Source organism: Amycolatopsis sp., assembly GCF_035546795.1.
Lineage (GTDB): Bacteria > Actinomycetota > Actinomycetes > Mycobacteriales > Pseudonocardiaceae > Amycolatopsis_E.
Genome location: NZ_DASZWC010000020.1, coordinates 57,155 through 112,706, shown reverse-complemented (window position 1 = coordinate 112,706; position 55,552 = coordinate 57,155). Strand labels below are relative to the sequence as shown.

The 55,552-nt window shown below is 70.7% G+C and carries 55 protein-coding genes and 1 riboswitch (2 of these 56 cut by a window edge); of the genes, 39 read left to right on the top strand and 16 right to left on the bottom strand.

All coding sequences use genetic code 11. The annotated features are described in order from the left end of the window. From ftsW to VHD82_RS14025, 13 genes are all read left to right on the top strand, one after another. Positions 1 to 1,060: the 3' portion of a putative lipid II flippase FtsW gene (gene ftsW, locus VHD82_RS14085; protein ID WP_414637507.1), read on the top strand. The gene continues 374 nt to the left of window position 1, outside the view; only the last 1,060 of its 1,434 coding nucleotides appear in the window; its start codon lies off the left edge, out of view; the stop codon is at positions 1,058 to 1,060. Then, a complete protein-coding gene (gene murG, locus VHD82_RS14080; protein ID WP_325702437.1) occupies positions 1,057 to 2,157 on the top strand; it encodes an undecaprenyldiphospho-muramoylpentapeptide beta-N-acetylglucosaminyltransferase in 1,101 nt (366 codons plus the stop codon). The genes ftsW and murG overlap by 4 nt, the downstream gene beginning before the upstream one ends. Continuing rightward, a complete protein-coding gene (gene murC / locus VHD82_RS14075; RefSeq protein WP_325702433.1) occupies positions 2,154 to 3,572 on the top strand; it encodes a UDP-N-acetylmuramate--L-alanine ligase in 1,419 nt (472 codons plus the stop codon). The genes murG and murC overlap by 4 nt, the downstream gene beginning before the upstream one ends. 8 nt (positions 3,573 to 3,580) lie before the next feature. After that, entirely contained in the window at positions 3,581 to 4,390 is an 810-nt protein-coding gene (locus VHD82_RS14070; protein ID WP_325702430.1) for a cell division protein FtsQ/DivIB, read from the top strand. A gap of 55 nt (positions 4,391 to 4,445) precedes the next feature. Further along, entirely contained in the window at positions 4,446 to 5,453 is a 1,008-nt protein-coding gene (locus VHD82_RS14065) for a S1C family serine protease (RefSeq protein WP_325702428.1), read from the top strand. Positions 5,454 to 5,474: 21 nt separating this feature from the next. Then, complete coding sequence (locus VHD82_RS14060; RefSeq protein WP_325702425.1) at positions 5,475 to 5,984, top strand: DinB family protein; 510 nt, start codon at positions 5,475 to 5,477, stop codon at positions 5,982 to 5,984. Positions 5,985 to 6,178: 194 nt separating this feature from the next. Next, a complete protein-coding gene (gene ftsZ, locus VHD82_RS14055) occupies positions 6,179 to 7,462 on the top strand; it encodes a cell division protein FtsZ (RefSeq protein ID WP_325702423.1) in 1,284 nt (427 codons plus the stop codon). Positions 7,463 to 7,497: 35 nt separating this feature from the next. Then, positions 7,498 to 8,199, top strand: a complete 702-nt coding sequence (gene pgeF, locus VHD82_RS14050; RefSeq protein WP_325702420.1) for a peptidoglycan editing factor PgeF — start codon at positions 7,498 to 7,500, stop codon at positions 8,197 to 8,199. Continuing rightward, positions 8,196 to 8,909, top strand: coding sequence for a YggS family pyridoxal phosphate-dependent enzyme (locus VHD82_RS14045; RefSeq protein ID WP_325702417.1), 714 nt, complete (start codon positions 8,196 to 8,198; stop codon positions 8,907 to 8,909). Before pgeF ends, VHD82_RS14045 begins: the two co-directional genes overlap by 4 nt. A gap of 66 nt (positions 8,910 to 8,975) precedes the next feature. Then, the gene (locus tag VHD82_RS14040) at positions 8,976 to 9,563 is read left to right on the top strand and encodes a cell division protein SepF (RefSeq protein ID WP_325702414.1); all 588 of its coding nucleotides are present in this window, start codon (positions 8,976 to 8,978) and stop codon (positions 9,561 to 9,563) included. 159 nt (positions 9,564 to 9,722) lie between these two features. After that, on the top strand, positions 9,723 to 10,025 hold the full coding sequence (locus VHD82_RS14035) for a YggT family protein (RefSeq protein WP_414637506.1): 303 nt from the start codon (positions 9,723 to 9,725) through the stop codon (positions 10,023 to 10,025). Between the two features lie 51 nt (positions 10,026 to 10,076). Further along, positions 10,077 to 10,919, top strand: a complete 843-nt coding sequence (locus VHD82_RS14030) for a DivIVA domain-containing protein (protein ID WP_325702408.1) — start codon at positions 10,077 to 10,079, stop codon at positions 10,917 to 10,919. A gap of 100 nt (positions 10,920 to 11,019) precedes the next feature. Next, a complete protein-coding gene (locus VHD82_RS14025; RefSeq protein ID WP_325702405.1) occupies positions 11,020 to 11,631 on the top strand; it encodes a hypothetical protein in 612 nt (203 codons plus the stop codon). Here the strand turns inward: VHD82_RS14025 and VHD82_RS14020 are convergent. After that, positions 11,618 to 12,370: a metalloregulator ArsR/SmtB family transcription factor gene (locus VHD82_RS14020; protein ID WP_325702402.1), complete on the bottom strand. Its 753-nt coding sequence runs from the start codon at positions 12,368 to 12,370 to the stop codon at positions 11,618 to 11,620. The genes VHD82_RS14025 and VHD82_RS14020 overlap by 14 nt on opposite strands. Before the next feature lie 64 nt (positions 12,371 to 12,434). Between VHD82_RS14020 and VHD82_RS14015 the strand changes: the two genes are divergently transcribed. The 3 genes from VHD82_RS14015 (at position 12,435) to VHD82_RS14005 (ending at position 18,905) form a co-directional block, all read left to right on the top strand. Then, the gene (locus VHD82_RS14015) at positions 12,435 to 13,757 is read left to right on the top strand and encodes an MFS transporter (RefSeq protein ID WP_325702399.1); all 1,323 of its coding nucleotides are present in this window, start codon (positions 12,435 to 12,437) and stop codon (positions 13,755 to 13,757) included. A 335-nt stretch (positions 13,758 to 14,092) separates the two neighbouring features. Further along, a complete protein-coding gene (ileS, locus tag VHD82_RS14010) occupies positions 14,093 to 17,263 on the top strand; it encodes an isoleucine--tRNA ligase (RefSeq protein WP_325702624.1) in 3,171 nt (1,056 codons plus the stop codon). 70 nt (positions 17,264 to 17,333) lie between these two features. Beyond that, positions 17,334 to 18,905: a penicillin-binding transpeptidase domain-containing protein gene (locus VHD82_RS14005; protein ID WP_325702396.1), complete on the top strand. Its 1,572-nt coding sequence runs from the start codon at positions 17,334 to 17,336 to the stop codon at positions 18,903 to 18,905. Here VHD82_RS14005 and VHD82_RS14000 read toward each other — a convergent pair. Then, on the bottom strand, positions 18,902 to 20,263 hold the full coding sequence (locus tag VHD82_RS14000; RefSeq protein WP_325702393.1) for an MFS transporter: 1,362 nt from the start codon (positions 20,261 to 20,263) through the stop codon (positions 18,902 to 18,904). The genes VHD82_RS14005 and VHD82_RS14000 overlap by 4 nt on opposite strands. Positions 20,264 to 20,329: 66 nt before the next feature. Here VHD82_RS14000 and VHD82_RS13995 point away from each other — a divergent pair, with 66 nt between their 5' ends. Together VHD82_RS13995 and VHD82_RS13990 are read left to right on the top strand one after the other, a co-directional pair. Continuing rightward, positions 20,330 to 21,004: a helix-turn-helix domain-containing protein gene (locus VHD82_RS13995; RefSeq protein ID WP_325702390.1), complete on the top strand. Its 675-nt coding sequence runs from the start codon at positions 20,330 to 20,332 to the stop codon at positions 21,002 to 21,004. After that, a complete protein-coding gene (locus VHD82_RS13990) occupies positions 21,004 to 21,270 on the top strand; it encodes a DUF167 domain-containing protein (protein WP_325702387.1) in 267 nt (88 codons plus the stop codon). Before VHD82_RS13995 ends, VHD82_RS13990 begins: the two co-directional genes overlap by 1 nt. Before the next feature lie 29 nt (positions 21,271 to 21,299). On the opposite strand, the gene VHD82_RS13985 is transcribed toward VHD82_RS13990, so the two are convergent. After that, entirely contained in the window at positions 21,300 to 21,869 is a 570-nt protein-coding gene (locus VHD82_RS13985; protein ID WP_325702384.1) for a hypothetical protein, read from the bottom strand. Positions 21,870 to 21,950: 81 nt separating this feature from the next. Between VHD82_RS13985 and VHD82_RS13980 the strand changes: the two genes are divergently transcribed. The 7 genes from VHD82_RS13980 (at position 21,951) to sigJ (ending at position 28,697) form a co-directional block, all read left to right on the top strand. Then, on the top strand, positions 21,951 to 23,429 hold the full coding sequence (locus VHD82_RS13980; protein ID WP_325702381.1) for a potassium/proton antiporter: 1,479 nt from the start codon (positions 21,951 to 21,953) through the stop codon (positions 23,427 to 23,429). 49 nt (positions 23,430 to 23,478) lie between these two features. Continuing rightward, a riboswitch (SAM riboswitch) is annotated at positions 23,479 to 23,593 on the top strand. A gap of 81 nt (positions 23,594 to 23,674) precedes the next feature. Next, entirely contained in the window at positions 23,675 to 24,955 is a 1,281-nt protein-coding gene (locus VHD82_RS13975) for an aminotransferase class V-fold PLP-dependent enzyme (protein WP_325702621.1), read from the top strand. Positions 24,956 to 24,969: 14 nt separating this feature from the next. Further along, entirely contained in the window at positions 24,970 to 25,752 is a 783-nt protein-coding gene (locus VHD82_RS13970) for a hypothetical protein (RefSeq protein ID WP_325702378.1), read from the top strand. 23 nt (positions 25,753 to 25,775) lie between these two features. Next, the gene (gene lspA / locus VHD82_RS13965; protein WP_414637505.1) at positions 25,776 to 26,342 is read left to right on the top strand and encodes a signal peptidase II; all 567 of its coding nucleotides are present in this window, start codon (positions 25,776 to 25,778) and stop codon (positions 26,340 to 26,342) included. Then, the gene (locus tag VHD82_RS13960) at positions 26,339 to 27,265 is read left to right on the top strand and encodes an RluA family pseudouridine synthase (protein WP_325702372.1); all 927 of its coding nucleotides are present in this window, start codon (positions 26,339 to 26,341) and stop codon (positions 27,263 to 27,265) included. The genes lspA and VHD82_RS13960 overlap by 4 nt, the downstream gene beginning before the upstream one ends. Next, entirely contained in the window at positions 27,262 to 27,813 is a 552-nt protein-coding gene (locus tag VHD82_RS13955) for a hypothetical protein (RefSeq protein ID WP_325702369.1), read from the top strand. Before VHD82_RS13960 ends, VHD82_RS13955 begins: the two co-directional genes overlap by 4 nt. Then, positions 27,810 to 28,697 (top strand): RNA polymerase sigma factor SigJ, encoded by an 888-nt coding sequence (gene sigJ / locus VHD82_RS13950; RefSeq protein WP_325702366.1) that lies wholly within the window; start codon positions 27,810 to 27,812, stop codon positions 28,695 to 28,697. Before VHD82_RS13955 ends, sigJ begins: the two co-directional genes overlap by 4 nt. 23 nt (positions 28,698 to 28,720) lie before the next feature. Here sigJ and VHD82_RS13945 read toward each other — a convergent pair whose 3' ends face one another. Then, positions 28,721 to 29,455 (bottom strand): SDR family oxidoreductase, encoded by a 735-nt coding sequence (locus VHD82_RS13945; RefSeq protein ID WP_325702363.1) that lies wholly within the window; start codon positions 29,453 to 29,455, stop codon positions 28,721 to 28,723. A gap of 96 nt (positions 29,456 to 29,551) precedes the next feature. Then, a complete protein-coding gene (locus tag VHD82_RS13940) occupies positions 29,552 to 30,466 on the bottom strand; it encodes an AsnC family protein (RefSeq protein ID WP_325702360.1) in 915 nt (304 codons plus the stop codon). A gap of 53 nt (positions 30,467 to 30,519) precedes the next feature. Between VHD82_RS13940 and VHD82_RS13935 the strand changes: the two genes are divergently transcribed. The 3 genes from VHD82_RS13935 to VHD82_RS13925 are packed head-to-tail and all read left to right on the top strand — an operon-like array spanning position 30,520 to position 34,874. Next, positions 30,520 to 32,163, top strand: coding sequence for a DUF885 domain-containing protein (locus VHD82_RS13935; protein WP_325702357.1), 1,644 nt, complete (start codon positions 30,520 to 30,522; stop codon positions 32,161 to 32,163). Then, positions 32,151 to 33,791 carry a DUF885 domain-containing protein gene (locus tag VHD82_RS13930; protein ID WP_325702354.1) on the top strand — a complete coding sequence of 547 codons (1,641 nt, stop codon included), beginning with the start codon at positions 32,151 to 32,153 and terminating at the stop codon, positions 33,789 to 33,791. The genes VHD82_RS13935 and VHD82_RS13930 overlap by 13 nt, the downstream gene beginning before the upstream one ends. Positions 33,792 to 33,833: 42 nt before the next feature. Continuing rightward, entirely contained in the window at positions 33,834 to 34,874 is a 1,041-nt protein-coding gene (locus VHD82_RS13925) for an LLM class F420-dependent oxidoreductase (RefSeq protein WP_325702352.1), read from the top strand. Between the two features lie 3 nt (positions 34,875 to 34,877). Here VHD82_RS13925 and VHD82_RS13920 read toward each other — a convergent pair whose 3' ends face one another. Then, entirely contained in the window at positions 34,878 to 35,258 is a 381-nt protein-coding gene (locus VHD82_RS13920; protein ID WP_325702351.1) for a nitroreductase family deazaflavin-dependent oxidoreductase, read from the bottom strand. A gap of 75 nt (positions 35,259 to 35,333) precedes the next feature. Here VHD82_RS13920 and VHD82_RS13915 point away from each other — a divergent pair, with 75 nt between their 5' ends. Continuing rightward, positions 35,334 to 36,116: an Fpg/Nei family DNA glycosylase gene (locus tag VHD82_RS13915; RefSeq protein WP_325702348.1), complete on the top strand. Its 783-nt coding sequence runs from the start codon at positions 35,334 to 35,336 to the stop codon at positions 36,114 to 36,116. Between the two features lie 30 nt (positions 36,117 to 36,146). Next, positions 36,147 to 36,344 (top strand): hypothetical protein, encoded by a 198-nt coding sequence (locus VHD82_RS13910; RefSeq protein ID WP_325702345.1) that lies wholly within the window; start codon positions 36,147 to 36,149, stop codon positions 36,342 to 36,344. 155 nt (positions 36,345 to 36,499) lie between these two features. Here VHD82_RS13910 and VHD82_RS13905 read toward each other — a convergent pair whose 3' ends face one another. From VHD82_RS13905 to VHD82_RS13895, 3 genes are read right to left on the bottom strand one after another with little or no spacing between them, the layout of a single operon-like run. Then, positions 36,500 to 38,869 carry a glycoside hydrolase family 65 protein gene (locus VHD82_RS13905; protein ID WP_325702618.1) on the bottom strand — a complete coding sequence of 790 codons (2,370 nt, stop codon included), beginning with the start codon at positions 38,867 to 38,869 and terminating at the stop codon, positions 36,500 to 36,502. Between the two features lie 2 nt (positions 38,870 to 38,871). Continuing rightward, positions 38,872 to 39,606, bottom strand: a complete 735-nt coding sequence (locus VHD82_RS13900) for a beta-phosphoglucomutase family hydrolase (RefSeq protein WP_325702342.1) — start codon at positions 39,604 to 39,606, stop codon at positions 38,872 to 38,874. A gap of 43 nt (positions 39,607 to 39,649) precedes the next feature. Further along, positions 39,650 to 40,009, bottom strand: a complete 360-nt coding sequence (locus tag VHD82_RS13895; RefSeq protein WP_325702339.1) for a metalloregulator ArsR/SmtB family transcription factor — start codon at positions 40,007 to 40,009, stop codon at positions 39,650 to 39,652. 45 nt (positions 40,010 to 40,054) lie between these two features. Between VHD82_RS13895 and VHD82_RS13890 the strand changes: the two genes are divergently transcribed. Genes VHD82_RS13890 through VHD82_RS13880 form a run of 3 tightly spaced genes read left to right on the top strand, consistent with a single transcriptional unit; the run spans position 40,055 to position 42,809 of the window. Next, on the top strand, positions 40,055 to 41,458 hold the full coding sequence (locus VHD82_RS13890; RefSeq protein ID WP_325702336.1) for an amidase: 1,404 nt from the start codon (positions 40,055 to 40,057) through the stop codon (positions 41,456 to 41,458). Positions 41,459 to 41,487: 29 nt separating this feature from the next. Then, positions 41,488 to 41,994 (top strand): PaaI family thioesterase, encoded by a 507-nt coding sequence (locus VHD82_RS13885; RefSeq protein ID WP_325702333.1) that lies wholly within the window; start codon positions 41,488 to 41,490, stop codon positions 41,992 to 41,994. Then, positions 41,991 to 42,809 (top strand): SCO6745 family protein, encoded by an 819-nt coding sequence (locus tag VHD82_RS13880; RefSeq protein WP_325702330.1) that lies wholly within the window; start codon positions 41,991 to 41,993, stop codon positions 42,807 to 42,809. The genes VHD82_RS13885 and VHD82_RS13880 overlap by 4 nt, the downstream gene beginning before the upstream one ends. 2 nt (positions 42,810 to 42,811) lie before the next feature. Here VHD82_RS13880 and VHD82_RS13875 read toward each other — a convergent pair whose 3' ends face one another. Both VHD82_RS13875 and VHD82_RS13870 read right to left on the bottom strand, forming a co-directional pair. Next, positions 42,812 to 45,316, bottom strand: coding sequence for an ATP-dependent Clp protease ATP-binding subunit (locus VHD82_RS13875; RefSeq protein ID WP_325702327.1), 2,505 nt, complete (start codon positions 45,314 to 45,316; stop codon positions 42,812 to 42,814). A gap of 11 nt (positions 45,317 to 45,327) precedes the next feature. After that, a complete protein-coding gene (locus tag VHD82_RS13870; protein WP_325702324.1) occupies positions 45,328 to 46,125 on the bottom strand; it encodes a SigB/SigF/SigG family RNA polymerase sigma factor in 798 nt (265 codons plus the stop codon). 178 nt (positions 46,126 to 46,303) lie between these two features. Between VHD82_RS13870 and VHD82_RS13865 the strand changes: the two genes are divergently transcribed. From VHD82_RS13865 to VHD82_RS13855, 3 genes are read left to right on the top strand one after another with little or no spacing between them, the layout of a single operon-like run. Next, positions 46,304 to 47,533 carry a glycosyltransferase gene (locus tag VHD82_RS13865; protein WP_325702615.1) on the top strand — a complete coding sequence of 410 codons (1,230 nt, stop codon included), beginning with the start codon at positions 46,304 to 46,306 and terminating at the stop codon, positions 47,531 to 47,533. A gap of 54 nt (positions 47,534 to 47,587) precedes the next feature. After that, entirely contained in the window at positions 47,588 to 48,109 is a 522-nt protein-coding gene (locus VHD82_RS13860; protein ID WP_325702321.1) for a MarR family transcriptional regulator, read from the top strand. Next, positions 48,102 to 48,917: an EamA family transporter gene (locus VHD82_RS13855; RefSeq protein ID WP_325702318.1), complete on the top strand. Its 816-nt coding sequence runs from the start codon at positions 48,102 to 48,104 to the stop codon at positions 48,915 to 48,917. The genes VHD82_RS13860 and VHD82_RS13855 overlap by 8 nt, the downstream gene beginning before the upstream one ends. A 10-nt stretch (positions 48,918 to 48,927) precedes the next feature. Here VHD82_RS13855 and VHD82_RS13850 read toward each other — a convergent pair whose 3' ends face one another. Both VHD82_RS13850 and VHD82_RS13845 read right to left on the bottom strand, forming a co-directional pair. Next, positions 48,928 to 49,302, bottom strand: coding sequence for an STAS domain-containing protein (locus VHD82_RS13850; RefSeq protein WP_325702315.1), 375 nt, complete (start codon positions 49,300 to 49,302; stop codon positions 48,928 to 48,930). Between the two features lie 187 nt (positions 49,303 to 49,489). Continuing rightward, on the bottom strand, positions 49,490 to 49,858 hold the full coding sequence (locus tag VHD82_RS13845) for an ATP-binding protein (protein ID WP_325702312.1): 369 nt from the start codon (positions 49,856 to 49,858) through the stop codon (positions 49,490 to 49,492). A gap of 269 nt (positions 49,859 to 50,127) precedes the next feature. Between VHD82_RS13845 and ctaD the strand changes: the two genes are divergently transcribed. From ctaD to VHD82_RS13830, 3 genes are read left to right on the top strand one after another with little or no spacing between them, the layout of a single operon-like run. After that, positions 50,128 to 51,891: a cytochrome c oxidase subunit I gene (gene ctaD, locus VHD82_RS13840; RefSeq protein WP_325702309.1), complete on the top strand. Its 1,764-nt coding sequence runs from the start codon at positions 50,128 to 50,130 to the stop codon at positions 51,889 to 51,891. A 49-nt stretch (positions 51,892 to 51,940) separates the two neighbouring features. Continuing rightward, positions 51,941 to 52,357, top strand: a complete 417-nt coding sequence (locus VHD82_RS13835) for a phage holin family protein (protein ID WP_325702306.1) — start codon at positions 51,941 to 51,943, stop codon at positions 52,355 to 52,357. Then, the gene (locus tag VHD82_RS13830; RefSeq protein WP_325702303.1) at positions 52,350 to 52,562 is read left to right on the top strand and encodes a DUF3618 domain-containing protein; all 213 of its coding nucleotides are present in this window, start codon (positions 52,350 to 52,352) and stop codon (positions 52,560 to 52,562) included. The genes VHD82_RS13835 and VHD82_RS13830 overlap by 8 nt, the downstream gene beginning before the upstream one ends. Here VHD82_RS13830 and VHD82_RS13825 read toward each other — a convergent pair. The 3 genes in view from VHD82_RS13825 to ispH are tightly spaced (at most 54 nt apart) and all read right to left on the bottom strand, a layout consistent with a single transcriptional unit that may run on beyond the window. Beyond that, positions 52,559 to 53,188, bottom strand: a complete 630-nt coding sequence (locus VHD82_RS13825; protein ID WP_325702300.1) for a pyridoxamine 5'-phosphate oxidase family protein — start codon at positions 53,186 to 53,188, stop codon at positions 52,559 to 52,561. The two genes, VHD82_RS13830 and VHD82_RS13825, sit on opposite strands and share 4 nt — an antisense overlap. Positions 53,189 to 53,242: 54 nt before the next feature. Then, a complete protein-coding gene (gene ispG, locus VHD82_RS13820) occupies positions 53,243 to 54,322 on the bottom strand; it encodes a flavodoxin-dependent (E)-4-hydroxy-3-methylbut-2-enyl-diphosphate synthase (RefSeq protein WP_325702612.1) in 1,080 nt (359 codons plus the stop codon). 11 nt (positions 54,323 to 54,333) lie between these two features. Then, positions 54,334 to 55,552: the 3' portion of a 4-hydroxy-3-methylbut-2-enyl diphosphate reductase gene (gene ispH / locus VHD82_RS13815; RefSeq protein WP_325702298.1), read on the bottom strand. It continues 50 nt past the right edge of the window; 1,219 of the gene's 1,269 nt are visible here — the last part of the coding sequence; the start codon falls outside the window, past its right edge; its stop codon occupies positions 54,334 to 54,336.

Sequence of the window (55,552 nt, the reverse complement as noted above, 5' to 3'; positions counted from 1 at the left end):
GGTGCTCACGCCGCTCGGTTCGGCGGGCGGCGGCGCGCAGCGCTGGTTCGTGATCGGCTCGTTCTCGGTGCAGCCGGTGGAGTTCACCAAGGTCGCGCTCGCGCTGTGGGGCGCGCACGTGCTGGTGACCAAGTACAACGTGCTGCACCAGTGGCGGCACATGCTGGTCCCGGTGGTGCCGGTGGCGCTGCTGATGTTCGCGCTGGTGATGGCGCAGCCCAACCTGTCGGGCACGATCACCCTCGGTGTGGTGCTGCTGTCGCTGCTGTGGTTCGCGGGCGCGCCGAAACGGCTGTTCGCGGTGTTGCTCGGCGGCGGTCTCGCGGGTGTCGTCGTGCTGGCGCTGACGGCGTCGTACCGGGCCTCGCGGGTGCTGTCGTTCCTCTCGCCGGGCGCGGACTCCAGCAGCGCCGGTTACCAGGCGCTGCAGGCGAAGTACGCGCTGGCCGACGGTGGGCTGTTCGGCAAGGGGCTGGGCCAGGGGCCGTCGAAGTGGGCGTACCTGCCCAACGTGCAGAACGACTTCATCTTCGCCGTGATCGGCGAGGAACTGGGTTTCATCGGCTGCATAGTGGTGATCAGCCTGTTCGTCGGGCTGGCGATCGTCGGCCTGCGCATCGCGACCCGCAACCTCGACCCGTGGATCCGGATCGTCGCGGGCACACTCACGGTGTTCACCGTGTCCCAGGCCGGGATCAACATCGGTTATGTGGTCGGCCTGCTGCCGGTCACCGGCGTGACGCTGCCGTTGATCTCCGCGGGTGGCACCTCGCTGTGGGTGACGATGTTCCTGATGGGCGTGCTGGCGAACGCGGCCCGGCACGAGCCGGAGTCGGTGTCGGCACTGCGTTCACAGGGACCGGGTAAATTCGGGCGCCTGCTGCGGTTGCCCGCGCCCGAGGTCTACCGCCCGCCGACGCGAAGGCGGGGGAGCGGCCGTTCGGGGACACCGCGGCGGGACAGGCCGTCCGCACGCGGCGCCCGTTCCGGCCAGTCGGCGGAGCGGCGGCGCGCGGCGCCTGACTACGGTAGACGTTCGAGCCGAAGAGGAACCACGTGAGCAAAGCCGTTACCCCGGCAGCCCCCACCGTCGTGGTGGCGGGCGGCGGCACCGCCGGACACATCGAGCCCGCGCTGGCGCTCGCGGACGCGGTCATGCGGCTGCGCCCCGACGCCACCGTCGTCGCGCTGGGCACCCCGCGCGGGCTGGAGAACGAGCTGGTCCCGGCCCGTGGCTATCCGCTCGAGCTGATCCCGCCGGTGCCGCTGCCGCGCAAGCCCACGGCCGAGCTGTTCCGGCTGCCGCTGAAGGTCCGCGACTCGGTCAAGAAGGCCCGCGAAGTGCTGGACAGGGTCGGCGCGGACGTGGTCGTCGGGTTCGGCGGGTACGTCTCGCTGCCGGTGTACCTCGCCGCGCGCGGCCGGGTGCCGATCGTGGTGCACGAGGCGAACCAGTCGCCCGGCCTGGCCAACCGGGTCGGCGCGCGGTTCGCCAAACGGGTCGCGGTGGCGGTGCCGAACACGCCGCTGCCGAACGCCGAAGTGGTGGGCATCCCGCTGCGCCGGTCGATCACCTCGCTGGACAGGGCCGCGCTGCGCGCGGAGGCCCGCAAGTTCTTCGACCTCGACCCGGACGCCCCGACGCTGCTGGTGTTCGGCGGTTCGCAGGGCGCCCGCTCGATCAACACCGCGGTTTCCGGCGCGGCCAAGGAATTCGCCGATGCCGGGGTCGGGGTGCTGCACGCGCACGGCCCGAAGCACACCCTGGTGGTGCAGGAGTTCCCGGGCCGCCCGGCGTACGTGCCGGTGCCGTACCTGGACCGGATGGACCTCGCGTACGCGGCCGCCGACGCGGTGCTGTGCCGCTCCGGGGCGATGACGGTCGCGGAGGTGTCCGCGGTCGGGCTGCCCGCGGTGTTCATCCCGCTGCCGCACGGAAACGGCGAGCAGGCGACCAACGCGCGCCCGGCGGTCGACGCCGGTGCGGCGCTGCTGGTGGACGACGCGGAGCTGACCGCGGCGAAGGTGAGCGAGCTGGTGATCCCGCTCGTGACCGACGCCGGCCGGGTGGCGAAGATGAGCGCGGCCGCGGTCGGTCTCGGCCATCGCGAAGCCGACGAAGTGCTGGCGAAGATCGTTCTGGAGGCGGCGAAATGAGCGTTCCGGAGCAGCTGAGCCGCGCGCACCTGATCGGTATCGGCGGCGCCGGGATGAGCGGTATAGCGCGCATCCTGCTCGCCCGCGGGGCATCGGTGTCCGGCTCCGACGCCAAGGACTCGCGGACTTTCCTGACGCTGCGGGCCCAGGGAGCGCGGATCGAGATCGGGCAGCGCGCCGAGAACCTGGAGAACCCGTCGGCGGTCGTGGTGTCCACCGCGATCAAGGACACCAACCCGGAGTACGCCGCGGCGCGTGAGCGCGGGATTCCGGTGCTGCACAGGGCGCAGGCGCTGGCGTTGCTGATGGAGGGCCACCGCGTCGCCTGCATCGCGGGCACGCACGGCAAGACGTCCACCACTTCGATGCTCACCGTCGCGTTGCAGCACTGCCGGCTGGACCCGTCGTTCGCGATCGGCGGTGACCTCAACGAGTCCGGCGCGAACGCGCACCACGGCGAGGGCGGCATGTTCGTCGCCGAGGCCGACGAAAGCGACGGTTCGTTCCTGACGTACTCGCCGTCGGTGGCGGTGGTGACCAATGTGGAGCCCGACCACCTGGACCACCACGGCACCGCCGAGGCCTACAAGGCGGTGTTCACGCGGTTCGTCGAACGGATCCAGCCCGGCGGGCTGCTGATCGTCTGCGGGGACGACGAGTCCGCGAACGCGCTCGCGGACCGGGCCGAGGGCGTGCGGGTGCGCCGCTACGGCCGCACCGTGACCGGCGCCGACGATGTGCGGGTGCTGGACTACCGGCCGGGCGAGACCGGTGGTGTGGTCCGGATTTCCTTGGCCGGTAAGGAAATCGACCTCCACGTTGCGGTGCCCGGTGAACACATGGCGCTCAACGCGGTGGCCGCGCTGCTGGCCGGTCTCGAACTCGGCGCCCCGCTCGACGGGCTCGCCGAGGGGCTGGCCGCGTTCGGCGGGGTGCGCCGGCGGTTCGAGTTCAAGGGCCGCGCCGGCGATGTCCGCGTGTACGACGACTACGCCCACCACCCCACCGAGGTCGCCGCGCAGCTGCGCGCCGTGCGGCACGCGGCCGGCGGCGGGCGCGTCATCGTGGTGTTCCAGCCGCATCTTTACTCGCGCACCAGGACTTTCGCCACGGAGTTCGCGCAGGCTCTCGGGCTCGCGGACGAGGTGATCCTGCTCGACGTGTACGGCGCGCGGGAGGAACCGCAGCCCGGTGTTTCCGGCGCGCTGATCGCGGAGCGGATCGAGGGCGCGGGGGTGCACTACGAGCCCGCGTTCGACCGCGTCGTCGGGCTGGCGGTGGACCTGGCGAAGCCGGGCGACCTGGTGGTCACGATGGGCGCCGGGGACGTGACGCAGCTCGGCCCGGAGATCCTCGCCGAGCTGGATCGGCGTACCGGGTTGGATCGGGACAGCGGCGCGGAGCGCCTCGGTTGAGGGCGGCGGTGGGCGACGGGAGGGCGTCGACTCGGCAGACCACGCAGCGCCGTCGTCCCGCGGCGCGGCGCACCACCGGTGCGGCGGTCCGCAGCAGGCGGGGCCGCCGTCCGCTGACCGCACGTCAGCGGACCGGCAGCGGGGTCAGCCGCCGCAAGGCTTTACGCCGCCGGTGGGTGGCGCTCCTGAGTGTCATCACCGTGCTGGCGCTGGGGTACCTGATCTTCTTCACCTCGTTGCTGGGCGTGCGCTCGGTGGAGGTGCTGGGCGCCTCGACCGTGCCGGCCGACCAGATCCGCGCGGCCGCGCAGGTGCCCGATCAGAAGCCGATGATGCTGGTCGACACCGACGCGATCGTGAGCCGCGTGCAGGAGCTGCCCGGGGTGGCTTCGGTGGACGTGTCCCGGTCCTGGCCCTCGACGATCGAGATCACCGTGACCGAGCGGACGGCGATCGGATTCTTTGCCGGCAGCGGGGGTTTTCACCTGGTCGACTCCACCGGGCTGGACTACAAGACGGTGCAGAACAAACCGGCGAAACTGCCGGAGCTCACGCTCGCGCACGTCGGCCCGGACGACGCGGTGACGAAGTCGGTGGTGGCGGTGCTCGGCTCGCTGCCGCAGTCGCTGAAGGACCAGCTCACCTCCGTCCGCGCGCAGACCGCCGGTGGCGTGGAGTTCACCCTGGCCAACGGCAAGGTGGTCCGCTGGGGCAACGCCGACGAGCCGGACCGCAAGATGAAGGTGCTGGCGGTGCTGCTCACCCGCGACGGGAAGATCTACGACGTCTCGAGCCCGGAACTGCCCACGGTCTCCTGACATCTCGCCCGCAAGGGGTGACGACGCGGCCGCGCGCGGCGGCTAACTTGCCCGGGTGTCCACTGTGGTCTGGCGCTTCGGCCTGGCCGCCGCCCTGCTGCTGGGCCTGGCGGCGTGCACCGGTTCCCCCGCTCCCGCCCAGCAGGCCGTGGCCGGAACCCAGGCCGTTTCGGCCGTGTCCGCGCGGGCGCTGCCCAGCGTTGTGAAGATCCTGACGAACGGCGGTAACGGCAGCGGTGTCGTCTACGCCGCCGATGGGCTGATCCTCACCAACGAACACGTCGTCCGCGGTGCGCCGACGGTGCAGGTCGCTTTCGCCGACGGCCAGCGTGTCGACGGCACGGTGCGCGCGGTCGACGCGGTGACCGATCTGGCGCTGGTGCAGGTGGCCCGCACGGGGCTGCCGGTGGCGAAGTTCCAGCCGGAGCTGCCCGGGCTCGGTGATCTGCTGATCGTGATCGGCAGCCCGCTCGGATTCGAGAACAGTGTGACAGCCGGGGTGGTTTCCGGGCTGCACCGGGAAATTCCGGGCAGTGCGGCGGAAAGTCAGGCGCTGATCGACCTGGTTCAGACGGACGCGGCGATCAGCCCCGGCAACAGTGGGGGAGCGGTGTTCGACGCCGCCGGTGAGGTGGTCGGGATCAGTGAGGCCTATATCCCGCCGCAGGCCGGCGCGGTTTCGCTCGGGTTCGCCATTCCCGCCGCGACCGCCGTCGACGTCGCCGAGCAGCTGAAGAACACCGGTCGCGCAAGGCACGCCTTCGCGGGGCTGGAACCGGCGCAGCTCACCCCGCAGATCGCGGCGCAGCTGCACCTGCCCCGCGCGGACGGCGTGATCGCCATCGCGGTCACCCCGGGTGGCCCGGCCGCGAACGCCGGCCTGCGTCCCGGCGACGTGGTCACGGCGGTGGACGACGCGACGGTGGCCACGCCCGAGGATTTCCTCGTGCAGCTGCGGCGCCGCAACCCCGGCGACACCGTCACGGTGACCTTCCACCGCCCCGATGGCCAGGACACCCGGGCGGCACTGACCCTCATCGACCGCCCCGCGTTCAGTCAGTAGGCATCGGGCAGAGTTCCCGGTATGAGGGACGAGCCCGCGCGGCGGGAACCGGCATACGACGGTGGGGAACGCGAGCAGCTCACCGATTTCCTGGACTATCAGCGGGCGACCGTGCTCTGGAAATGCTCCGGCCTGACCGACGAGCAGGCCCGGCGACGGCACGTGCCCAGCGAGCTGACCACGATCGCCGGGCTGGTGGCGCACCTGGCGCTGGTCGAGCAGTACTGGTTCGGTGTCGTCCTCAGTGGACATCCCGATCCGTGGCGCGAACGGCTCGAGCAGGACCCGGATGCGGAATTCCGTGTGGCGCTGGAGAAACCGATGTCCGAACTGCTCGCCGAATACGAACACCAGTGCGCGGACTCACGCGAGATCACCGCGAAGCTCGAACTGGAGGCAAGCGTGGCGTTCAAAGGGGACTCGTCGATCAACCTTCGCTGGGTGTTGATCCACATGATCGAGGAGACCGCCCGGCACGCAGGTCATCTGGATCTGTTGCGAGAACTGACCGATGGCTTGACCGGGGAGTGAGAAGCGCGCGAAAGTGTTGTGGCGAAAAGGTTCGCCCGACACGCGGCGTGGCTGCTGGATTCCGGCGTTCCTGATCCCTACCGTCCTGCAACAAGCCGGGGAGTTGACATAACTCTAACCCTGGAGTTCAGGTTCAGGGTTTTGCGAATTCCCGGCGAGCGGTACGAGTACTCACGATCAGGAAGGCGGACCCGATGACGCCCCCGCACAACTACCTCGCGGTGATCAAGGTCGTCGGCATCGGCGGAGGCGGTGTCAACGCCGTCAACCGCATGATCGAGGTCGGCCTCAAAGGTGTCGAGTTCATTGCGGTGAACACCGACGCGCAGGCACTGCTGATGTCCGACGCCGACGTCAAACTCGACATCGGCCGCGAGCTGACCCGTGGCCTCGGCGCCGGGGCCAACCCTGAGGTGGGGCACAAGGCCGCCGAGGACCACCGCGAGGAGATCGAGGAGGTGATCAAGGGCGCCGACATGGTCTTCGTGACCGCCGGAGAAGGCGGTGGCACCGGTACCGGTGGCGCGCCCGTCGTCGCCTCGATCGCGCGCAAGCTCGGCGCGCTGACCATCGGCGTGGTCACCCGCCCGTTCACCTTCGAGGGCAAGCGGCGCGGCAAGCAGGCCGAGGACGGGATCCAGGCGCTGCGCAACGAGTGCGACACGCTGATCGTGATCCCCAACGACCGGCTCCTGCAGCTCGGTGACATCGGCGTGTCCCTGATGGACGCGTTCCGCTCCGCCGACGAGGTGCTGCTCTCCGGTGTGCAGGGCATCACCGACCTGATCACCACCCCCGGTCTGATCAACCTGGACTTCGCCGATGTCAAGAGCGTGATGTCCGGGGCGGGCAGCGCCCTGATGGGCATCGGCTCCGCCAGAGGAGAAGGCCGGGCGGTGCAGGCCGCCGAGAAGGCCATCAACTCGCCGCTGCTGGAGGCCTCGATGGAGGGCGCGCACGGTGCGCTGCTGTCCATCGCGGGTGGCTCCGATCTCGGTCTGTTCGAGATCAACGAAGCCGCGTCGCTGGTGCAGGAGTCCGCGCACCCGGACGCCAACATCATCTTCGGGACGATCATCGACGACTCCCTCGGCGACGAGGTGCGCGTGACGGTGATCGCGGCCGGGTTCGACTCCGGCACGCCCACGCACAAGAAGCTCGAGCCGCCGGCGGTCGGTGGCCGCACGAGCACCGTCTCGGCCGAGGCCGGGCAGGTCCGCCCGCCCGCGGCCCCGCCGACCTCGGGGAACCAGCCGCCGCCCGCGTCGAACGCCTTCCCGCCGGTGACCCCGCCGCGGACGCCGTCGACGAGCACCGGCTACACGCCGCAGTCGCCTTCGCTGCCGCAGCCCGGCGGCGGCAACCGCAGCTACCCGGCGCCGCGCAACGGCCAGGGCTCGCTGCCCAACCGCGCGGTCCCGGTGACCGACGACCCGTCCGACGACGAGGTGGACGTTCCTCCCTTCATGCGCCGCTGAGCCTCCGCCTTCGGCGGATGTGAAAGGGTTGACGGGTGCGAGTCAGGCGGGTGGTGACGACCCGCGCCGGCGGCGTGTCGGCGGGGTCGTTCGAATCGTTCAACCTCGGTGACCACGTCGGCGACGATCCGGCGGCGGTCGCCGCGAACCGGAAGCGGCTGGGCAGCGAGCTGGGTGTGCACCGGCTCGCCTGGATGGAACAGGTGCACGGCCGCACGGTCGCGGTCGTCGACGGCACCGAGGAGCATCCCGCCGAAGCCACCGACGCGTTGGTGACGGCCACGCCCGGCGTCGCCGTGGTCGTGCTCGTCGCCGACTGTGTCCCGGTGCTGCTGGGCGATCCCGAGGCCGGGGTCGTAGCCGCCGTGCACGCGGGCCGGGTGGGCGCGCGGGTCGGTGTCGTTCCCGAGACGCTGCGCGTGATGCGGGAGCAGGGCGCCGAACCCGGCCGTATCGAGGTCCTGCTCGGGCCCGCCATCTGCGGCGAGTGCTACGAGGTCCCGCCCGAGATGGCCCGCGACGTCGAGCGGCACCTCCCGGGCAGCGCGAGCCGCACCCGTAAGGGCACGCCGGGCCTGGACCTGCGCGCGGGGCTGTGGCAGCAGCTCGCGGACGCGGGCGTCGGCAAGATCGGCGTCGACCCGCGCTGCACGTTCGAAGACCGCACTCTCTTCTCCTACCGCCGCGACGGCAGCACCGGCCGCATCGCGGGACTGACCTGGGTCGAGCCGGAATGAGCGACGAGCGCAGGGCCCAGCTCGCGGAGTCACTGGCCGCGGTGGAGGCCAGGGTCGAGCGTGCCTGCGCCGCCGCCGGACGGGCGCGCGACGAGGTGCGGCTTTTGGCGGTCACCAAGACCTTCCCGGCCGAAGACGCCGCGCTGCTCACCGATCTCGGCCTCACCGATCTCGCGGAGAACCGCGACCAGGAAGCCGCCGCGAAGGCCGCTGACGTCGCGCGGCTGCGGCCGGATGCCAAGGTGCGCTGGCACATGGTCGGCAGACTGCAGCGCAACAAGGCCCGCTCGGTCGCGGCCTGGGCCGCCGAGGTCCAGTCCGTGGACTCGCTGCGGCTGGCCGAAGCGCTCGCCAAGGCGACGCTCGAGCGGGAGGTTCCGCTCGACGTGCTCCTGCAGGCGAGCCTCGACGGCGACCCCGGTCGTGGCGGCTGCCCGTTGCCGGAGCTGGCACAGCTCGCCGACAGGGTCGCCCGTGCGGGTGGTCTTCGGCTGCGCGGGCTGATGGCCGTGGCGCCGCTGGGCGCGGACCCGGCCGCGGCGTTCGAAACCCTGGCCGGAGCGGCCGAGCGGCTGCGGAAACGGCATCCGGGCGCCACCGAGATCTCGGCGGGGATGAGTGGTGATCTGGAAACCGCGATCACCCACGGTTCGACGTGTGTGCGTGTCGGAACCGCGTTGCTCGGCGGACGCGGTTTAGCCTCGCCCTAGCGAGGATCACCCGGAAGAGCTTCAGGAGGGCCGGGCGATCCAGGTGTGGGAGCGGCAGGGAGAGGCATGAGTGCGCTGAACAAGCTGAAGGCCTACTTCGGCATGATCCCCGCCGACAGCGAGGATTACGACGGTTACGAAGGCTACGACCGCGGCGAGGAATTCCGCCAGGAGTACGCCGAGGACGCCTACGACTCCTTCGAGGAGGAGCCGCGTTCCCGGCGACGGTACCGGGCCGACTACGACGAGGAACCGGCACCCCGGCCTCGCCGCGAAACCTCGACGTACGGCGCGCTGGCGGTGGACCGGCAGCCGGAGCCCGTGGCGCGGCTGCGCCCGGTGCCGGAGGCGCCTCGCGTCACCCAGCGGGACCCGCTGAGCCGGATCACCACGCTGCATCCGACCAGTTACGCGGAGGCACGCGGCATCGGTGAGGCGTACCGCGAGGGCACGCCGGTGATCATCAACCTGACCGAGCTCGACAACGCCGACGCGAAGCGGCTGGTGGACTTCTCCGCCGGGCTGGCATTCGCGCTGCGGGGCTCGATGGACAAGGTCACGAACAAGGTCTTCCTGCTGTCGCCTCCGGACGTGGAGGTGACCGCCGAAGACCGCCGGCGGATCGCCGAGGGCGGCCTGTTCCTTCGTCACTGAGTGGAGTGGCCCGTTAGCGCTCCGCGCTGACAAAGGAGTCATTGCCCGGTTACGGTGGGTGAAATATTACTCCTTTCGAGTGACGTCGTTGGATAAATCACAGTACGGTCACGCGACCCGGACACTTCGGTCCTCTCGGGTGCGTGGCGCCGTTCGGGGATGTGGCAGAGTGGTGTTGTGAACGCGGTCTGGCTCGTCGTCTACTACGTGCTGTTCGTCTTCTGGCTGCTGCTCACAGCGCGTGTCGTGACCGAACTCGTGCGCGTGTTCGCGCGTGAGTGGCGGCCGGCGGGCGGGGTCGCGGTGACGCTGGAGACCATCTACACGGTGACCGATCCGCCTGTGCGGCTCGTCCGCCGGATTATTCCGATGGTGCGGATTGGCGGCGTCGGACTGGACTTATCGATTATGGTGCTGCTGTTGGTTGTGTTCATACTGATGCAACTGGCGTATCCCGGGTGATCGGGGAACCCGGGATGTCGGAGCAGGCCATGGAGTGCGTGAGGTGATCTGATGTCGTTGACCCCCGCTGACGTGCATAACGTTGCGTTCAGCAAGCCACCCATCGGCAAGCGGGGCTACAACGAGGACGAGGTGGATGCATTCCTCGACCTGGTGGAGACCGAGCTGGCCCGGCTGATCGAGGACAACAACGAGCTGCGTCAGCAGGTCGAGCAACTCGATGCCGAGCTGGAAACCGCGCGGGGTGACCTCGACGCCGCCCGTGCCGGTGGCGGCCCTGGTCCCCAGGAGACGTCGCGACGGCTGGCGCCCGTGCCCCCGCCGTCGCCGGTGGAGCAGACCCAGGCCCATTCGATGACCGACAACGGCGAGCCGAACGTGCAGGCCGCCAAGGTCCTCGGGCTGGCGCAGGAGATGGCCGACCGGCTCACCGCCGAGGCCAAGACCGAGTCCGACGGCATGCTGGCCGAGGCGCGGGCCAAGTCCGAGCAGTTGCTCTCGGACGCCCGTTCCAAGTCGGACTCGATGGTGAACGAGGCGCGCACCCGCGCCGAGACGATGCTGAACGACGCGCGGACCCGGGCCGAGACCCTGGAACGGCAGGCGCGTGACAAGGCGACGTCGATGGAGCGCGAGGCCCAGCGCAAGTACACCGAGACCATGAACAACATGAACACCGAGAAGACCGCGCTGGGCAAGAAGATCGAGGAGCTGCGCACGATCGAGCGGGAGTACCGCACGAGGCTGCGCGGGTTCCTGGAGTCCCAGCTGCGCGAGCTCGACGACCGCGGCTCGGCCGCACCCGCGTCGGCCTCGTCCGGTTCCAGCGGCTCGGGTTCGGGTAACGGCGGCAACCAGGGCTACTCGTTCGGCCCGCGTGCCGAGGCCGGCTGACCCTCCGGTGCACTGACTTCCGGCGCGGCCGGCGCTCGGGAAACCGGGGGCCGGCCGTCCCCGGGCAGGCTGCCGCCGTCCGGCTATGTTGTAATTCACCGTGCTCTACATCGTCCTTCTTCTGGTCCTCGCCGCGCTGGGGTTGCTGGTCACGGCGCTGATCACGGCGAACTCGCTGTGGGCGTGGGTTTCGATCATCCTGTCCGTGCTCGCCGGGCTGTTCCTGATCGCCGATTTCGTGCGCCGCCGCCGTAAGCGCAAGCGTGCCGCCAAGGTAGGGGACACACTGGGCGCCGCCGAACCGGCGGCCGAGGAGCGGGCCGAGGCGTCCGAAGAGGAGCCTGCCGAGGACACGGACACCGGAGAAACCGTTGTGGCGGAAGAGCCCGCCACGGCCGATTCGACGGCGTTGCTGCCCGCCACGGGCGAAGTGGCCGAAGCGGAAGAGAAAACCGAGCCGGAGCCTGTGGGCGATCCCGCCGAGGAGGAGTCCGCCCCGGCCGACGTCGAGGTGGTCTCCGCGCTGGAGCTCGAGGTCGTGGTGGTCGACGAGTACCCGCGTTACCACGTGCCGGACTGCGGCTGGCTCGCCGATCGCGACACCATCCCGATCGCGGTGAAGGAAGCCCGCGAGCTCGGGTTCACGCCGTGCGCGCGCTGCACCCCCGACGCGAAACTCGCCGCCGAGCACCGCGCCGTCACAAAGTCCTGATATCCAGCCGTTCTGCCAGCTCCTTGTGCCCGGTATCGGTCAGCCGCAGCGCGCGGTGACCGGCGGTGCGGGGTTCGATCCAGCCGAGCCGCTCGAAGGCCGTGGCGAGTTCGGCACCGAGCGCGCCTGCCAGGTGGTGCCGTTGTTCCGACCAGTCGAGGCAGAACCGCAGCAGGGGCCGTTTCCGCCGTCGGGCGGCGGGCAGGTCCACGTCCAGCGCCGCGAAGATCTCGGCCGCGTTCGGCCCGAGTTCGTAGGGATGCGTGGCCAGTGGTTTCGAGATGCTGTCCTGCTCGCGCCGCTGCGTCGTCGGTACGCCATCGGTGGTGGCGAGCGCGCCGTGCTCCAGTAGCGCTGCCGTGACGGCCACGCCGAGGCGTCCGGCGAGGTGGTCGTAGCAGGTGCGCGCGTAGCGCAACGCCTGTGCCCGGGTGCCGGCCTTGAGCGATTTCACCGGCTGTGCGGGGGAGAGGCGCGCCAGCGTCTCCAGGACTTCGCCGACCTGCGGGCCGGCCAGGCGGTAGAAGCGGTGCCGGCCCGAGCGTTCCACCGTGACAAGCCCGGCCTCCCGCAGCTTCGCCAGGTGCGCGCTCGTGCCCTGCGCGGACAGCCCGGCCTCGCCGGCCAGGACGGAAGCCGCGAGCGAACGTCCGTCGCCCAGCGCCGTGAGCACTCGCACCCGGGCCGGGTCGGCGAACAGCGCGGCCGTGTGCGCGATGTCGACGTCTCCACCGGTCATGCTTCCATCGTCCTCCCGGCACGGTTCCACGCCACTGGAAGTGTTTCCGCGATTTCCTGGGCTCATGCCGACCAAGACACGGGGCGCGGTACTGCTCACGATGTGCGCGGGGATGTTCCTGGTGCAGCTCGACGTGACCGTGGTCAACGTCGCCCTGCCGACCATCGGGGCCCGGCTGCACGCGGGTTTGCCCACGCAGCAATGGATTGTGGACGGTTACGCAGTTGTGCTGGCCTCGCTGCTGCTGGCGGGCGGGGCCATCGGCGACGTGCTCGGGCACCGGCGGATCGTGCTCAGCGGGTTCGCGGTGTTCGGGCTGGCGTCGGCCGGCTGCGCGCTCGCGCCGAGCGGGGCCGTGCTCGTCGCGTTCCGCGTGGTGCAGGGGCTCGGTGCCGCCTTGCTGCTGCCGGGCACCCTCGCGGTGATCACCGCCGTCTATCCCGAGCGGCGGGAACAGGCGCGGGCGCTGGGAATCTGGGCCGGGGTTTCGGCACTGGCGCTCGCGGCCGGGCCGCTGCTGGGCGGTCTGCTCATCACCGCCGCGGGCTGGCGAGTGCTGTTCTGGATCAACATCCCGCTCACCGCGCTCGCACTCGTGGCGTGCTTGAAGATCGTGCCCGCGGGCGGTGCGCGGGCGGCGCGGCGGATCGACTTCGCGGGCGCCGGCACCGCCGCGATCGCTTTGGCGGCACTGGTTTTCGCGGTGATCCAAGGGGTGCTGCCCGCCGTCGCGGTCGCCGTGGTGGCGGGGATCGCTTTCGTCCTCGTCGAACGCCGGGGCGCCGACCCGATGCTCCCGCCGGAACTGTTGCGGTCGCGGCAGTTCGCGGGCGCGAACCTCGTGGCGGGCGCGATGAACCTCGTCGGGCTGGGCACGATCCTGGTGCTCACGCTGTACCTGCAGGAGGTGCTCGGCTATTCGCCGCTGGCCGCCGCGTGGCGGCTGCTGCCGGGCTTCGTGCCGCTGTCGCTGATGGCACCCCTGACCGGCAGGCTCGCCGGGCGCCACGGGCCGCGGCCGCTGATGATCGCCGGACTGGCGCTGGGCGCGGTGGCGCTGGTCAACCTGCTGCGGGTCGGCCCGGACACGGGTTACCTCACGATGCTGCCCACCTGGTCCGGCCTCGGGCTAGGCATGGGCCTGCTGACCGCGGCGGTGGTCGCCGCCGCGGTGGGCGGGGTGCCCGGCGATCGCGGCGGGATCGCCAGCGGGGTCAACAACACCGCGCGGCAGGCGTTCGGGGCGATCGGCGTGGCGGCTTTCGGGGCCATCGTGGGGGAACCGGGCGACCACGCGGCGTTCGTGTCCGGCCTGCACACCGTGGGGGTGCTCGGGGCCGCGCTGTGGATCATGGCCATCGGGATAACCGCCGGCACGGTGCGCTGACTGCGCTGTTCATGACCAATCCGATCACAGCCACGGCGGAAACGGATCGCTGCGAGCGGATCGGCTGCGGCCCGTATCCGCCTACTTCCGATCGGGTTGGTAACCTGAGGTCAGCAAGGTGTCGATCCGGCCATCACCGGGGAGCCTCCGGAAGAACGGGCGCGAGCCCCAGTAGAACCGGACGGGTGTGGCCCGTGACAGCCGCCGAACGAGCGGCCCGCGAGCAGCACGGCGCGGGCAAGCGGGGTGGTACCGCGGAGCGCGCGCAGCGCGTCTCGTCCCCGTGTGGATTATGGGATCCGTACGAGGCACGAAACCGCGAGGAGCGCACCGAGATGTACCCCAAGGCCGAGCTGGGCGGGCAACCCCAGGGCCAGGTTCCCTCCCAGCCGTCTTTTCCCGAGCTGGAAAAGCAGGTGCTGGCCTACTGGGAGTCCGACCGCACTTTCCGCGCGAGCGTCGAGGCGCGCGAGGCCGGGGTGAACGGATCGAACGAGTACGTCTTCTACGACGGCCCGCCCTTCGCCAACGGCCTGCCGCACTACGGGCACCTGCTCACCGGGTACGTCAAGGACATCGTGCCCCGCTACCAGACCATGCGCGGCAAGCGGGTGGAGCGCCGCTTCGGCTGGGACACCCACGGCCTGCCCGCGGAGCTGGAGGCCGAGCGCCAGCTCGGCATCACCGACAAGTCGCAGATCGACGAGATGGGCATCGCCGAGTTCAACCGGGCCTGCCGCGAGTCGGTGCTGCGCTATACCGGCGAATGGCGGGAGTACGTCACCCGCCAGGCCCGCTGGGTGGATTTCGAGCACGACTACAAGACGCTCGACATCACCTTCATGGAGTCGGTGCTGTGGGCGTTCAAACAGCTGTGGGACAAGGGCCTGGTCTACGAGGGCTACCGAGTGTTGCCCTACTGCTGGCGTGACGAGACCCCGCTGTCCAACCACGAGCTGCGGATGGACGACGACACCTACGCCAGCCGGCAGGACCCGGCGGTCACGGTCGGCTTCCGCTTGCAGGGCAACGAAAACGACCTCGACGGCGCGTATGTGCTGATCTGGACCACCACGCCGTGGACGCTGCCGTCCAACCAGGCCACCGCGGTGCACCCGGACATCGACTACGTGGTCGTCGAGTCGGGCGGAAAGCGCTTCCTGCTCGCCGAGGCCAGGGTGCCGGCCTACGCGAAGGAGCTCGGCGAGGAGCCCACGGTCGTCGCGCGGTACAAGGGGGTCGCGCTCAAGGGGCTCAAGTACGCGCCGCCGTTCCCGTACTTCGTCGGCGCCGAGAACTCGCACCGGATGCTGCTCGCCGATTTCGTCACCACCGACAACGGCACCGGCGTGGTGCACATGTCCCCGGCCTACGGCGAGGACGACAAGGCGGTCGCGGACGAGGCCGGGATCACCCCGGTCACCCCGGTCGACGCCAAGGGCCGCTTCGACGCCACGGTGCCGGACTACCAGGGCCAGCAGGTGTTCGACGCGAACCCGAACATCATCCGCGACCTCAAGAACGGCACCGGTTCCGCCGCCGGGCAGGGCGCGGTGCTGCTGCGCCACGAGACCTACGAGCACTCGTACCCGCACTGCTGGCGCTGCCGGAACCCGCTGATCTACCGCGCGGTGTCCTCGTGGTTCGTCAAGGTCACCGAGTTCCGGGACCGGATGGTCGAGCTGAACCAGCAGATCACCTGGTACCCCGAGCATGTCAAGGACGGCCAGTTCGGCAAGTGGCTGGAGGGCGCGCGCGACTGGTCGGTCTCGCGCAACCGGTACTGGGGCACGCCGATCCCGGTGTGGCGCTCGGACAATCCGGAGTATCCGCGCATCGACGTCTACGGCTCGCTCGACGAGCTGGAGCGTGACTTCGGGGTCCGGCCGGACGATCTGCACCGGCCGTTCATCGACGAGCTGACCCGGCCCAACCCGGACGACCCGACCGGGCGGTCCACCATGCGCCGCATCCCCGAGGTGTTCGACGTGTGGTTCGACTCGGGCTCGATGCCCTACGCCCAGGTGCACTATCCGTTCGAGAACGCGGAATGGTTCGAGCATCACTACCCGAGCGATTTCATCGTCGAGTACATCGGGCAGACCCGCGGCTGGTTCTACCTGCTGCACGTGCTGGCGACGGCGCTGTTCGACAGGCCGGCGTTCACCACGTGCGTCTCGCACGGCATCGTGCTGGGCTCGGACGGGCAGAAGATGTCCAAGTCCCTGCGCAACTACCCGGACGTCAACGAGGTGTTCGACCGGGACGGCTCCGACGCGATGCGCTGGTACCTGATGGCCAGCCCGATCCTGCGCGGGGGCAACCTGGTCGTCACCGACAAGGGCATCCGCGACGCGGTGCGCCAGGCCGTGCTGCCGCTGTGGAACAGCTACTACTTCCTCGCGCTGTACTCCAACGCCGAGGGCGTGGAAGGCCGCTGGCGCACCGATTCCCGGCACGTGCTGGACCGCTACATCCTGGCCAAGACGAACGAGCTGGTCACCGACGTGGCGTCCACTTTGGACGTCTGTGACATCGCGGGCGCGTGCATCAGTGCCCGTGAGTTCCTCGAGGTGCTCACGAACTGGTACGTGCGGCGTTCGCGGGACAGGTTCTGGGCCGGGGACCGGGACGCGATCGACACCCTGCACACGGTGCTGGAGGTCGCCTCGCGGACGCTGGCGCCGCTGCTGCCGCTGACCACCGAGGTGGTGTGGCGCGGGCTGACCGGTGAGCGTTCGGTGCACCTGACCGACTGGCCGCTGGTGGACGAGCTGCCGGCGGACCCGTCGCTGGTGCACGCGATGGACCGGGTGCGCCAGGTGTGCTCGTCGGCGTTGTCCTTGCGCAAGGCCAACAAACTGCGCGTGCGGCTGCCGCTGGCGCGGCTGCTGGTCGCGGCCGAGGACGCGGAGACCCTGCGCCCGTACACCGAGCTGATCGCCGACGAGGTCAACGTCAAGGCGGTCGAGCTGACCACGGACGTGGCCGCGCACGGCGGGTTCGAGGTCGTGGTGAACGCGCGGGCGGCCGGGCCCCGGCTGGGCAAGGACGTGCAGCGGGTGATCAAGGCGGTGAAGGCGGGGGAGTGGTCCACCTCGCCGGAGGGCGCGATCGTCGCGGCCGGCATCGAGCTCTTGGACAGCGAGTTCGACCGGCGGCTGGTGGCCAGGGATTCCGGTGCGGCGGCGGAGCTGCCGGGCGGGTCCGGGCTGGTGCTGCTGGACACCGAGGTGACGGCGGAGCTGGCTGCCGAGGGCCTGGCGCGCGACCTGATCCGCGTGGTGCAGCAGGCGCGCCGGGACGCGGGGCTGGACGTGGCCGACCGGGTGGAGCTGACCGTGGACGCGCCGGCCGAAGTGGTCGAGGCGGCGAAGGAGCACGAGAAGTTCATCGCCGGGGAAACCCTTGCGCTGTCGGTGTCCTACGGCACCGTGGACGGTGGCTCCAGTGGCGCGGTCGGTGACGGGGTCAAGGTGAGTGTGGCGGTGCGGAAGGCGGATTGAGCGGCGTCTCCGTAACGGACGAAACGCCGTGATCGATTTACCGGCCAGGACCGGAACCGGGGAGTTGGTCGTGTCGCCTTCGGCGAAGAAGTGGGTGCTCGGCGGGGCCGCGGTGGCGGTCGTTGCGATCGTGGCGGCGGCGTTTCTGGTGCTGCGTGGCGGTTCCGCCGCTCAGACGCAGGCGGCGACGGCCAACCCGAGTGACGTCGTGGCCGGTTACGTGCAGGCGTGGTCGCGGGGTGACACGACGACGGCGGGTTCGCTCACGGACGACCCGGCGGCCGCCACCGCCGCGCTGAACGCCGCGCGCACCGGGCTGGCGCCGACGGATTTCGGTGCCACGGTGCTGCAGGTGTCCGGGCAGAGCGCGTCGGCGCGGGTGGCCTGGACCTTGGGCGCCGGTCGCGTCTGGACTTATGACACGGCGCTGGGGCTGGTGCGCTCCGGGGACGGCTGGGTCGTGCACTTCACCCCGGCCGTGATCCATCCGGACCTCAAGATCGGGGAACGGCTTGCCGCACATGTGGTTTCCGGCGGGAACGCGGTGGTCGACCGCGACGGCAAGCCACTCCTGACGTGGCAGCCGTCGGGGGCGAAAGCCGTTGACCCGGCGGTGGCGCCGCTGTTGCTGCCCGCGATGGCGCGGGTGGCGGGGGATGCGGCTAAGGGCTGGTCGGTGGTCATCGTGGATGCCGCCGGTGCCGAGCGGAAACTGTTCGGCGAGGGCGAAGTCCAGGCCAAGTCGCTGACCACCAGCCTCAGCAGCGCCACGCAATCCGCGGCACAGAAGGCCGTCGACGGCGCTTCGGTGCCCGCGATGCTGGTGGCGATCCAGCCCTCCACCGGCGACCTCCTTGCGGTGGCACAGAATTCCGCGGCCGGCTCGCAACCCGGCGCGCTGAGTGGCCTGTACGCACCGGGCTCGACGTTCAAGATCGCGACGGCGACGGCGGTGCTGCAAGCGGGCGTGGCCGATGCGAACTCGCTGCGGCCGTGTCCGGCCTCGGTCCAGCTCGGCCAGCGCACGATCCCCAACGACGACGGTTTCTCCCTCGGTTCGCTGCCGCTGCATTCGGCTTTCGCGCATTCCTGCAACACCACGTTCGCGCAGCTGGCTTCGTCGCTGCCCGAGGACGCGCTGGCGAAGGCGGCGAGCGAGTACGGCCTCAACGCCGACTTCACGATCCCCGGCATCACCACCGAAGCGGGCAAGGTGGTCGCCGCGACGAGCCCGGCCGAGCAGGTGGAGTCGGCGATCGGCCAGGGCACCGTGCAGGCGAGCCCGTTCGGCCTGGCGCTGATGTCCGCCACGGTGGCCGCCGGGAACGCGATCACGCCGAAGCTGTGGCACGGCCTGGACACCAAGGTCAGCACGGGTTACCAGGCGCCGTCGAGCAGTGTGCTCACTGCGCTGCGGGCGATGATGCGCGAGGTCGTGACGAGCGGGACCGCGACCGGGCTGGCCAAGAGCGGTCAGGTGTACGGCAAAACCGGCACCGCCCAGTTCGGCGACGGCAGCCAGGCCAACGGCTGGTTCACCGGCTATCGCGGGGATGTGGCCTTCGCGGTGCTGTTGCTCGGATCGCAGTCCTCGACCCCAGCCGTGACGACCTCGGCCACCTTCCTGAACGCCCTCGGCTAGCCACTAGCCACCCCGCCGGTCCGCGGCGCCCGTTGAACGCTCCGCGATCGGGGCGGAGGTGGGGTGCGCCCAGCGCCACGATCCCGGACCCCGGCCCAAGCCACCACGGCCCCGCCGAACTCCACCACCGCGCCGATCCCCAGCGCCACACCCAGCCCGGCGTGCGCCAGCACCACTCCCAGCACCGCCACGCCCAGCGCCGAGCCGAACATCCTGGCCAGGTTCGCCACTCCGGCGGCCAGCCCGGCCCGGTCCGGCTCGACCGCGCTGACCGCCACGTTCACCACCGGACCGGTGTTCAGCGACAGCCCCGCGCCCAGCACACCGAAGATCACCTCCAGCCATGGCGTCGGCACGTCGGCACCGCCCAGCGCGTACGCCGCCAGGCCCGCGCCCATCAACGCCATCCCGGCGGTCATGGCCGGGCGGGGGCCGAAGCAGGTGACCAGGCGCCCGGTCAGCGGCGAGCCGATGACCACCATCAGCGGCATCGGCAGCAGTTCGAGCCCGGCGCGCAGCGCGTCCGCGTGCTGCTGCAGCTCCAGGCTGGCCAGCAACAGGAATCCGTACATCCCGAAGGTCATGCAGGACGCGACCACCGCCGCCACCGGCAGTTGCCCGCGCCGCAACAGGCCGAGCGGCAGCATCGCGTCGTCGCGGCGCTCGGTCAACACGAACGCCACACCCGCGACGACCGCGATCAGCGCCGGGGCCAGTCCGGTCTGGACGACGGCGTAGGTGAGCGTCCCCAGGAAAACGATGCCGAGCAGCTGCCCGCGCAGGTCGATCCCGCGCGGCCGTTGATCGGCGGACTCCGGCACGGCCACGGTCAGCGCGAGCGCGGCGAGGCCGATGGGCACGTTGAGCCAGAAAATCCACTCCCAGCCTGCTTCCCGCACCAGGAAACCACCGAGGACGGGGCCGCTCGCCAGCGCGATCCCGGTGACCGTGGACCACGCCGCCATCGCGCGGTTGCGCTCGCGCCGCTCCGGGAACGCGACGGCCATCAGCGCCAGGCTCTGCGGGATCGCCAGCGCGCCGCCCACGCCCTGCACCGACCGCGCGCCGATGAGCATGCTCGTGCCGGGCGCGAGGGCGCAGAGCACCGAACCGGCGACGAAGATCGCGATCCCGCAGCGGAACAGGCGCCGGCGTCCGAACCGGTCGCCGAGGGTGCCGCCGGTGAGCAGCAGCGCGGCGAACGCGACGTTGTACGCGTCGATCACCCATTGCAGGTCCGGCAGCCCGCCGTGCAGGTCGGCGCCGATGGCGGGCAGCGCGAGGTTGACCGCTGTCGTGTCGGTCTGCGCGAGGAACAGGCCGAGACACAGGGACAGGAGCGTCAGGTCTTTGCGCATGCGCTCGAAGCTAGGGCCGGAACATGTCGGCGGTGGCCGAACTGTGCCAGGGTTACCGTGGTCGGCATGGAAACCGTCGCGCTCGCCGAGGTGGCCGCCGTGCTCGCGGACTCGAGCCGCGCGACCATGTGCCTCGCCCTGCTGGACGGGCGGGCCTGGACGGTCGGTGAGCTGGCCAGGGCCGCCGGGGTCGGCCCGTCCACCGCGAGCGAGCACGTGGCGCGCCTGCGGGATTCCGGCTTCGTCGCCGGGGTTCGCCAGGGCCGGCACTCCTACGTCCGGCTCACTGATCCGCGCGTCGCGGAGCTGATCGAGCACCTGGTGCAGCACGCCGAGCGTCGCCCCGTCCGCGGCTTGCGTGCTTCGCTGCGCGCAGAGCGGCTCGCGTTCGCGCGCACCTGTTACGACCACCTGGCGGGCACGCTCGGCGTCGCGCTCCGGGAAGGGATGCTCAGCAGCGGGATCATCGCGGTGGACGACGGGCTGGCGCTGACCCCGCACGGCCGCGAGGTACTGACCGGGCTGGGCGTGGACATCCCGGCCCGCGGGCGGCGGCCGCTGCTGCGGGACTGCCTCGACTGGACCGAACGCCGTGATCACCTGGGCGGCGCGCTGCCCGCGGCCCTGCTGACGCACGCCGTGGACAAGGGCTGGCTCCGCCGCGAGCCCCATCGCGCGATCCGGCTCGCCGACGCGTCGCCGTTCACCGCGCTGGGTGTCCACCTCACTGAGGCGGCGTGATGCGCTTTTCCGTGCGGGTGAAGCCGAACGCCAAACACGACGCTGTCGGCGGGGACTACGCGGGCGCGCTGATCGTCGCGGTCAGGGCGCCCGCCGTGGAAGGCCGCGCGAACGAGGCCGTGCGGAAGGTGCTTGCCGCGGAACTGGGTGTGCGGGCCCGTGATGTGCTTGTGGTGCAAGGAGAACGTGGCCGGGACAAGATCATCGAACTCGCCGTGGTGCCGGACACCGCCGGGGAGCGGATACAGGCGCTCCGCCGGCAGTGACCCGGGATCTGCCGGACCGCAAGGAAAACTCATCGAACTCGCCGCGGTGCGCGGCGCTGGCGGGGAACGGACACGGGCGCCCCGGCAGCGATGAGCCGGCGCGGCCATTCGAACTTCAACCCTTCGCCAGGCTGCAGGTGCGCGAACGCATCGGCCAGCCGGGTGAGCGTGCTGTACACCCGGCGCAGTTCGCATTCGCCATACGGGAACGGTTCTTCGGAAATCACGCCCCAGGCTTCGCGCGCCGCGCGCAGTGGCACGTTCCGCTGGTACTCCACGGCGTCGTGCATCACGCCGGCGAGTGATTCGGCGATCGCCAGCCCTTCCCGGTTGGCGCGCAAGATGGCTTCACTGCGCGTTTTCGCGTCGTGCTTGAGCCGCCCGGCGACCACCCGGGCGGAGGAAAACAGCACGCCGCCGGCGAGACAGCCGAACACGCCGGAGCCGAGCCCGAGTTCGCGTTCGGTCACGGCGTGTGCCAGATCGTGCGGGATCCGCCACTTCCGGTCGTAGGACAGCATTTCCAGCACCACCGAATCCTCGCGGTGCGCGATCGTGCGGCTGCCGCCACCGGGCCGCTGATGGAAAACGACACGCATCGCACCAGCATCGCCCGGTGTCGGGCCGTGGTCCACGGGTTTTCTATGCTGAAGGCGGGCGAAACGGACGGGGGAGGCGCGGTGGCGGAACTTCCGGTCGTGCTGGGGGTCGGCGCGGCCGTGCTGCTCGCCGCCGTGCTCGCGGTCCGGTTGTCCACCCGCGTCGGGCTGCCCTCGCTGCTGCTGTACCTGGCGATCGGCGTGCTGCTCGGCGAAGCCGGGCTCGGTATCCGGTTCTCCGACGCCTCGCTGACGCAGTCCCTCGGCCTCGCCGCGCTGGTGATGATCCTCGCCGAGGGTGGTCTCACCACCCGCTGGAGCGCCGTGAAACCGGCGCTGACGCAGGGAATCCTACTGTCCACTGTGGCCGTCGCGCTGAGCGTCGGGATCACCGGCGCCGCCCTGCACCTCGTGCTGGGCCTGGACTGGCGGCTGGCGCTGTTGTGGGGCGCGGTGCTCGCGTCCACCGACTCGGCCGCGGTGTTCTCGGTGCTGCGGACGGTCGGGTTGCGAAAACGCCTCGCCGGCACGCTGGAACTCGAGTCCGGCATCAACGACGCGCCGGTGTACATCGCGGTGGTGGTGCTGGCCGAGGGCTCCCGGGTGGACTGGACGCTGCCGTTCCTCGTGGGTTACGAGCTCGTCGCCGGGCTGATTTTCGGCCTGGTGCTGGGCGCCGCCGGCGCGTGGGCGCTGCGCCGCGCCGCGTTGCCCGCGACGGGTCTGTATCCGCTGGCGACGGTCGCGGTGTGCTTCGTGGCGTACTCCTCGGGCCAGCTCGCGCACGCGTCGGGGTTGCTCGCCACGTACGTCGCGGCGCTGGTGCTGGGCAATTCAAGGCTGCCGCACCGGTCGGACACGCTCTCGTTCGCCGAAGGCATGGGGTGGCTGGCGCAGATCGGGTTGTTCGTCCTGCTCGGCCTGTTCGCGTCGCCGGAACGACTCCTGGAGGCCGTGGTGCCCGGGCTGGTCGCGGGCGCGGTGGTGCTCCTGCTCGCCCGCCCGCTGTCGGTTCTGCTGACGCTGCTGCCGTTCCGGGTGCCCTGGCGAGAACAGGCCTTCCTGTCGTGGGCGGGTTTGCGCGGGGCCGTCCCGATCGTGCTCGCGATGATCCCGCTCGCGCACGGGGTGCCCGGCGCCGAACGGCTGGTGGACGCGGTTTTCGTGCTCGTCATCGTGCTCACCCTGTTGCAGGGCACCACGCTGGCGCCGGTGGCGAAATGGCTCAAGCTCTCGGCCGACGCCGAGGCGAAGGAGATCGAGGTCGACTCCGCGGCGCTGGACGAACTGAACGCGGCGCTGCTGCAAATACGGATCCAGGAGGGTTCCCGGCTGCACGGGGTGTACCTGCGGGAGCTACGGCTGCCGACGGGCGCTTCGCTGAGCCTGATCGTGCGCGACGGCGAGAGTTTCACGCCGCACGGCAGCAGCCGGCTCCGGCGCGGGGACCAGTTGCTCGTGGTGGCCACGGAGTCCTCCCGCGACGCGGCCGAACGCCGGCTGCGCGCGGTGGACAGGGCGGGCCCGCTCGCCAGGTGGCGCGGCGAATCCGGGCGGTGAGCCGGATCTCAGTGGATCGGGCGCGGATCTTCCGCTAGAGTGCTCGGCAGGTCATGAGTGCCAGCGTCAAGCCCCGGCTTGCTGGCCGGCAACCCTCCAACCGCGGTGGGGTGCCCCGGGTGAGGACCTGGTCCGTCGCGAGGTGCGGCGGGCAAGCGCGGGCCTCCCCGAGGTCCCATGGCCGCCGAGGAGGCGTCGTGACCGTCACCGTGCACCCGCTCGCAGTTCAGTCCGTCGAATGTGTTGTGCCACAAGGGATTCCGGCCACGCTGGGCACCAGGGTGCCGCTGGTGTCCGGGCCGGACGTGGAGTACGCGAACCTCGACCACGCCGCCAGCGCCCCGTGCCTGCGGCCGGTCCGGGACGCGGTGGAGGAGTTCCTGCCGTGGTACGCGAGCGTGCACCGCGGCGCGGGGCTGGCGTCGCAAGTGTCCACAAAGGTCTATGAGCGCACCCGCGATGTGGTGCGCCGCTTCGTGGACGCCCGCGCCGGGGACACCGTGGTCTTCACGCGCAACACCACGGACGCGCTGAACCTGCTGGCCCGCAGCCTGCCCCGGCACACCTCGGTGGTGCTGTTCGACACCGAGCACCACGCGGCGCTGCTGCCGTGGCGCGGGCCGAACGTGTACCGCGTGCGGACCCCGCGCACCCGGCTCGACGCGGTGTCCGCTGTGGACAGTGCGCTGGCCGCCCTCCCGGAGGGGCCCCGGCTGGTGGTGCTGACCGGGGCGTCCAACGTGACCGGCGAACTGCTGCCGGTCGCCGAAATCGCCGCGGTGGCAAGGAAACACGGCGCGCGGATCGCGCTGGACGCGGCCCAGCTCGCCCCGCACCGGCCGATTTCGGTGCGAGAGCTGGATGTCGACTACGTCGTGCTGTCCGGGCACAAGCTCTACGCGCCCTTCGGGGCCGGAGCGCTCATCGGGCGCGCCGACTGGCTGCGCGCCGCGCCGCCGTACCTCGCGGGTGGCGGCGCGACCAAGCTGGTCACCGAGGAGAACGTGGTGTGGAACGCCGGGCCGGAGCGGCACGAGGCCGGTTCGCCCAACACTGTCGGCGTGTACGCGCTGGGTGTGGCCTGCGATCAGCTCGCCGAGCACTGGGGCGCGGTCGTGGAGCACGAGACGGAGCTGCTGGCGCGGCTGCGCAAGGGCCTGGCGGCGGTGCCCGGGCTGGAGCAGCTGCGGCTGTTCGACGACGCCGGTGATCAGGTGGGCACGCTCAGTTTCACCCTTGACGGTTTCGAACCGGGCTGGGTGGCCGCCGTGCTGTCGGCCGAATACGGGATCGGCGTGCGTGACGGCGCGTTCTGCGCGCACATCGCGACGAAGCGCCTCACGGGCGGACGGCAGGCGGTGCGGGTGAGCCTGGGCCTGGGCAGTACCACCGAGCACATCGACCGGCTCGTGCTGGCGCTGCGCCAGATCGTGGCCCGAGGCGCGCGCTGGACGTACGACCAGCGGGACGGGCGCTGGGCGCCGAGCCCGGACCCGCGGGAGCTGCCTTCGTTCTTGCGCGGCTGACTACGCTCGGGCGGATGACTGGGGATCGCCGGACTGTCTGGTTTCCGCTCGCCGTGCTGGGGTTCGTCCTGTTCGGTCTGGGGATGCTGTTCGTCAAGGACGAGACCGGCTGGTTCCGCTATGCTCCGCTGTCCGCCGGTGGCGTTCCGTTGCCGCAACAGAACTTGGTGGGTTTCGGCGATAGCCGGGCGGTGGCGGTCCAGTACGGCGGCCCGGGCGCGCTGTCGTCGAATCTCGAGTCCGCATGGCTGATCGCGGTCGCCGTTGCGTTCGTGACGACCGTGATCTTCTACGCCGTGCGCGCCCGCCGGACGGGACGGGCGATCGGCTGGCCGAAGCTGGCCGGGATCGTGCTCGCCGGGGCGGCGCTCCTGCTGCTCGGCAGCGTGCTGGCGGGTTCCGGCACCACCTCGGACAGGCGGGCCATCGCCACCGCGGTCGGCTGGCCGCTCGCCGTGCTCGGGCTGTGCGCCGGGGCGTGGGGGTATTTCGACAACGCGCGTGGCCGCAAAGCCGCGCTGGTGCTCGCCGCGGTCTGCCTGCCGGTGGCGCCGCTGATCCTGGTCTCGGCCGCGGGTGCCGCGGTGGTGTTCGCCGCGACGGCGGGACTGGGGCTGGCCGTGCTGGCCTGGCTGTCACGCAGCGTTCTGCTGGCCGTCGTCGTGGTGCTTTTCCTCGGCGGGGCCCTCGTTTTCGACGGGGGCGTGCGAGGTGCGCTGGTACCCGCGGCGGTGCTGCTGGCGGGGGCCATCGCGGTGCTGGTGAGCGGCAGGCGGCCCACCGCGACGTCCACCTGAGCCTGGCGTGGACAATGGGCCTGGTGAGCACCGAACAGGGATCGCAGCCCGAGACCACCCCGGACGAGCCGCCCGCGCCGCGGCCGAAGCGGCGGGTGTTGCTGCTGGCCGTGGTCGCCGTGCTGGCCTACGCGCTGGACCTGGCCACCAAAGCCATCATCGTGTCCACTTTGGAGGGTCACGAGCCGGTCCGGATCCTCGGCGGGCTGGTGTACCTGCAGCTGCTGCGCAACCCGGGCGCCGCGTTCTCGATGGCCACCGGGATGACGTGGGTGCTCGCGCTGGTCGCGATCGGCGTGGTCGTCACGCTGATCTGGTTCGCCAAGCGGCTGCGCTCGGCCGGCTGGGCGATCGGGCTCGGCCTGGTGCTGGCCGGCGCGCTGGGCAACCTGACCGACCGGATCTTCCGCGCGCCCGGCCCGCTGCTCGGGCATGTCGTGGACTGGATCTCGGTGTTCGAGCCGGACGGGCAGGCGTGGCCGGTGTTCAACGTCGCCGACTCCTGCATCTGCGTCGGCGCGGTGCTGATCGTGCTGCTGTCCCTGCTCGGCCGTGACTACGACGGCACCCGCCGGACGGCGAAGAAATGAGCGCCAGGATGCTGCCCGTGCCGGACGGGCTCGACGGGATGCGCGTGGACGCCGGGCTGGCGAAGCTGCTCGGGCTGTCCCGCACCGTGGTCGCCGAGCTGGCCGAATCCGGCGAGGTGCTGCTGGACGGCAGGCCCGCGGGCAAGTCCGACCGGCTCACCGCCGGCGGGCTGCTGGAAGTGACGCTGCCGGACCCGGACCGGCCGGTCGAGGTGATCGCCGAGCCCGTCGAGGGCATGAAGATCGTCTACGACGATGACGACATCGTGGTGGTGTCCAAGCCGGTCGGGGTGGCCGTGCACCCGAGCCCCGGCTGGACCGGGCCGACCGTGGTCGCCGGGCTGGCCGCCGCGGGGCTGCGGATCTCCACGTCGGGCGCCGCCGAGCGCCAGGGCGTGGTGCACCGGCTCGACGCCGGCACCACGGGCGTGATGGTGGTGGCCAAGAGCGAGCACGCGTACACCGTGCTCAAGCGGGCGTTCAAGGAACGCACCGTGGACAAGGGTTACCACGCCGTCGTGCAAGGCCATCCGGACCCGACCCGCGGCACCATCGACGCCCCGATCGACCGGCATCCGCGCCACGACTACAAGTTCGCGGTGGTCGCGGGCGGGCGGCCCAGCGTGACGCACTACGAGGTGGCCGAGGCGTTCCGGGCCGCGTCGCTGTTGCACGTGAAGCTGGAGACCGGCCGCACCCACCAGATCCGGGTGCACTTCTCGGCGGTCAAGCACCCGTGCGTCGGTGACCTGACCTATGGCGCGGATCCGGTGCTGGCGCGGCATCTCGGCCTGACCCGGCAGTGGCTGCACGCCCGCACCCTCGGCTTCGCGCACCCCGCCGACGGCCGCTGGGTGGAGTTCGAGGCGGAGTACCCGGACGATCTCGCGCGTGCGCTGGAGATCCTCCGGGAGGAGAGTTGAGCCTCGCGCAGCAGAACCTCCAGGCTTATGACGAGCAGCTCCGTGGGGACGGCGAGACGCCCAGCGCGCTGTCGGTGACCCGGCTCGGTCCGCTCCGGCTGGTGACGCTGCCCGGCGGCCGGGGTTTCGCGACCTACCGCGACCGCGGGGACGCCGACGCGGGCACGACCGCGGGCTGGGTGGAGCAGGCGCCGGCGCACGATCGCGGCGAACAGTCGATCGGCAAGGTGAAGTGGAAGTCCAGCGGCCACGATCATGCGCCCGGTCTGCACGAAGCCTTGGTGCGCGACGGTTTCGAGCGCGGCGAAGCCGAGTCGGTCATGATCGGCGAGGCCGGTCCGCCGGCGGCCGAAGTGTCGTTGCCCGACGGGGTCGGGCTACGGCAGGTCACCGCCGAAGCCGGTGGCCGGGTGGTTCGCCGGCGTGTGGGGTGGCGCGACGCGGCCCGAGTGGCACCGGTGACCGCGCCCGCCGGCGTGGCCCGCGACAAGCCCGGCCTGCGCGCCGGACTGTCCGAAATGGACGGGATGGAGCGTCCTCGGCGATGACGAAGACCAGCCCAGACGAGCTCGATGAGGCGGCCGCCATCTTCACGAGCGTGCGGCCGCGCCTGTTCGGGATCGCGTACCGGATGCTCAGCAGTGCCACCGAGGCCGAGGATCTGGTGCAGGAGGTCTGGCTGCGGTGGCAGGCGTGCGACCGTTCCGTGGTGGCCGGCCCGGCGGCGTTCCTCGCGACGACGACCACCCGGTTGGCGATCAACGCGCTCAAGTCGGCGCACAAGCGGCGCGAAACCTACGTCGGGCCGTGGCTGCCCGAGCCGGTCGACACGAGCGCGGACCCGTACCTCGGCGCCGAACGCGGGGAGGCGCTGGAGTTCGCGGCCCTGCTGTTGATGGAGAAGCTCACCCCGAACGAGCGCGCCGCTTATGTGCTGCGCGAGGCTTTCGACTACTCGTACGCGGAGATCGCGGACATCCTGGCGTCGACCGAGCCCGCGGTGCGCCAGCTGGTCAGCCGCGCGCGCAAGCACGTGACGAGCGAGCGGCGCACGCCGGTCACCGCCGACGCGCAGCGGGAGCTGCTGACGGCGTTCATGGCGGCCGCCCGCTCGGGCGACATGGCGGCGCTGGAGAAGCTGTTCACCCCGGACGTGACAAGCCTGTCCGACGGCAACGGCAGGGTGCGCGTCTCGCGGCAGCCGGTCGTCGGTGCGGAGCGCGTGGCGAAGTTCCTGCACGCGATCTCCGGCTGGTTCTGGGCGGGCGTCGAGGTCGGATGGACGACCACCAACGGCCGGACTTCCGCCGTGCTGCGGCAGAACGGCGAGGTGTACGGCCTGATCACGGTCAGCGCCACCGCCGAGGGCATCGACCAGCTGCTGTGGCTGGTGAACCCGGAGAAGAACGCGGCGGTGGCGCTGCCGGATTGACGTCGTGCGTGGGCGCGGTTCGCTCAGCGCGCGAGCCACTCCCGGTACGTGGTTTTCGCGATGACGGCGCCGTCCTTGGCGATGAGCGTGTCGCCAGTGGCGGCGGCGAACATGCCTGCGGTGTCGTCGGTGACGACCTCGCGTCCGTCGCCGTGGGCGGCGAGGGTGATCCGGCCCAGCTCGTCGAACGGGAAGACCTCGGGCCCGGCGATGTCGCGGGTGCCCTGCAACGGCGTGCCCACGCTGGCGTCCGCGACGGCCTGTGCGACGTCGTCCGCGGCGATCGGCTGAATGCGCGTCGCGGGCAGGCGCACGGTCTTGTCGTCGGCCGTCCAGGACATCGCCGATTCGATGAACTCGAAGAACTGCGTCGCGCGGACGATCGTGTAAGGCACCGGGCCCGCCTTGAGGATGTTCTCCTGCAACACCTTGGCCCGGTAGTAGACCAGATCCGGCACCAGTTCGGCGCCGACGATCGAGAGGATGACCGCGCGCCCGGCCCCGGCCGCGCCCGCTGCCGAGAGCAGGTTGTCCATGGTCGTCCGGAAGAACGCGGGTGAGGCCTCGTCGAAGGTCGGCGAGTTCGTCAGGTTGACGACCACCTCGGCGCCCGCGAGCGCCTCGGCCAGGCCCTGCCCGCTGAGCAGGTCCAGCCCGGTGGATATCGAATGCGGCACCGCTTCGTGGCCGGCCGCGTTCAGGATCGCGACCACGCGCGATCCGATGAGCCCGGTCCCGCCGATGACAGCGATCTTCATGGAAAACCTCCTCGGTGAACGGCATGCGCCAGCTAAGACAGCACAGCCACCCGAGTTGTGACCGCGGGATTCCGGGCGCGGATCCGCCCCGGCGGATCAGTCTTCGAGCGTCCAGGTCAGGGAACGCTCGTCGGGCTCCGGCCGGGGGCTCCACCGGATCGACACCACGCGCGTCTGCTCGCCGACCACGTACACGGTGTGCCCGCCCGCGGTCTCGCCCGGCTGCACGCCGATCTTGTGCGGCGGCCGCGAGGACAGCGAGACCGGTGCCTTGGTGATCGCCTTGCCCTCCGCCGTAAGAAGTTCCAGAAAATTGTCCGGCAGCGAGACGAACGGGATCGTGCCGCGGTTGGTGACCTCGGTGTGCACGACGACCGCGCGCTCGCCCTCTTCGAGCCGGTAACCCGCGGCGTTGAACAGGAAGTCGGCCGGGTCCTGCACCTCCAACAGCTGGATGGCCAGCTGCTCACCTTCCAGGCCCTGCGCGGAAAGCGTCTCGCCGACGCGGCCAGGGCGCTGCGGGGCCGCGGCCGGGCGCTGATCGCCACGCGCCCACGACGCCGTCTGCGGCGGGCCCCACGTGCTGATCACCGGGTCGACCGGCGAAGGTGGGCGCGGCGGGGGAGCCTGCCGCACGGGCGGCGCAGAGCGGCCGGAGGGCACGCCTTGCACCGGGTGCGCGCCGCTCTGCGGTTGCACCGGGTAGCGGCCCGACGGCACGTTCTGCACCTGATAGGCGCCGGACGGGATGTTCTGCTGCGGCGGCAGTGGCTGCGGTGGCGGGGGCGCGGCCGGGCGGTGCCAGGCGCCGGCGAGCGCGGCCCGCAGGCCGTTCGGGTCGCTCTCCACACCGACGAGCAGCGGCAGCCCGCTGCCCGACAACGCGACCAGCCGGTAGGCCACCTCGCGCGGGTCCATCCCGACCTTGGCGGCCAGTTCGTGCACGGCGACCTTGCCCAGCTCGGCGAGCGCCGCCAGCAGGCGGGCATCGACGGGATCGGTCACGGCCACAACCTCAAACGCTACCGTCTCGCGTTAACCGCCCGCGCTCTAGGCTGGCGCCCATGAACGCCATCGCCGGACTGGCCGACGAATTCGTGGAAGCGCTGTTCGATGACGAGCCCTTGTGGCCCGCGGTGCTGGGCCTCGAGTCCAGCCGGGAGGGGCTCGGCGAGCTGACCGAGGACGCCGAAGCGGAACAACGCCGCAAGCTGCTGGAGTTCGTCCGCCGTGCCGAGGCGCTGCAGCCGGACAACGCGCAGGACCGGGTGACCAGGGACGTGCTGATCAGCCAGGCGCGCGGCCACCTCGACCGGCTGGACACGCACGCCGCCGAGTACACGATCACCGACCTGTTCGTTTCGCCGGTGGCGAACCTGCTGATGGTGCTGCCGATGATCGGGTTCGCGGACGAGGCGCAGGCGGAGCTGCACCTGCGCCGGCTGGCCGCGATCCCGCGCTACCTGGAGCAGGCCGCGGACCGGCACCGTGCCGGGCTCGCGTCGGGCCGGGTCCCGGTGGAGCACCTGGTCCGCGCCGCGATCTCGCACCTGGACCGCTATCTCGCCGATCCGGACAACGACCCGTTGCTCCGGCAGCCCGCGCCCAATGACGATTTCGCGCGACGGCGGGCCGAGCTCGTGATGAACACCGTCCGTCCGGCGTTCCGGGCGTACCGGGACGTGCTGGAGAACGAGATCGCCGGGCACGGGCGCCCACTGGACAAGGTCGGGCTGTGCTGGCTTCCCGGCGGCGAAGAGATGTATGCCGCCGCGGCCCGCGCGCACACCACCACCGACCGCACGCCGGACGAGCTGCACGAGACCGGGCTGCGCATCATCCGCGACCTCGCCACCGAATACGCCGAACTGGGCGAGCGCGTCTTCGGCACCACCGACCTGGCCGAGATCCACGAAAAGCTGCGCACCGATCCCTCGCTGCGCTGGAAGGACGCGGACGAGCTGCTGGACACGGCCCGTTCGGCGATCTCCCGCGCCGCGGCCGCGGCGCCGGACTGGTTCGGCCGGATCCCGCCGCACGAGTGGCGGGTGGACGCGGTGCCCGAGGCGGACGGGCCGGGCGCGCCCGCCGCGTACTACCTGCAGCCCGCGGTCGACGGCTCGCGGCCGGGTATCTACTTCGCCAACACCTACGAGGTGACCGAACGGTTCCGGCACACCGCCGAGGTGATCGCCTTCCACGAAGCCATTCCGGGGCACCACTTCCAGCTGTCCACCGCGCTGACCCTGACCGATCTCCCGCTGCTGCGCCGGATCGGGGACTTCACCGCCTTCGCGGAGGGCTGGGGGCTCTACACCGAGCGGCTGGCCCAGGAGATGGGCCTCTACTCCAGCGAGCTGACCCTGCTCGGGATGCTCACGATGGACTCGATGCGCGCCGGGCGCCTCGTCGTGGACACCGGGTTGCACGCGAAGGGCTGGAGCCGGGCCCAGGCGGTGGACTTCCTGCGGGAGAACACCCCGATGCCGCAGGTCGAGATCGACGCGGAGGTCGACCGCTACATCGCCTATCCGGGCCAGGCGCTGGCCTACATGGTGGGGCGGCTGGAGATCCTCCGGATCCGCGGCAAGGCCGAGCGCGCGCTGGGCGCGTCCTTCGACATCCGCGCGTTCCACGATCTGGTGCTGGGCGGCGGTTCCCTGCCGTTGTCGGTGCTGGACGCCGTGGTCACCGAATGGGCGGCCTGAGCATGCGCGAGTTCGAGATGATCGACGATCTCGCCGGCGAGCTGACCGCGCTGGACTTCGAGCGCGATCCGCTGCGGGCGTCGCTGCTCGGTTTGCCGGGCGCGCACGACAAACTGCCCGATCCGAGTGCCGCCGCGGAGCAGCGATTCCGTGCGTGCTACCTGGACCTGGCCGAGCGTGCGGAGCGGGCCGAGGGCGATCCGGTGACCAGGGGCGTCGTCGTCGGCCAGGCCAGGGCGGTGATCGACCTGCTCGACTCGCGGCTGCCCGAGTTCGCGGTGAGCGACGCTTTCGCCGCGCCCGTGCAGGTCGTCCTGCTGACCCTGCCGTCGATCACCCTCGACGACGCCGAGCGGGCGCGCGGGTTCCTGGCCAGGCTCGCCGCCATACCGTCCTTTGTGGACGCGGTGATCGAGCGGCAGCGCGGGGAGCCGGCGCCGCCGGATTTCCTGGTGGACGCGGCGATCACGTACTTCGACCGGCATCTCGGCGACCCGGCCAACGATCCGTTGCGGCTCGGGCCGGACGAGGCGGAACGGGACAGGCTGCTCGCCGAGGTGGTCCGGCCCGCGATCGCGCGGTACCGGGATTTCCTTGCCACCGAAGTGAAACCGCGTGCGCTGCCGTCGGACAGGCCGGGGATGTGCTGGCAGCCGGGTGGTGCCGAGCGGTACGACATGCTGATCCGTGCGCACACCACCACTTCCCGGGACGCGCGGGAGCTGCACGAGACCGGGCTGGGGCTCATCAAGGCGCTGGCCGCCGAGTACCGCGAACTGGGCTCGCGCGTGTTCGCCACCACCGGCCTGGCGGAGATCTTCGACCGCCTGCGCACCGATCCGGCGCTGCGGTGGGAGAGCGCCGAGGAGCTGCTGGACTCCGCGCGCGCCGCCATCCGGAACGCGGAAGCCGTTGCGCCGCAATGGTTCCTTACCCTTCCGGAACAGAAATGCGAGGTGCGCCCCGTCCCGCCGGCGGAGGCCGAGGTCGGCACCATCGCCTACTACGTCGAGCCCGCGCTCGACGGCTCGCGGCCCGGGGTCTACTACGCCAACACTTTCCGTGCCGAGGAACGGTTCCGGCAGACCAGTGAGGCGATCGCGTTCCACGAAGCCGTGCCAGGGCACCATTTCCAGCTCTCGCTCGCGCTCGGCCTGGCCGAACTCCCGTTGCTGCGGCGGATCGCGGAGATCAACGCGTACACCGAAGGCTGGGGCCTGTACGCGGAGCGGCTCGCCGACGAGATGGGCCTGTACTCCGGTGACCTTGCCCGGCTGGGCATGCTCGCGCAGGATTCGATGCGCGCCGGGCGCCTCGTCGTGGACACCGGGCTGCACGCGCTGGGCTGGTCACGGCAGCAGGCGGTGGACTTCCTCCGGGAGAACACGCCGATGGCGCCGCTGGAGATCGAGGCCGAGGTGGACCGGTATGCCGGCTGCCCAGGGCAGGCGTTGTCGTACATGGTGGGAAGACTGGAGATCCAGCGCTTGCGGGCCGAGGCCGAACGCGCGCTCGGGGACGCCTTCGACATCCGCGAGTTCCACGATGTGGTACTCGGCAACGGGATCGTGCCGCTGTCGGTCCTGGACGCGGTGGTGGGCGATTGGGTACACCGCCGTGTAGGGTGAGCGCGGAACTAAGCAAGCGCTCACCTCGGGAGGCGGCAGAGCATGCGCATCGGCACCCAGATCTCGTACGCCGGGGGCTTCGCCGAAAGCGTGGCCGACGTCGTCGAACTGGAGAAGGCCGGGCTGGACATCGTGTCCGTGCCCGAGGCCTACTCGTTCGACGCGGTCAGTCAGCTCGGCTACCTCGCGGCCAGGACCGAACGGGTCGAACTGGCGTCCGGGATCCTGCAGATCTACACCCGCACCCCGACGCTGACCGCGATGACCGCCGCCGGGCTGGACTTCGTCTCCGGCGGCCGGTTCAGCCTGGGCATCGGGGCCTCCGGGCCGCGGGTGATCGAGGGTTTCCACGGCGTGAAGTACGACGCGCCGCTGGGCCGCACCAGGGAGATCGTCCAGATCTGCCGCCAGGTGTGGCGGCGTGAGCGCGTGCAGCACGACGGCCGCTACTACCAGATCCCGCTGCCTGCGGAAAAGGGCACCGGGCTGGGCAAACCGCTGAAGCTGATCAACCACCCGGTGCGCGAGCGCATCCCGATCGTGCTCGCTTCGCTGGGGCCGAAGAACGTGGCGATGACCGCCGAGATCGCCGAGGGCTGGGAGCCGATCTTCTTCTACCCGGAGAAGGCCGCCGACGTGTGGGGCACCTCGCTCGCCGAGGGCAAGGCCAAACGCGACCCGTCGCTGGGCGAGCTGGACGTGGTGGTCGGCGCCCCGCTGGCGATCGGCGAAGACGTCGGGCACATGATCGACTGGATCCGCCCGATGGTGGCGCTCTACGTAGGCGGCATGGGCGCCCGGGGCAAGAACTTCTACAACGAGCTGGCCTGCCGGTACGGCTACGAGGCCGAGGCGAAGAAGATCCAGGACCTTTACCTGGACGGCAAGAAGGACGAGGCCGCCGCCGCGGTCCCCGCCGAGCTGCTGGAGTCGATCTCGCTGATCGGGCCCGCCGGGCACGTCAAGGAGCGCCTGGCCGCGTACGCTGAGGCCGGGGTCACCACGCTGCAGGTCACCCTGCTCGAGCCCGGCCTGGAGCGCCGGGTGCAGCGGATCAGCCAGCTGCGTGAACTGCTCGGCTGAGGCTCACTCCGGGAGCCGCAGGTAGAGGAAGTCGCTCACGCCGATCAGGCCGAGGATCTGGCGGACACCGAGCGGCATCGTCTCGCGGGACTCGTCGTGCACCACCCGCGGGCCGGTCAGCTTGACCGTGCGCCCGCGGGTTTCCAGCTCGCATCCGCCCGCGGCGAGCACATTGCGCACCCAGTCGCTGTCCGGGCCGTAGGTCAGCGCCACCACATACCCTTCCGGATTGCGGAAGGCGTTGACCGGCGTGCGGTACACCTTGCCCGATTTGCGTCCCCGGTGGACCACCCGCGCGAACCCGGGCACCCGCCCGCTCAACGGCCGGGCGATGCGGTTGGTCGCGATCTTGTTGAACCGGGCGACCTTCTTCGAAAGCACCATGGGATTCAGCATAGCGGCACATCTCAACGCTTGCTGAATTTGTTTGCGCGCCGGGTGCCGGTGGAATCCGGAAGGATGCCCGAGCTGCCGGACGTCGAAGGGTTCCGCCGTGTTTTCGCCGAGCACGCGGTGAACCGGAAGGTGACCGGTGTCGACGTGCGCGACTCCGGGGTGCTGCGCGGCGTGACCGGCCGCCGGTTGCGGGAAACCCTTACGGGACAACGGTTTTCCGAGCCGCGAAGGCACGGGAAATGGCTGCTGGTGCCGGTGCGCGGGCGCGACGCGACCATGGTGCTGCACTTCGGGATGACCGGCAGCCTGCACTGGTCGGACGAGGACCCGCACCCGCACCCGCACGACAGGGTGATCTTCGCTTTCCGCGACGGCGAGCTTCGCTACCGTGACCAGCGCAAACTGCAGGGTCTCCGGCTGGCACCGGACGACGACGCGCTGGCCGGGCTGCTGTCCGGCACCGGCCCGGACGCGCTGACCGTCACCCGGAAACAGCTGCGTGACCTGCTGCCGGGCGCTCGTCAGCTCAAGCCCGCGCTGATGGATCAGTCGGTGCTGAGCGGCTTGGGCAACCTGCTGTCCGACGAGATCCTCTGGCGTGCCCGGTTGCATCCCCGGCGCAAGCCCCGGGACCTTGACGACGCCGAGTTCGGCCGGCTGCACAAGGAACTCCGCGCCGTCCTGCGGGCGGCGATCCCCACCGGCCGGGTCCCGCCACGGCCTTCCTGGCTGACCGGACGGCGCGACGACCCTTCCGGTTCCTGCCCGCGATGTGGCACGACGCTGAGTCACGGCCGGGTGGGTGGCCGGAGCACGGTCTGGTGCCCGCACTGCCAGCCGGGTTGACGTTTCCGGAAATTGCGGTATCCCGAAACCATGAGCCAGGACAGGAAGCAGCAGTACCGTATCGACCCCGAACCACCGCTGACGCCGGATTTTCCGCGCTTGCGGCACCCCGACCTGGACGCCGGCGAGACCAAGGACGTCGACGAACCAGCCAACCGCGACGAGATCGAGGTGCCCGGCGAGGAGGACACGCGGAAAGGCAACGCCGTCCCGGAACCCCCGGACTAGCCGCGCCAAACCGCCACCCGGCGACGCGACAGCGAGCCCCCAACGCCCACACCCCGCCATCGAACCGATCCCCAGCGCTGAACGCTGCGCGATCGGGGCTGGGCTCACAGAGCGCGCTCCGCGCGGCCGTTGCTGCCGTCACACATCGCAACCCCCTACGGGCTCTGCCGCTTTCCGGACTCCATCCGCTGCCGCCGCACCGGCGCCCGCCCTGGCGGCTGCTGCGGCGCGGGGCCGGGGTTGATGCCGGGGATGGGCAGCGTGACAGTCTCCTCGGTGACGGTGCAGGCCCGCCCGTGGTGGGTGATCTCCACCGGCTTTCCCGACAGCAGCCGGTAGCTCGCCCGGTCGGCGTGGATCTCCACGGCGAACCGGCTGCCGAGCACGGTCATCCGGAACTCGATCCGGTCCAGCTCCCGCGGCAGCCGTGGCGCGAAGGTGATCTCGCCGTTGTGGTCGCGCATCCCGCCGAACCCGGCCACCACCGCGTTCCAGGCGCCCGCCAGCGAAGCCATGTGCAAGCCGTTGCGCACGTTGTTGTGCACGTCGTGCAGGTCGGTCAGCGCGGCCTCGGCGAGATAGTCGTAGGCCAGCTGCAAATGCCCCACCTCGGCGGCCACCACCGCTTGCGTGCCCGCGGAAAGCGACGAGTCCCGCACTGTCCTCGCCTCGTAGTAGGCGAAGTTGCGCGCCTTCTCCTGCGGGCTGAACGCATCCCCGCACAGGTGCAGCGCCAGCACCAGGTCCGCCTGCTTGACGACCTGCTTGCGGTACAGGTCGAAATACGGGAAATGCAGCAGCAGCGGGTAATCCTCGGCCCGGGTGCCCGCGAAGTCCCAGTCCAGGTGCTCGGTGAACCCTTCGGACTGGGGATGCACGCCGAGTTCGCGGTCGTAGGGGATGAGCATCCGGTCGGCGGCCTGGCGCCACGTGGCGATCTCCGACTCGCCGACGCCCAGCGTGCCGGCCACGCTCGGCAGGCGCTCCGAAGAAGCCGCCGCCTCGCGCAGGTTCCGCCGTGCCATCAGGTTCGTGTACACGTTGTTGTCCGCCACCGCGGAATACTCGTCCGGCCCGGTCACCCCGTCGATGCGGAAGCGGCCGTGTGAGTCGAAATGGCCCAGTGAGATCCACAGCCGCGCCGTCTCGGCGAGCAGTTCCAGGCCGAAGTTCCGCTCGAAGTCGGTGTCCTGGGTGGCCGCGAGGTAGCGGGCCACGGCGTCGGCGATGTCCGCGCTCACATGGAAAGCCGCCGTGCCCGCCGGCCAGTACGCCGAGCATTCCGCGCCGTTGATGGAACGCCACGGGAAGGCCGCGCCGCGCAAGCCCAGCTGCGCCGCCCTCTCCCGCGCTTTGTCCAAAGTGGAGTGACGCCAGCGCAGCGCGTCCCGTGCGGCCTCGGGCATGGTGTAGGTCAGTACCGGCAGCACGAAGGATTCGCTGTCCCAGAAGGCATGTCCGTCATAACCGGGCCCGGTCAGCCCCTTGCCGGGGATCGCCCGGCTCTCGCCGCGGGCCCCGGCCTGCAGGATGTGGAACAACGCGAACCTGGTGGCCTGCTGCAGTTCCGGGTCACCGTCCAGCTCGATGTCCGCGGTGGCCCAGAAATCGTCGAGGAACTCGCGCTGTTCGGCCAGGAGCCCGTCCCAGCCGGTCTGCACGGCGCCCGCCAGCGCGGCGTCCACCTGGGAGCGCAGCGCCGGGGCCGAGCGCTGCTGCGACCAGCCGTAAGTGAGGAATTTGGTCAGCCGCAAGCGTTTCCCGCGCGGCACGTCCACCGCGACGGTCAGCCGGGCCAGGTCGTCCTCGGCGCTGATCGTGGTACGCAGCCCGTCCGGGCATTCGATCTGGTGGTCCATCGCCGCGGCCAGCCGCAGCCCGGACCGGTTCGTCTGGTGCACCAGCACCGCGCGGTAGTCCTCGGCGAAGGAGAACTCCGCGCTCAGCGGGCTTTGCAGCGCGGCGGCCACCCGCGGGTCGCTGGTGTCGGACTCGATCGGCTCGTTGGCCAGCAGGTCCGACTGCAGCACCAGCTGCATGTCGTCGTCCATCGGCTCGACCTCGTACCGGATCGCGACGACGGCGCGCTGGGTGAACGACACCAGCCGCTGCGTGCGCACCCGCACCTCGCGGCCGGTGGGGGAGACCCATTCCGTGGTGCGGGTGAGCGTGCCGGTCCGGAAGTCGAGCACCCGGTCGTGCGCGACCGCGGTGCCGTAGCGCATGTCGAACGGCTCGTCCTCGACCAGCAGCCGGATGATCTTGCCGTCGGTCACGTTGACCACCGTCTGCCCGGCTTCCGGGTAGCCGTAACCGGCCTCGGCGTAAGGGAGTTCGTGCTCCTCGTAGAAACCGTTGAGGTAGGTGCCCGGGAGGCCGCGCGGCTCGCCCTCCTCCAGCGTGCCGCGCACCCCGATGTGCCCGTTGCCGAGCGCGAAGGTGGATTCGGTGCGCTGCAGCTGGTCCACGGCCAGGCCGCGCCAGCGCAGCTCCCACGGCGCGGTCTCGTATCCGTCGGCAGGCAGGTTCACGGACGTTCTCCCAGCAGTTCGGCGAGGTCGTCCACGACGACGTCGGCTCCGTGTTCGCGCAGCTCCGCAGCCTGGCCGGCGCGGTTGACTCCGACCACATAGCCGAAGTTACCCGCCCGGCCCGCCTGCACACCGGCCAGCGCGTCCTCGAAGACGGCGGCGTGTTCAGGCGCGACGCCGAGTGCTTTCGCCCCGGCGAGGAACGAGTCGGGCGCCGGTTTCCCGCGCAGTTTCTGGTCCCTGATCACGTTGCCGTCGATGCGGGCCTCGACGAACTTCGTCAGGTTTCCCGCTTCGAGTACGGCTTTTCCGTTCGCCGACGACGTGACGACCGCGATCTTCAACCCGGCTCGCCTGGCGGCTTCGAGATAACGCGCCGAACCCGGATAGGGATCGACCCCGCGCTCGTCGATGATGCGCAGCACCAGTTCGTTCTTGCGGTTGCCGAGGCCGTTGACGGTGGCCGCGTCGGGCTTGTCGTCCGGACTGCCTTCGGGTAGCCGGATTCCACGCGAGGAAAGGAATTCCCGCACCCCGTCGGCGCGTGGACGGCCGTCCACGTGCTGGATGTAGTCCTCGTCGGTGAACGGTGCGAAGTCCGCGCCGTCCCGTTCGCGCAGGAACGCGTCGAACGTCTTTTTCCACGCTTCGCGGTGCAGCGCCGCCGTCCCGGTCAACACGCCGTCGAGGTCGAACAGACAGGCGGAAATGGCTTCCGGCAACCCGATCATGCCGTGCACGGTACCCGCGATCAGCCCGCCGCGCCGTGGGTGTTCACGGGACGCGCGGTGCGCCCTCAGGGTGCGGGCGGACGTGGTGGATCAGGTCGTGGATCGTGGCGTCGGCCAGCCGGTAACGCACGATCCGCCCGGTGCGCGTGCCGGTGACCAGCCCGTGCGCGCGCAGCAGGCGCAACGCCTGGGAGACCGCCGTGTCGGTCATCCCGGCGGCGAAGGCGAGGTCGGACACCGAGATCTCGCGTGCGTAGTGGATGCACACCAGCAGGGTCAGCCGGGACGGGTCGGCGAGGATGGAGAACCGGTCGGCCCACTGCTGCAGCACGTCCCGGTCGCCGAGGCCCGCGAGCGCGGCGTCGACGGCTCCGGCGTCGATGGTCCGTCGCTCGTCTCCCATCGGGACATAATCTCACCACGATCACCAATCCGACCGGAGGGTTCGATGACCGGGATCTGGCGCCGCAGTGCGGTCGAGTTGCGCGCCGCGCTCGCCGCGCGGGAGCTGGCGGCACGTGAAGTGGTGCAGGCGCACCTCGACCGTATCGAGCAGGTGAACCCGAAAGTGAACGCCGTCGTGACGCTCGCCGCGGAGCGGGCGCTGCGCGAAGCACACGCGGCCGACGAACTCGCCGCCTCGGGTGCGGAACTGCCGCCGCTGCACGGACTTCCGGTGCTGCACAAGGACACCCACGAGACGGCGGGCATCCGCACCACCTACGGTTCGCCGCTGCGGGCGGATTACGTGCCCGAGCGCGACGAGCTGATCATCGAACGGATGCGCGCGGCCGGGGCGATCAGCCTCGGCAAGACCAACACCCCGGAGTTCGCGGCCGGCTCGCACACCTTCAATACGGTCTTCGGCACGACCAGAAACCCTTACGACACAACCAAATCCGCCGGTGGCAGCAGCGGCGGCGCGGCGGTCGCGCTGGCCTGCGGGATGAGCCCGCTGGCCGAAGGCAGCGACATGGGCGGGTCGCTGCGCAACCCGGCCTCCTTCAACGGTGTGGTGGGGCTTCGGCCTTCGCCGGGCCGGGTGCCGAACGTGCCTGCCCAGCTCGGCTGGACCACGCTCGACGTGAAAGGCCCGATGGCGCGCACGGTCGACGACGTCGCGCTGCTGTTGTCGGTGCTGGCCGGGCCGGACCCGCGCAGCCCGATCGCGCTGGCCGAGCCCGGCGGCACCTTCGCGCGGCCGCTCGAGCGCGACATGACCGGCGTGCGGGTGGCGTGGTCGCCGAACCTGGGCGGGGCGGTGCCGGTGGATTCCGAGGTCGCGGCGGTGGTGGAGGAGTCGGCGCGGGTGTTCGCCGGGCTCGGCTGCGAGGTGGGGCGGGACTGCCCCGATTTCGCCGGGGCCGACGAGGTGTTCCGCACGCTGCGCGCCTGGCAGTTCGAGGTGACCTACGGGCCGCTGATGGAAACCGGGCGGCTCAAGGAGAGCATCCGGTGGAACGTCGAGGCGGGCCGTGCGCTGACCGGCGCCGATCTCGGCCGCGCGGAGGTCCTGCACACCGCGCTGTACCAGCGGATGGTGACGTTCTTCGGCCGGTTCGACCTGCTCCTGCTGCCGGTCAGCCAGGTGCCGCCCTTCGACGCCGGGCTGGAGTACCCGGGCGAGATCGCGGGGGTGGCGATGGAGTCCTATCTGGACTGGATGCGCTCGGCGTACCTGGTCTCGGCCACCGGCTGCCCGGCGATCTCGGTGCCTGCCGGGTTCACCGCCGCCGGGCTGCCGGTCGGCCTGCAGATCGTCGCTGCCCCGCGCGCCGAATTCGCGTTGTTGCAGGCCGCGCGGGCGTTCGAGGGCGCTGTGACGCTTTCCGCGTTCGCGCCTCTTGACTAAGACGCTTGTCATAATCGAGGGTGGGGGGGATGACTGAGACCGTGCCAACGCAGCTCCGGCAGAAGACGATCACCTGGGAGGACCCGCTCGCCGGGGCCGAGCAGGGGATGAAGCTGTCCGGGCTGGAGTACTTGACGGCGATGGCCGAGGGAAAGCTGCCCGCCGCGCCGATCTCCGCGCACCTGGGGATGAGCGTGGTGCACGTCGCCGAGGGCGAGGTCGTCTTCGCCGCGACGCCGGACGAGTCGCTGTACAACCCGATCGGCACCGTGCACGGCGGGGTCGCCGCCACCATGCTCGACTCCGCGGTCGCCTGCGCGGTGCACTCCACGCTGCCCGCGGGTGTCGGCTACACCTCGGTCGAGCTGAAGATCAACTACGTCAAGGCGATCCGCGCCGGTGTGGGCGAGATCCGCGCGACCGGCCGGGTGGTGAAGGCGGGCTCGCGGGTGGCGTTCGCCGAAGGCGACCTGCGCGACGCCGACGGGAACCTGCTCGCGACCGCGTCCAGCACCTGCCTGATCATCCGGCCATGACACCGTCGCGAGAGTTGTGGGTCGTGCTGGAGACGCTGCACGACGTCACGTACTTCACCCCGGAAGCGCGCGCCGCCAACGAATCCGCCGGCCTGCGGGGGTTCTGGCGTGGCTACGTCGCGACGCGCGCGGCTCCGCTGGGCGCGGCCGGGCTGGGCCTGGTGACGGCGGTGTTCCACAACTTCGCGCCCTCGTTCCTCGCCCGTTCCCTGCCCTCGGTATGGGAGAAGGTCTCGCCCGAGCGCGCACTGGCCGCGCGGCTCGAAGGCGCCGTGGCGGCGCTGCGGGCGCATCTCCCGGAGCCGCCGGCCAGGGCGAACGAGCTACTCCGCCGCGCGATGGACGGCCTGTGCTGGGACGGCCGCCCGCTGGGCGCGGCCAACGCGGTCCTGCCGTGGCCCGACGAACCCACGGCCGCGCTGTGGCATGCCGCGACGGCGCTGCGCGAACACCGTGGCGACGGGCACGTGGCCGTCCTGGTTTCGGAAGGGGTCAGCGGGCTGGAGGCCCACGTGCTGCGGGACGCGGCCGACGGCAGCCGTGAGCTGATCATGCCGAACCGCGGGTGGACCGACGAGCAGTGGACCGACGCGGAGCGGAACCTGTGGGCACGCGGCCTGCTCGACGGCGGCGGGCTCACCGACGAAGGCAACCGGTTGCGGGAACACATCGAACACCGCACGGACGCGCTGGCGACTTACGACCTGACCGAGGCCGAGTTCGCCGAGCTGGACGGGCAGCTGCGCCCGGCGGCCCGCGTGCTGGTGCCCGGCGCGGTCCCGCATCCGAACCCCGTCGGCACACCGCGCCCCTGACCTCACCCGACCGAGGCCGAGACGTCGAAGGACAGCCCGCCGTCACCGGCCGACACCCGCACCGACGAACCCGCGCCGAGATCCCCGCGGAGCATGAGCTTCGACAGCTCGTTGTCCACCTCACGCTGGATCGTGCGGCGCATCGGCCGGGCGCCGAACTCGGGCTGATACCCGGCCCGGGCCAGCCACGAGACCGCCTCGGGCGTGAACTCCACGGTGATGCCCTGTGCGTGCGCCCGCCGTTTCGTCCGCTCCAGCAGCAGCGAGGTGATCTCCTCCAGCTGCGCGGCTTCGAGCTTGCGGAACACGATGATCTCGTCGATCCGGTTCAGGAACTCCGGCCGGAACGTCTCGCGCAGCCGCCGCATCAGCCGCTCGCGCAGCGGCTGCTCAGTGTCGCTCTCGTTGGCCGGCGCGAAGCCGAGCGCGCCCTGCGTGCCGCTGACGATCAGCTCCGAGCCGACGTTGCTGGTCATGATCAGCACCGTGTTGCCGAAGTTCACCGTGCGCCCGCGCCCGTCGGTGAGCCTGCCGTCGTCGAGCACCTGCAGCAGGACGTTGAACACCTCCGGATGCGCCTTCTCGATCTCGTCCAGCAGCACCACCGAATACGGCCGCCGCCGCACCGCCTCGGTCAGCTGCCCGGCCTCGTCGTACCCGACGTAACCAGGGGGCGCGCCGATCAACCGCGACACGGTGTGCCGTTCCCCGTACTCGGACATGTCGAGGCGGATCATCCGGTCCTCCTCGCCGAACAACGCTTCGGCCAGCGCCCGCGCCAGCTCGGTCTTGCCGACACCGGTCGGGCCGAGGAACAGGAAGCTGCCGAACGGCCGCCCTGGCTCGGCGAGGCCCGCGCGCGAGCGGCGCACCGCCTCCGCGACCGCTGTCACCGCCTCGTCCTGTCCGATCACCCGCGCGTGCAGGTGTTCTTCCAGGCGTAGCAACCGATCCCGCTCGGCTTCGGTGAGCTGGCTGACCGGCACCCCGGTCTGCCGCGAGACCACCTCGGCGATGTCCTCCGGGGTCACCTCGATCGCGCTGCCGGCCCTGCCATCGGAATCGGCCTGGCGCAGCTGCTCGCGCATCCCCTGGATCTCGTCGCGCAGCTTCGACGCATGCTCGAAGTCCTCTTCGGACACCGCCTGGTCCTTGTCCCTGGACAGCTGCTCCAGCCTGCTTTCCAGCTCCCGCACCTGGTTCGGCCTGCGGCCCGAGCGCAGCCGCACCCGCGCACCCGCCTGGTCGATCAGGTCGATCGCCTTGTCCGGCAGGAACCGGTCGGTCAGATAGCGGTCGGACAGGTCCGCGGCGGCCACCAGCGCCTCGTCGGTGAACCGGATCTGGTGGTGCGCCTCGTACCGGTCCCGCAGCCCGCGCAGGATCTCGATCGTGTCGTCGACGGTGGGCTCGGGCACCAGGATCGGCTGGAACCGGCGCTCCAGCGCGGGATCGTTCTCGATGTGCTGCCGGTATTCGTCCAACGTGGTCGCGCCGACGATGTGCAGCTCACCGCGGGCGAGCGCCGGTTTGAGCATGTTGCCCGCGCCCATCGAGCCCTCCGACGAACCGGCGCCGACCACGGTGTGCAGCTCGTCGATGAACACGATGAGACCGTCCCGGTGCTCGCGGATCTCGTTGAGCAGGTTGGTCATCCGCTCCTCGAAGTCACCGCGGTAGCGGGTGCCGGCCACCATCGCCGTCAGGTCCAGCTGCACCACGCGGCGTTGCGCCAGCGTGTCCGGCACGTCGCCGTCGGCCACGCGCTGCGCCAGGCCCTCGACGATGGCCGTCTTGCCGACCCCGGCCTCGCCGATCAGCACCGGATTGTTCTTGGTGCGCCGGGAAAGCACCTCGACGGTCTGCTCGATTTCGTCGTCGCGCCCGACCACCGGGTCGATCCCGCCTTCACGGGCCTGGGCGGTCAGATCACGCCCGTACTGGTCCAGCGTCGGCGTCCCGGTGTGCTGCTGCCGCGGTTCGTGCCCCTGCGCCGGACCCGGCGACGCGCCCCGGAACGACTCGGGTGTCACGCCGGCGCGGGCCAGGATGCGGCCTGCCTCGGACTGCTGGTTCATCGTCAGCGCGAGCAGGAGGTGCTGCGGCCCGATGTAGGAGGAACCGAGGCCGCGGGCGATGCTGTGCGCGTCCATCAGTGCGCGTTTGGCGCCCGGCGCGAGTGCCGTCGGGGTGCCCGGTTCGCCGGCCTGGCCGAAGGCGCGCGAGAGTTCTTCGGCCAGCTCTTCGGGTTTCGCCCCGGCGTCGGCCAGCAGCTGCCGGGTGGCAGGCACCTGGGTGGCGGCCCACAGCAGATGCTCGGTGCCCACGTCCGGACGGCCACCCTCGGCCGCCTTCGTCGCGGCGGCGGAGATCAGGTCCCTGGCCTGGTCGGTCAGCAGCCGGGTGATGTCCACCGACTGCGGCCGGCCCGGTGGCATCGACTGGCCGAAGAACTGGGCGAGGAACTGGTCGAACGGACTGGAACCGCCCGCGAAGAATCCGGTCATGGTGTCTCCTGTCAGTTTTCGTCGGTGAGTTTTTCGCGCAGCTGCTGCAGGGTCTGCGCGAGCAGCCGGGACACGTGCATCTGCGAGATGCCGACCCGGCCGGCGATCTGCGTCTGGGTCATGTTGCCGAAGAACCGCAGCATCACGATGGTGCGTTCCCTGGGCGGCAGGTCGCGCAGAAGTGGTTGCAGCGCCTCGTGGTTCTCCACCGACTCGAGGCCGCCGTCAACCTCGCCGAGCGTGTCGGCGAGCGAGGCGGCTTCGCTCTCGTCCCCGGCGGGCTTGTCCACGGAAATGGCGTAGTAGGCGTTGCCCGCCTGCAGCCCTTCGCTGACTTCGTCCACGGAAAGCCCGAGCGTGCGGGCGATCTCGGTGGGCGTGGGGGCACGGCCGAGCCGCTGCCCGAGTTCGCCGCTGACCTGGCCGATCTGCAGGTGCAGCTCCTTGAGCCGACGTGGCACGCGGACCGACCAGCTGGCGTCCCGGAAATGGCGCCGGACCTCGCCCATGATGGTGGGCACCGCGAACGAGAGGAAGTCGGTGCCCCGCTCCGGTTCGAACCGGTCCACCGCGTTGATCAGGCCGACCCTCGCCACCTGCACGAGATCGTCGTAGGCCTCGCCGCGGCCGCTGAACCGGCGGGCGATGTGCTCGGCCACCGGAAGGAACTGCGTGACCAGCGCGGTGCGCAGCCGCTCGCGGCGGGGGTCGCCGGGCGGCGTGGCGGCCAGCTGCGCGAATTTCGCCTGCTCTTCACTTTTCCGCGGCTCGCGGGCCACGACGGTTTCCGGGCTTCGCGGCCGGCCCATCGGTCAGCTCCCGGTGACCGGCCGGGCCACCGCGGCCACCGAGGGGACTCTTCGGCACCGGAACAGCGACGTCTGCAGTCTCATGGTCCCGGCTACCCGTGCCCCCGATGCCTCACACCCCGGATCGTGTCGGCGCACCGGGGTTTAACCCGGGCGTGGGGGGTGAATGAAGATCAGTATGCGGATCTCGATGGTTTCCCAGCAGGCCAGTCCACTCGCCGTGCGGGGAAACACGCAGGGGCTGCACGTGGCCGGCCTCGCCGCCGCGTTGTGCGCGCAGGGCCATGAGGTCACGGTGTACAGCCGCCGTGACGATCCCGCCCAGCCGGAACGTATGCGAGCCGGTGCTGGGTACGAAATGGTGTGTGTGCCGGCCGGTCCCGAAGCGGAATTGCCCGCCGACAAGGTGCTGGCGCATATGGCGGACTTCGCCGGATACCTCACGCGCGAGTGGGAATCAGCGCCGCCCGACGTGGTGCACGCGCATTTCTGGTCCTCCGGGCTGGCCGCGCTGCTGGCGGCGCGCGGGACGGATTTGCCGGTCGTGCAGACCTTTTACGGGCTCGGCGTGGTCGAAGCCCGCTACGAAGGCAGCGCCACGGGCCCGGCCGAACGCGTCCGGCTGGAACGTCTCGTCGGCCGTAACGCCGTGCAGGTCGCGGCCGGATGCAGCGACGAGGTCTTCGAGCTGGCCCGTCTCGGCCTGCGCCGGCCGCGGATCTCCATCGTGCCGCGCGGGGTCGAGGTGGACCGGTTCACCCCGGTCGGGCCGCGGGCTGGCCGCGATGCCCGGCAGCGGATCCTCGGCGTCGGATGTCTGGCTCCCCGCAAGGGTTTCGCCACGATGATCTCCGCGCTGCCCTGGGTGCCCGAGACCGAGCTGGTCATCGCCGGAGGTCCGGCGCTGGACGGCCTCGCCGCGGATCCGGAGGCCGCGCGCCTGCGCGAACTCGCCCGGCGGCACGGGGTCGCCGACCGGGTGCACCTGATCGGGCACATCGCGCGCGAAGAGCTGCCCGCGTTGTACCGCTCGGCGGATCTGGTGGTGTGCACGCCCTGGTACGAGCCGTTCGGTCTGGTGCCGCTGGAGGCGATGGCCTGCGGGGTGCCGGTGGTCGCGACGGCGGTCGGCGGGTTGATCGACACCGTGGTCGACGGGGTCACCGGTGAGCTGGTCCCGCCGCGCCGCCCGGACGCGCTGGCCGCCACCTTGCGCCGGTTGCTGGACGAGCCCGCCCAGCGTGAGGCCTACGGCATCGCGGGCGCGGACCGCGCGCATTCGCGGTATTCGTGGGACCGCGTCGGCACCGACATGCTGCGGGTCTACGAGCAGGCCCTCGGCGGACGCGTGCCCGCGCCGCGCGAACCCGGCCAGGTACCGGTCGGCGGCACGCCGCTGCCCAGCTGAACCCTGTCCTTTCCCGCCCTTGACGCGTCGGAACCGTTCAACTATGCATGAGTCATGCATGATAAACGGGTCGCCAACCTGCTCGGGGCATTGTCGCTCGCGGTGCATGATCTCGTGCTGGCCGACGCGACCGCCGCGGCCGGCACGAGCGCCAGCGGCGCCGCCGCGCTCGTCGTGTTGTCCACCGCGCCCGGGCTTTCGGTCACCGAGCTGGGCAGACGCATCGGGCTCAGCCAGCCCGCCGCCGCCCGCATGGTCGACTCGCTCGAACGCGCCGGGCTCGTCGAGCGCCGGGACACGCTGACCCGCTCCGTCGCGGTGCACCTGACGAAACAGGGGAGCGGCGCCGCGCGGCACATCCTCGGTGACCGCGGCGGCAGGCTCGGCACCCTGTCCGCCGCGCTCGACGCCGACGAACAGGCGACTTTGGCTCTCCTGCTGGGAAAACTCCTTACCTCCGCGTACGACCAGCTGCCGGAAGCGGACCGGTTGTGCCGGTTGTGCGATCGCGCGGCCTGTGTCGCGAACGGACAGATCTGCCCCGTCGGCGCGGCCTGCCGGAGCCGTGATGGGTGAGCTGCTCGCGCTGGCTTCCGCGCTCTGTTTCGGGCTGACCCATTTCGTCAACGGCGTTCTTTCCCGCCGCGCGCCAGGGCTGACCATCTCGCTCTACGCCCAGCTCGGCGGAACGGCGATCACGCTTCTGGCCGCGCTGTGCTGGCCGGACGGGACGGGCGCCGGGCTCGGCTGGGGCGCGCTTTCCGGTCTGGGCACGGGAATCGGCGTCGCCTTCCTGTACCGGGCGATGAGCACCGGTGCGCTCAGCGTGGTGGTGCCGGTGAGCGACGTGGGCGCGGTCGCGATCCCCGTCCTCATCGGACTGGTGTTCCTCAGCGAACGCCCGTCCGCGCTCGCGATCGCCGGCGTGGTGCTCGCGCTGCCCGCGATCTGGCTGGTGTCCGGTGGCTCCGGCCGGGCAACCGGACTGCGCGACGCGCTGATCGCGGGGGCGGGTTTCGCCGTCCAGTTCCTCGGCATGGCACCGGTTCCGGTGGACGCCGGGCTCTGGCCGATCGTGCTGAGCCGCGTGGTTTCGGTGGCGGTGATCCTGCCGCTGGTGCTCGGCACCAGGACACCGGTGCGGCTGCGGCCCTCCGTGGCCGCGCCCGCGCTGATCGCGGGAGCCGTCGGCAGCGTCGCCATCGTGCTGTACTGGGTGGCCGCGCACCGGCAACTGGTCGCGCTGGCCACCGTGCTGGCCGCGCTCTACCCGGCCATCCCCGTCGTCCTCGGGGTGGTGCTGCTGCGGGAACGGTTGCGCGGCACACAGATCCTGGGCGTGCTCGGGGCCGGGCTCGCCGTGGCGTGTATCGCGCTCGGCTGACCGGCCGGGCTCACAGCGGCGCCGGGTGCCGGGCGGCGCTGAGCATTTCGAGCGCGGCGCCGACCGTCGCCTGCATCGGCAGCCGGGCGCCGAGCCCGGTGACCTGCAGCGGGCGGGCGACCGGGCGCGGACTGCCGACCAGCGCCCACCGCACGTGCTCGCGCGCGGCCAGGTCCTCGAGATCGAGCAGCACCTCCAGGCCCGCCGAACCGAGGAACGTCACCTCGTTCAGATCGAGCACGAACGGGCCCCCGACCACGAGCCGGCTCGCGTATTCGGCGAGCGCGGGCGCACCGATCGCGTCCAGCTCGCCCGAAACACGAGCCAGCCGCACACCGCCTGGAAACTCCGCCATTTCGATTCGGACGTCGCTGAGTGTCTGCACGGCGTTTTTCCGATCTCCTCGGGGTTGCGGCGGTTTCTCCCTGCCCCGCCGCGCACCTTGCGAAAGTCACTCTCCCTGCGCGGCTGCCGGCTCAACCGCCCAGCTCCGACCGTACGGAGACAGGAAGGCCGTTGGCAAGGCATGAAGCGGGTTAATCCGCCGCTACGCCAGGTAATTTGTGAATGATTTACGCGGCGAGTTCCGCCCAGACCTGTTTCCCGCCTTCTTCGGTCCGCGTGCAACCCCATGACCTGGCCGCTTGCTGCACCATCAGCAGCCCGTACCCGCCTTCGGAGTCCGCGGCGCGGATGTGCGCCCCGCGGGGGTCGTCGTCCGAAACCGACACGATGAGTACATCGTCGCGCAGTTCAAGCGACAGCATGGGGGTCGAACTGGTGTGCTGCAGGGTGTTCTCCACCAGCTCACTGGCCACCGTGGCGACGTCCGGCGTCAGCTCCGTGAGGTGCCAGTCCGCGCAGACCCCGTCGACGAAACGACGGGCCGATCTCGCGGATTCCGGTGCTCTGGCCAAAGTGATCTCGGCTCGGCTTTGCATTCGGCTGCTTCCTGGGTCGTCGTGACAGGGACTCGGATACCCGTCGCGGCGACCGGAAAACCCGGCACCCGCGAGTCCTCTGTGGACACTGTGGCTGGTTCGATCGGGCAAGGATCTTCCGGCGCGCCACCACACCTTCGTGGCAATCCTGGTCACCGTCCGCGTTCGCGGGCGGAAAAACCACGGTTTGGGGTTGATTCACTTTTGGCCACGGAGGACAGTGGGTAAGCCGGGTCGGCACTGTGTGCGACGGAGGCGAGGATGCTGCGATGACGGACCTGCGTGCCCGGCCGATTGTCCTGGGCGACCAATACGATCTCCCCGCGCGGCACCGCCGCGGTCAGACCATCCTGCGCTTGATGCGCACCACCGACCACAAGGTCATCGGGTGGATGTACCTGCTGACCTCGCTGGGTTTCTTCGTCGTCGGCGGCGCGATGGCGTTGCTGATGCGCAGCGAGCTGGCGCGGCCCGGGCTGCAGTTCCTCTCCCAGGAGCAGTACAACCAGCTGTTCACCATGCACGGCACGATCATGCTGCTGCTGTATGCCACGCCAAACGTGTTCGCCTTCGCCAACCTGGTGCTGCCGTTGCAGATCGGTTCACCGGACGTGGCGTTCCCCCGGCTGAACGCGTTCTCCTACTGGCTGTTCCTGTTCGGCGGGCTGATCGTGCTGTCCTCGTTCCTCACCCCGGGGGGCGCACCGGACTTCGGCTGGACGGCGTACACCCCGCTGTCCGATTTCACGCACTCACCGGGTATCGGCGGGAACCTGTGGATCGCGGGGCTGATCGTCTCCGGCCTGGGCACCATTCTGGGCGGGGTCAACATGGTGACGACCATCGTGACCCTGCGATGTCCCGGGATGACGATGTGGCGGATGCCGATCTTCACCTGGAACATCCTGTTCACCTCGATCCTGGTGCTGGCCGCCTTCCCGATCCTGACCGCCGCGCTGTTCGCGCTGCTGGCCGACCGGCTGATCGGGGCGCACGTGTTCGACCCCGCCAACGGCGGTGCGATCCTGTGGCAGCATCTGTTCTGGTTCTTCGGCCATCCCGAGGTCTACATCATCGCGCTGCCGTATTTCGGGATCGTCACCGAGATCATTCCGGTGTTCAGCAGGAAACCGCTGTTCGGCTACCGGCTGATGGTGTTCGCCACGATCGCGATCACCGCGCTGTCGTTCGCGGTGTGGGCGCACCACATGTTCGCCACCGGCGCGGTGCTGCTGCCGTTCTTCTCGTTCATGACCTTCCTGATCGCGGTACCGACCGGGATCAAGTTCTTCAACTGGATCGGCACGATGTGGAAGGGCCATATCACGTTCGAGACCCCGATGCTGTTCTCCGTCGGCTTCCTGATCACCTTCCTGCTCGGTGGCCTGACCGGGGTCATCCTCGCCTCGCCGCCACTGGATTTCCACATCACCGACACCTATTTCGTGGTCGCGCACTTCCACTACGTGCTGTTCGGCACGATCGTTTTCGCCACCTTCGCCGGGGTCTATTTCTGGTTCCCGAAGATGACCGGGCGAATGCTCGACGAACCGCTGGGAAAACTGCATTTCTGGACCACGTTCATCGGTTTCCACACCACGTTCCTGGTGCAGCACTGGCTCGGCGACCAGGGTATGCCGCGCCGGTACGCCGACTACCTGCCGAGCGACGGGTTCACCGTGCTCAACACCATTTCCACGATCGGCGCGTTCATTCTCGGCGCCTCGATGCTGCCGTTCATCTACAACGTGGTGAAGAGCTACCGGTTCGGGGAGAAGGTCACGGTGGACGATCCGTGGGGCTTCGGCAATTCCCTGGAATGGGCCACCACCTGCCCGCCGCCGCGGCACAATTTCACCGAGCTGCCCAGGGTCCGCTCGGAACGCCCCGCCTTCGAACTGCACTATCCGCATATGGTGGAACGGCTGCGCGAGCAGGGCCACATCACCCTCAGCGGGAAGCCGGTGCCGCATGAGCACGCCTCCGCGACCCCGTCGGAGACGATCTCGGGCGACGATTCCGGGCACGGTTAGCTTTCGGTACTCCCGGGTAGCCGGAGCGCGGACTGCCTTGGAGGGACTGATGACCGAACACGGATCCACCGCGGTCGAGGACCGCTCGATCGCCCGGCTGATCCAGGACATGTCGGAACAAACCCGCAGGCTGGTGCGGGACGAGGTCCAGCTGGCCGCCGCCGAGCTCAAGGACAAGGGCAAGAACGCCGGGCTCGGCGCCGGGCTGGCCGGGGCCGCCGGCGTCGTGGCGGTGTTCGGCGCGCTGGCGCTGGTCGCCGCCGCCATCCTCGGGCTCGCGCTGGTCATGCCGGGCTGGGCCGCGGCGTTGGTCGTCGGGGCCGCGCTACTGGTGGTGGCCGGGATAGCCGCGCTGATCGGCACCCGCAAGATCAAGCGCGCCGTACCGCCGGTGCCCGAGGAAGCCGCCGCGGGCGTGGCCAAGGACGTGCAGGTCGTACGCGAAGGGGGCCGGCACCATGAGTGAGCGCGACACCTTCCCACGTGATGCCGAAGAAGCGCGCCTCGACGTGGAACTGACCCGCCAGGAACTCGGCGAGACCGTGGAAGCCTTGGCGGAGAAGGCGCGCGCCACCGCGCATACCGGTCAGCGTGTCGCGCTGACGGCGGGCGCGGCGATCAGTGCGGGGTTGCTGCTGGCACTGCTGATCAGAAAGTTCACCCGCCGCTAGCCGTAGAGCTTGTCCGCATAGGCCGGGCCGTAGTAGCGCTCGAGTTCTTCGAGCGAGTCGTCCGGACGTTCCAGTGTCTTGGCGATCACCGGCCGGGGCGGCGCCGACTCCGGCTCCCAGGACTCGGGCTTCCACAGCTTCGAGCGCAGGAAAGCCTTGGAGCAGTGGTGGAAAACCTGTTCCACCGCCACGATCAGCGCCAGCTTCGGCCGGTGGCCCTTGACCTTCATGTCGTCGAAGAACGGCGCGTCCCGCACCAGCGTGGCGCGTCCGTTGATGCGTAACGTGTCGCCGCGGCCGGGGATGAAGTAGACCAACCCGACGTGCGGGTTGGTGAGTACGTTGCGGAACGTGTCCACCCGGCGGTTGCCGGGCCGGTCCGGGATCGCGATCGTGCCTTCGTCGAGGACGCGGGTGAAGCCAGGCGGGTCGCCCTTGGGGGACACGTCACAGGCACCGGTGGCGTCGGAGGTGGCGATGAGGCAGAACGGGGAGGCGGCCAGCCACTCGAAGTCGAGCGGATGCAGCTTCGTTCTTTCCTTACGCAGCGCCGCGGGCTGCACCTCGCCGACGATCTCGCGGAGTTCGTCCGCCGTGCCGATCGTTACCACCCCGTCCATGTCCATAACGCCGACACTACTGAACATCCGCCCGGTTGCTGACCGGTTTTGCGCGGCGGCTCACTCCACCGGCCAGCGCGTCGCCGCCTCCTCCAGCAAGGTTTCGACGATCTGGCTCTCCGGCACCGTGCGCACCACCTCCCCCTTGACGAAGATCTGCCCCTTCCCGTTGCCCGACGACACCCCGAGGTCCGCTTCGCGCGCTTCGCCGGGTCCGTTGACCACGCAGCCCATCACCGCGACGCGCAGCGGGACCGGGAAGCCGTCGAACGCCGCCGTGACGCGCTCGGCCAGCTGGTAGACGTCGACCTGAGCCCGGCCGCACGACGGGCACGACACGATCTCCAGCCGCCGCGGCCGCAACCCCAGCGACTCCAGGATCTGCGCGCCGACCTTCACCTCCTCCACGGGCGGCGCGGACAAGGACACGCGGATCGTGTCCCCGATGCCCTCGGCCAGCAGTACCCCGAACGCCACCGAGGACTTGATCGTGCCCTGGAACCGCGGCCCCGCCTCGGTCACGCCGAGGTGCAGCGGGTACTCGCAGCGCTGCGCCAGCAGCCGGTAGGCGTCGATCATCACCAGCGGGTCGTGGTGTTTCACCGAGATCTTCAGGTCGGTGAACCCGTGCTCCTCGAACAGCGAGCACTCCCACAACGCCGACTCGACGAGCGCCTCCGGGGTGGCCTTGCCGTACTTGGCGAGCAGGCGCTTGTCCAGCGAACCCGCGTTGACCCCGATCCGGATCGGGGTCCCCGCGGACCCGGCCGCCTTCGCGATCCCGGCGATCTTGTCGTCGAACTTCTTGATATTGCCCGGATTCACCCGCACCCCGGCGCAGCCGGCGTCGATCGCCGCGAACACGTAACGGGGCTGGAAGTGGATGTCCGCGATCACCGGGATCGCGGACTTCTTCGCTATCTCGGGCAACGCTTCCGCATCGTCGGAGGAGGGCACCGCGACGCGCACGATCTGGCAGCCCGCCGCGGTCAGCTCCGCGATCTGTTGCAGCGTCGCGTTCACGTCCGCGGTGACGGTGGTGGTCATCGACTGCACCGAGACCGGCGCGTCCCCGCCCACAGCCACAGCGCCGACCATCACCTGCCGGGACTTCCTGCGCCGCAAGGGAATCACGGGCATGCCGAGTTCCGTCACGACCGCACCGTCGCGGGCAGCGTGAAGTGGATGGTCTCGCGGCTGGTCTCGCGCTCCTCGACCTTGACCGGGCCCAGCCCGCCCATCGCGGCGATGACGGCGTTGACCAGCCTCGGCGGCGCCGAGGCTCCTGCCGTCAACCCGACCACTTTCGCGTCGATCAGCCATTCCGGCCTCAGGTCGGGCGGGCCGTCGATGAGGTGCGCCGGGGTGCCGGCCCGGCGTGAGAGTTCCACCAGCCGCACGGAGTTCGACGAGTTTTTCGAGCCCACCACGAGGACCACATCGGACTCGGCCGCGATCGCCTTCAGCGCGTCCTGCCGATTCGTTGTGGCATAACAGATGTCGTCGGAGGCCGGGCCGCGCAGCGCGGGGAACCGGCGGCGCAGCGCCTCGACGACCTCGGCTGTCTCGTCCACGCTCAACGTGGTCTGGGTGAGGTAGGAAACCCGTTGTGGGTCCGGCACTTCCAGCTTCCGGGCCTCCTCCGCCGACTGCACGAGCACCATCCGCCGCGGCGCCTCGCCGAGGGTGCCCTCGACCTCCTCGTGCCCGGCGTGCCCGATCAGGATCACCGTGTCCCCGCGAGCGGCGAACCGCCGCGCCTCCGTGTGCACCTTCGTGACCAGCGGGCAGGTCGCGTCGACCACCTCCAGCCGCCGCCGCTTCGCCTCCGTGCGCACGGCGGGGGAGACCCCGTGCGCGGAGAACACCACGGCCGCGCCAGGCGGCACCTCGCTCAGCTCGTCCACGAACACGGCCCCGCGGCACTCCAGATCGCGGACCACATGCACGTTGTGCACGATCTGTTTACGCACGTAGACCGGCCCGCCGCGCTGGGCCAGTAACCGTTCCACGATCTCGATCGCCCGCTCCACGCCGGCGCAGAACGAACGCGGCGCCGCGAGCAGCACCGTGCGCGCCGTGCCGGCGGCCGAGAGGCACGCGGCCATCGCGCCGCACACCCGCTCGGTCAACTCCGGTGACGGGCTCCCGGTGATCGCCGCCCCGAGCCCCGCGGTGTGGTCACCGGCGCGGAACACCGAGCGCAGCGCCACCGCGCCGCGATCGGCTTCCGCGTGCAGCGGGCCCCGGCCCGCGCGCACCCCGCGCCGCCGCAGTTCCCCTTCCAGCAGCACCCCTGCCGGGCAGGGCACAGACGGCCGGTCCGGCCACAGCAGGTCTTCGGCCACCAGCACCGCACCCGGATCGGGG

Coding starts and splice junctions, on each gene's coding strand:
- VHD82_RS13875 (WP_325702327.1), bottom strand. CDS start 45,316: ATGACCGGATTCTTCGCGGGCGGTTCCAGTCCGTTCGACCAGTTCCTC.
- VHD82_RS14060 (WP_325702425.1), top strand. CDS start 5,475: ATGAGGGACGAGCCCGCGCGGCGGGAACCGGCATACGACGGTGGGGAA.
- VHD82_RS13920 (WP_325702351.1), bottom strand. CDS start 35,258: ATGGTGCTTTCGAAGAAGGTCGCCCGGTTCAACAAGATCGCGACCAAC.
- VHD82_RS13895 (WP_325702339.1), bottom strand. CDS start 40,009: ATGGGAGACGAGCGACGGACCATCGACGCCGGAGCCGTCGACGCCGCG.
- VHD82_RS13915 (WP_325702348.1), top strand. CDS start 35,334: ATGCCCGAGCTGCCGGACGTCGAAGGGTTCCGCCGTGTTTTCGCCGAG.
- VHD82_RS13900 (WP_325702342.1), bottom strand. CDS start 39,606: ATGATCGGGTTGCCGGAAGCCATTTCCGCCTGTCTGTTCGACCTCGAC.
- VHD82_RS13970 (WP_325702378.1), top strand. CDS start 24,970: ATGACTGGGGATCGCCGGACTGTCTGGTTTCCGCTCGCCGTGCTGGGG.
- VHD82_RS14020 (WP_325702402.1), bottom strand. CDS start 12,370: ATGACCGGTGGAGACGTCGACATCGCGCACACGGCCGCGCTGTTCGCC.
- VHD82_RS13945 (WP_325702363.1), bottom strand. CDS start 29,455: ATGAAGATCGCTGTCATCGGCGGGACCGGGCTCATCGGATCGCGCGTG.
- VHD82_RS14040 (WP_325702414.1), top strand. CDS start 8,976: ATGAGTGCGCTGAACAAGCTGAAGGCCTACTTCGGCATGATCCCCGCC.
- VHD82_RS13830 (WP_325702303.1), top strand. CDS start 52,350: ATGAGTGAGCGCGACACCTTCCCACGTGATGCCGAAGAAGCGCGCCTC.
- VHD82_RS14035 (WP_414637506.1), top strand. CDS start 9,723: ATGTGGCAGAGTGGTGTTGTGAACGCGGTCTGGCTCGTCGTCTACTAC.
- VHD82_RS14000 (WP_325702393.1), bottom strand. CDS start 20,263: ATGCGCAAAGACCTGACGCTCCTGTCCCTGTGTCTCGGCCTGTTCCTC.
- ileS (WP_325702624.1), top strand. CDS start 14,093: ATGTACCCCAAGGCCGAGCTGGGCGGGCAACCCCAGGGCCAGGTTCCC.
- VHD82_RS13890 (WP_325702336.1), top strand. CDS start 40,055: ATGACCGGGATCTGGCGCCGCAGTGCGGTCGAGTTGCGCGCCGCGCTC.
- VHD82_RS13925 (WP_325702352.1), top strand. CDS start 33,834: ATGCGCATCGGCACCCAGATCTCGTACGCCGGGGGCTTCGCCGAAAGC.
- VHD82_RS13930 (WP_325702354.1), top strand. CDS start 32,151: ATGGGCGGCCTGAGCATGCGCGAGTTCGAGATGATCGACGATCTCGCC.
- VHD82_RS14045 (WP_325702417.1), top strand. CDS start 8,196: ATGAGCGACGAGCGCAGGGCCCAGCTCGCGGAGTCACTGGCCGCGGTG.
- VHD82_RS13860 (WP_325702321.1), top strand. CDS start 47,588: ATGCATGATAAACGGGTCGCCAACCTGCTCGGGGCATTGTCGCTCGCG.
- sigJ (WP_325702366.1), top strand. CDS start 27,810: ATGACGAAGACCAGCCCAGACGAGCTCGATGAGGCGGCCGCCATCTTC.
- VHD82_RS13880 (WP_325702330.1), top strand. CDS start 41,991: ATGACACCGTCGCGAGAGTTGTGGGTCGTGCTGGAGACGCTGCACGAC.
- ctaD (WP_325702309.1), top strand. CDS start 50,128: ATGACGGACCTGCGTGCCCGGCCGATTGTCCTGGGCGACCAATACGAT.
- VHD82_RS13835 (WP_325702306.1), top strand. CDS start 51,941: ATGACCGAACACGGATCCACCGCGGTCGAGGACCGCTCGATCGCCCGG.
- ftsZ (WP_325702423.1), top strand. CDS start 6,179: ATGACGCCCCCGCACAACTACCTCGCGGTGATCAAGGTCGTCGGCATC.
- VHD82_RS13995 (WP_325702390.1), top strand. CDS start 20,330: ATGGAAACCGTCGCGCTCGCCGAGGTGGCCGCCGTGCTCGCGGACTCG.
- VHD82_RS13985 (WP_325702384.1), bottom strand. CDS start 21,869: ATGCGTGTCGTTTTCCATCAGCGGCCCGGTGGCGGCAGCCGCACGATC.
- VHD82_RS13870 (WP_325702324.1), bottom strand. CDS start 46,125: ATGGGCCGGCCGCGAAGCCCGGAAACCGTCGTGGCCCGCGAGCCGCGG.
- VHD82_RS13865 (WP_325702615.1), top strand. CDS start 46,304: ATGCGGATCTCGATGGTTTCCCAGCAGGCCAGTCCACTCGCCGTGCGG.
- VHD82_RS14015 (WP_325702399.1), top strand. CDS start 12,435: ATGCCGACCAAGACACGGGGCGCGGTACTGCTCACGATGTGCGCGGGG.
- VHD82_RS13935 (WP_325702357.1), top strand. CDS start 30,520: ATGAACGCCATCGCCGGACTGGCCGACGAATTCGTGGAAGCGCTGTTC.
- ispG (WP_325702612.1), bottom strand. CDS start 54,322: ATGCCCGTGATTCCCTTGCGGCGCAGGAAGTCCCGGCAGGTGATGGTC.
- VHD82_RS13885 (WP_325702333.1), top strand. CDS start 41,488: ATGACTGAGACCGTGCCAACGCAGCTCCGGCAGAAGACGATCACCTGG.
- murC (WP_325702433.1), top strand. CDS start 2,154: ATGAGCGTTCCGGAGCAGCTGAGCCGCGCGCACCTGATCGGTATCGGC.
- VHD82_RS13910 (WP_325702345.1), top strand. CDS start 36,147: ATGAGCCAGGACAGGAAGCAGCAGTACCGTATCGACCCCGAACCACCG.
- VHD82_RS13855 (WP_325702318.1), top strand. CDS start 48,102: ATGGGTGAGCTGCTCGCGCTGGCTTCCGCGCTCTGTTTCGGGCTGACC.
- VHD82_RS13845 (WP_325702312.1), bottom strand. CDS start 49,858: ATGCAAAGCCGAGCCGAGATCACTTTGGCCAGAGCACCGGAATCCGCG.
- VHD82_RS13960 (WP_325702372.1), top strand. CDS start 26,339: ATGAGCGCCAGGATGCTGCCCGTGCCGGACGGGCTCGACGGGATGCGC.
- VHD82_RS13990 (WP_325702387.1), top strand. CDS start 21,004: ATGCGCTTTTCCGTGCGGGTGAAGCCGAACGCCAAACACGACGCTGTC.
- VHD82_RS13825 (WP_325702300.1), bottom strand. CDS start 53,188: ATGGACATGGACGGGGTGGTAACGATCGGCACGGCGGACGAACTCCGC.
- VHD82_RS14030 (WP_325702408.1), top strand. CDS start 10,077: ATGTCGTTGACCCCCGCTGACGTGCATAACGTTGCGTTCAGCAAGCCA.